The organism is Chelativorans sp. J32, from assembly GCF_000518985.1.
Lineage (GTDB): Bacteria > Pseudomonadota > Alphaproteobacteria > Rhizobiales > Rhizobiaceae > Chelativorans.
In genome coordinates this window covers 1-56,486 of sequence record NZ_JAEQ01000002.1, presented here as the reverse complement: position 1 = coordinate 56,486, position 56,486 = coordinate 1, and the positions used below count along the sequence as shown (strand labels likewise).

The window sequence follows — 56,486 nt, the reverse complement described above, 5'->3', positions numbered from 1 at the left end:
CCTGGTGGCTTCTGAACCGGGACTTTTCCGCGCCACCTTGGAAACAAACGAAATAGGCCTTTATCAGGTGCGAAACGGGGATCTCACCGCGCTTGCGCATGTGGGGCCGATCAACGCACCAGAATTCGCGGACACCGTTTCCACCGAGGAGGTGCTGCGCTCCGTGGCGGAAGAAAGCGGCGGCAGCGTACGCCGGGTCACCGCAGGCGTGACTGGGGCGAACCTGCCGAACATCGTGCCGGTGCGCGCCAATGCCAGCGTAGCATCGGGCCGAGATTGGGTCGGCTTGAGAACCACCAATGATAGTGTACTGAAATCCGTAAGGCGCGTACCTCTCTTTGCCGGATTCCTCGGTCTGGCGCTCCTGCTGCTGGCGCTCGGCTCCATGTGGTACCGCGAAGGGCGGTGAGGCTCATCGCCCTGATCCACGCACTCAAGTTACCCGGCTAAAGCTCTCCGCTGCTACCCGACGCCAGCGCGCATCACTTCATGGTGCACCGGTTGTCTTGCCATGATTTTGGCGAATACCCATGTCATCTTCGATGAGGATATTCTATGTGGTATTGAGCAATGACCATTATTCGCAATTTAACGATTACACTTTTACCGTCTATTTTCTTTCTAACCGCAACACAAAACATCACCTATGCAAATGATTCCAGCGCTGTTTTGGGCGCAGGCGGATTAGAGCTTACCACTTCCCACGATATCGCCATGGAGAGTGAAGACCTCTACCTTTCGCCGAGCGAGGTCCGAGTGCGATATGCTTTCCGCAATGAAAGCCAAAATGACATCACGACCACCGTGGCCTTCCCGTTACCGGAAATCGACCAGGCCGAATATTTTCTCGTGGAGCTTCCCGAGCCCGATCAAGAGAATTTCGTTGGCTTTCAGGTGATTGTGGATGGCGAGCAGATCGTGCCCCGCATGGAGCAGCAGGCGGTGCAGGATGACGGAAAGAATGTGACGGAGGCATTGAAGGAGGCCGGCGTGCCGGTCAACGCGAAGCTCGATCGTTGGGACGAGCAAGTGCGTTCATTGCCGGAGCAGATTCGGAAACAGTTGGTCGACAATGGTCTTCTTTATGTCGTGGCGGAAGACGCCGGCGATCAGCCCGTCCAATATGGCCCGACCTGGAAGCTCAAGACGAGTTTCTATTGGGAGCAAACCTTTCCCGCCGGCAAGACCATCATGGTGGAGCATCGGTACAAACCAATCATTGGCAAGTCGGTCGTTATGAACGTGGACGACCTGAACTCCATGAAAGGGTATTGCTTTAACGACAATACCCTGAAAGGCGTCAGCAAACTGCTGGAACAGGCTGGTTCCGACGGGATAACCGCGCTGGAAATGAGCTACATCCTGACAACCGGCGCCAATTGGAAAGGACCGATTGGCGAGTTCCGCTTGACGGTGAACAAGGAAGACGCCAACGCGGTGCTATCCTCATGCATGGCCGGCCTCAGCGAGACCGGGCCCACAACGCTCGGGCTCAAGCGCGCAAAGTTCAAGCCGGAAGAAGATATTCGCCTCCTGCTCTTCGAGGCGCATTAGCGGCTTTCCTGGCATTGCACGCGCCAAGCGCGATAACGGACGCGTACATCCACGCATCAAGTTTTCCGAAAACCGGCTCCGGTTTTCGGAAGATGCGTTAGGCAGCCCCCGCCAGCGGCGGCTTGGCCCTCTGTCCCGCCAGCGCTTCGTGCATCACCATCCCCTGAAGTTCGGCAAGCGCCCCTTCTTTGAGCTCTGCTGCAAGCAGGCGGTTGGGATCGACCGGACGGGGCATCGCAAGTTGCCCATTGGGAACGCGCTTGAAACCGAGCGCTCCGTAATAGGGCTCATCGCCCACCAAAACCACAACGCCTGCCCCAATATCGCGGGCGGCCTCCAGGGCAATGTGCACGAGTTTCTTGCCGATGCCCTGGTTCTTGTAGGCCGGGCGAACGGCGAGCGGGCCAAGCAGGAGGCCCCTGCCCTCACCTGCCACGATGCGCGAAAGCCTCACCGAGGCGACCACCTTGTCCTGATCGAGGGCGACAAAGGAAAGGCTGCGCTCGTGCGGCCCTCCCTCACGAATCTTGTAGGCTGCCTTGGCGAACCGACCGGGCCCGAAAGCCTCGGCGTTGATGTCTTCTATCTCGTGGTCATGCGCCGGGTCCTCCGGCAGGAAAACGATGTCGGCAAGGGACATTGCAAAGTTCCAGTAGGCTTGAAGGAGACGTGCGGCGGCACGCGCCACGGTTACCGCGCCCCATCGAGGCGCTCAGTCCTTTCGTCGTCGCTCCACCTGGAACCGGATCATACTTCTTCTCCCAAAGCGTCGTTCCGCTAGCATCAAATCAGGGTGCCGTCCACAGGATTGATGGCCTTCCTCGTGCAGGAACCGGTTTTATTGACGATGCGTCTACTCCGAAAGGGTTGGGAAGATCGAACCTGCTTCCTAAATGCGGTGAGTGTAAGGAGAAAGCCAATGGGACTTCTTGTCGACGGCGTATGGCATGATCAATGGTACGACACCTCCAAGACCGGAGGCCGGTTCGAACGGTCGAAGTCGCAGTTTCGGGACTGGGTAACCAGGGACGGAAAGCCTGCGGAAGGGCGTGAGCGGGCCTTCAAAGCCGAACCGGGACGTTACCACCTTTATGTTTCGTATGCTTGTCCCTGGGCGCACCGGACATTGATCTTCCGCAAGCTGAAGAAGCTGGAAGACGTGATCTCCTTCTCTGTCGTGCACCACTTCATGGGAGAAAATGGCTGGACGTTCAGGAAGGAGGACGGCGCCACGGGCGACGACCTCTACGGATTGGACTACCTCCATCAGATCTATACCAAAGCCGACCCGCACTATTCCGGCCGGGTCACCGTCCCGGTGCTGTGGGACCGGAAGACGGAGACGATCGTCAGCAATGAGTCCGCCGAAATCATACGCATGCTGAATAACGCGTTCGACGACTGGGGCGACCCGTCGCTCGACTTCTATCCCAAGGCGTTGCGCGGCGAAATCGATGCGGTGAACGAGCTCGTCTACGCAAATATCAACAACGGTGTCTACCGGGCGGGCTTCGCCACCACGCAAGAAGCTTATGAGGAGGCTTTTAAGCAGCTCTTCGAGACCCTCGATGAAATGGAAGGGCGGCTCTCAAGGCATCGCTATCTCGTCGGCGAGCGCCTGACAGAAGCCGATTGGCGGCTGTTCACGACGCTTGTGCGGTTCGACCCCGTCTATGTCGGACACTTCAAATGCAATCTGCGCCGCATTGCCGATTATCCTAACCTCTCGAACTACCTGCGCGAACTTTACCAGTGGCCGGGCGTAGCCGAGACGGTGAACATGCAGCATATCAAAGCCCATTATTACGGGAGCCACCGGACCATCAATCCGACAGGGATCGTCCCTCTCGGCCCCGAACTCGACTATTCGGCGCCGCATGATAGGGATCGTTTCAGGAAGGCGGCCTGAGGCTCGCGCGCTCGGCTGTGAGACGTGAGTTACCAGTCCTCGGACGGGGCTACCCCCTCGAAAATCTCGGCAAGGCGGCGGCGCGTACCCTCCGTCGTGCCTGACGGGAGTGCATCAAGAGGGAAAAAACGCGCTTCTGCGATTTCAAGGTCAGACTTGCGGGGCTCCGTCTGTTCGAACCGGGTGATCAGGTAGATCGCAACGTGGTCGCGCCGGCTTGCCCGGCGATTGAAGTGAACGGATTTCAGCTCGGGCGCAGCGGTAAGCCGGATATTGCCTTCCTCGCTCAGCTCGCGGGCAAGCGCGGAAAACATGGTCTCGCCTGGCTCGACCCCGCCGCCAGGAAGGTGCCAGCCATTTACATAGGTGTGTCTCACAAGGAAGACCGCACGCTGTTCCCCATCGAAAACCACGCCACGCACACCGAGCGTCAGCGGCCGCCGGAACAAATGCCAGAGGTGGAAGAGTTTAACCCGAAGGCGTATCTGCTCGGCGCTGCGCGTTTCGGTAGAATTGGCTGATGGCATCGAGCGCTCTTAGGGCTGGTAAGCCGCGGCGGGGTGTTTTAGAGACGCATCATGTTTCGGTTGGCGCATTTTTCCGATATCCATCTGGGCCCCCTTCCCGAGCTTACCTATCGCGAGCTGGTTTCCAAGCGCATCACCGGCTACATCAATTGGCAACGGCGGCGGCGGGTCAACCTCGATAACGGTATCATCGACCAGATCAGCGACGACATCGTGGCGTCGGCCCCCGACCATATAGCGCTTACGGGGGATCTGGTGAATCTTGCCCTCGATCGCGAGATCGAGATGGCGCGGCTGTGGCTCGAAGGCCTCGGCACGCCTCAGAATATCTCCGTCGTTCCAGGCAACCATGATGCCTATGTGCCCCATGCGCTGAATAAGGCGTGCTGCGCCTGGGGCGCCTATATGGCCAGCGACGGGGCGGAACCGATCACCAATCGTCATCAATTCCCCTTCCTGCGCGTGCGTGGCCCATTGGCGATTATTGGCATTTCCTCCGCACGTGCGACGGCGCCCTTCCTCGCCAGCGGCTATTTCACGGAGAAGCAGGAGCGCCGCGTCTGCGAATTGCTCGAGGAGGCCGGACGCCGCAGCCTCTTCCGCGTCATCCTGATCCATCACCCCCCTATCCGCGGCGCCACCGGGCAGCATAAGAGATTGTTCGGCATCTCCCGCTTTCAAAACATGGTGCGCAAGCACGGAGCCGAGCTGGTGCTGCATGGCCACACACATCTGCCGACGGTGCACCGGATCGATGGCAAGAATGGCATTAGCGTACCGGTGGTGGGCGTGGCAGCGGCGGGACAGGCTTATGGCGCGGCATTGCCGGCCGCGCATTACAACCTGTTCGAAATCATGGGTGCGCCGGGTACGTGGCAGGTGCAGCTGATCAGGCGCGGTGTGGCCGAGCCCGGCGGGAAGGTCGTGCAGCTTTCGAGCCAATGGCTCATATCGACGGACCGCGCGCCCGCTTAGACGAAGCCGGTCGACTGCTCTTCTCACCCTTTGGATGCAAAGCCGACAAGCAGGCAGAAGCCACTGGCGGCGAGAGACACCATGCCTATTGGCGCAAGGAAAAGCGGCTCGCGCATCTGTCCCTGATCGTCGACATAGGAGCCGACAAACATGAATGCGAGCAGACAGACGAGCGCCACCAGGGCAAAGATGGCCGAGGCCAGAAAAAACTTGTTCATAAAAATGGCTCCGAAAAATGGGTGTCTTAAATGGACGGAGCCTTGCGGAGGAGAGCGGCCAAATTATGCCGCTGCCTTCGCCTCACTGTGCAGAACTATTGAAAATATTGGTGTAATTCCGGGAAACGCTCCCAGAGAAGGAGGATGAGGGCAACCGCACCCACGATGCTTCCAAGCAGCATCAGCACGAATCCGCCGAGAAAACCGTCCCATGCTCCCTTCTTCCGCGGCGACGGCGGTTCCGCCCCTGCCGTCCCTTCTCCCCCCCGGGGAAGCACAAAGATTTCCCCTTCCAGGTAGCGTTGCCGCTCCACCATTCGCTCGGCGATGTAGCGGGTGACGAGATTAGCGATGGGCGCAATCTCGGTCGATTCACCAAGGACGACACGCCCAAGTCGCGTGTCGCGCAAAAAGCGGTATGTGCGCCGATCAGGCCCCATGACCACATGGGCGACGGTATCGATCCATAGTCGCGGCTGCTGGCCGGAGGAAATGGCGAGGTCAAAGGCCGGATCGTCCTCGGGTACCTCGGCAAAGACAGGCGCGAGTTCCTGCGCGAGAAGCTCAAGCCGCGCCCGCGTCGTCTCGCGCATGTCGACCACAACATCCTCGCGATCGGCAGCAGCCGCTTTCACCTCGCGGACGGCTTCGGCAAGACGGCGAATTTTGGGCGCTGCGTTCTGGCCAGCCTCGCTCATCGTGGTTCTCCCGAGCCTTTGATGCTTAACATACCGTTAGCATGGCCCAATAGGAAAATCATCACAATGATTAGGGTGATAGCGTGGCAGGGAAAACAAGGGGGATGGGAGAATGGGAACGGTACACCCAACGGCCTTCCGTCCCCTTTCGCAATTGACTAGTCCATCCCCCTGCGTTCGCCCTTTGTGGTAGTTTCCTCTAGCCGATAATGCGGTTGGCGGCGGAGACGACGGCCTCTAGCGAGGCGGTTGTGATGTTCTGGTTGATGCCGACGCCGAAGAGCTTTCCGCTGGAATGCTCCATCTCGACATAGGACACGGCGGCCGCATCCGTTCCCCGCTGCAGCGAATGCTCGGAGTAATCGAGCACTGTCATGTCGATCCCGATATGACGCGAAAGCGCGTTGACAAAACCGTCGATCGGCCCCGTGCCCGTGCCCTTGATGACCATCTCCTTGCCATTGTCGAGAATAGTAGCCTCGAGCACGCGGCGCCCCTTCGATTCCGTGTCCGGGAAGGTCTGGTGATCGAGGAATTTGAGCCGGGCGCCAGGCTGCTCGACATAGAGTTCGAGGAAGCGGTCATAGATGCGCTTGGAGGGCAGTTCCTTCCCTTCCGCGTCGGTGATGGCCTGGATGTCCTCGCGAAATTCGATCTGCAGGTTGCGCGGCAGGTTGAGCCCGTAGTCGGCCTGGAGAATATAGGCAATGCCGCCCTTGCCGGATTGGGAATTGATGCGGATGATCGCCTCGTAGGTGCGGCCTACATCGGCCGGATCGATCGGCAGATACGGCACCTCCCACAGTTCCTTATTTGCCTTGCGGTAGGCCTTCATTCCCTTGTTGATGGCATCCTGGTGCGAGCCGGAGAAAGCCGTATAGACCAATTCGCCCACATAGGGGTGCCGCTCGGGAATGCGGAGCTGGTTGGAATACTCGTAGACATCCTTCATGCGGATGATATCCGAGCAGTCGAGCTCCGGATCGACTCCCTGCGTGTACATGTTGAGCGCCAGCGTCACGATGTCGACATTGCCCGTGCGCTCGCCATTGCCGAACAGAGTGCCCTCGACGCGATCCGCGCCGGCCATGAGGCCGAGCTCGGTGGCCGCGATCGCGGTGCCGCGATCGTTGTGAGGATGGAGCGACACGATCAGGCTGTCGCGCCGGTCGAGCTGGCGGCACATCCACTCGATCTGGTCGGCATAGATATTGGGCGTAGCCATCTCCACCGTGGACGGCAGATTGATAATGAGCTTCTCGTCCGGGGTGGGCGCGACGATTTCGATCACCGCGTTGCAGATCTCCAGCGCCACGTCGAGCTCGGTGCCTGTAAAGCTTTCAGGCGAATACTGGAAGCGATAGCCACCACCCGCACTGGCCGCCATGTCGGTGATCATCTTGGTAGCATCAGTGGCAATCGCCTTGATCCCCGCCACATCCTTCTCGAAAACGACGCGGCGCTGCAGCTCGCTCGTGGAATTGTAGAAATGGACGATCGGGCGATGAGCGCCTTCGAGCGATTCGAAGGTGCGCGAGATCAGCTCCGGCCGGCACTGAACGAGCACTTGAAGAGAAACATCGTGGGGCACATTGCCCTGCTCGATCACCCAGCGCGTGAAATCGAAGTCGGTCTGGGAGGCGGAGGGAAAGCCGATCTCGATCTCTTTGAAACCCATTTCGAGGAGGAGAGCGAACATACGCGCCTTGCGATCATGGCCCATGGGGTCGATGAGGGCCTGATTGCCGTCCCGCAGGTCCACCGAGCACCAGACCGGCGCCTTCTCGATACGCTTTGCTGGCCAAGTGCGATCGGCAAGGTCAATCTGCGGATAGGGCTGATACTTCCGTGCGGCGTCGGGCATGCCCTTGCGGGCGTTACGTTGAAAAATCTCGTTCTTGGCGTCCATTCGTCACTCCAGTCGGCGCCGGTTGCGTCTCCTGCAACGGCTCACCTGTCAAGGCTTCAAATCAATTCTGACGGGAAGGAGCGAACCAGCGTCACCGGCAACGACCGCCGGGCGCTCCTTCAACGGACCCGGCGATCGCCGATAAGGCCGAGAAGAAGGAGGCCGAAAAGTGCACGCGCCATCGCACCGCAAACAGCGGCGGGATTGAAAGGCTCTGCGTACACGACGTCTGACATGCTTCACCTGATAGCTGACCAAACCTGCCAATGCAAGATGCCCCTTCTTGCAGCTTGACAGATGAGGCGCCTCCTGCAATAAACCATCAGGTTAATTAACTGAAAAGTAAAATGAAGCAGATGGACGCCTTAAGCCCCGTTTTCGCCGCACTTGCCGATCCCACCCGCCGCGCAATCATCGCACGGCTCGCAGCCGGTGAAGCGACGGTGAACGAGCTTGCCGCACCTTTCGAGATGAGCCTTCCGGCGGTTTCAAAGCACCTGAAGGTCCTCGAGCGCGCCGGCCTCATCTCGCGCGGCCGAAATGCCCAATGGCGCCCATGCCGCCTGGAGGCAGGCCCGCTCAGGGACGTTGCCGACTGGGTAGAGCACTATCGCCGGTTCTGGGAGCAAAGCTTCGACCGGCTCGACAGCTACCTCAAGGAAATCCAAAGCAAGGAGAGATCCGATGATGCCTGACACAGCACAGCAGTCCGACGCCGAGCTTTACATTTCCCGCCTCTTTGACGCTCCGCGAGCGCTGGTTTTCGAAGCCTGGACCAGGCCGGAGCATCTGAACCGCTGGTGCTGCCCCACCGGGTTCACGATACCCTTCTCAGAAGGCGAAATCCGTACGGGCGGCTGGTTCAAGACCTGCATGCGCTCGCCTGAAGGTCAAGACCATTGGTTGAGCGGCAGCTATCACGAAGTCGCACCCCACGAACGTATCGTCTTCAGTCATGCCTGGCACGACGAGAACGGCACGCCGGCCCCGGAAACGATGGTGAACATCACCCTCAAGGAAGAAGGCGCCAAGACGCGGCTGACGTTGCACCAGGCCTTCTTCAGCTCGAAAGCGGCCCGTGACGGGCATGAGGCCGGGTGGAACGCGACACTCGACAATCTGGCCGCCTATTTGCCGAGTATGGCGGGATAGGCGGTCCCGTTCAGTGCGGCGCGCCAAGCTGAATCGAAACGCGAGCCGCGGCCGGCAACCCCCGACAAAGACTCGCGTTTTCGCATCCCATTTTTGGAGACAAGCAGCAGCCGAACCTACCGCCTGGCTAATCGACGCGAGCGCGCTTGTTCGTGCGGATCAGGAGAGTCCTTCGTTCTCCGATCGGCGTCCTGCCCGGCAATTCAATGTCTTGCGGCGTTTTCAGGATTCAATGCTGCAGGACGGACCATGCTCAATCCCTCCCGGCAAGTTTTTCTCGTGTAAATGTCGGGAAGCGCTCCGCATCACCGTCCTTGCAACAATTGCATAGGTGGCATGAGAGGGATTGGCCATGATCGAAATCGATAGCCTGGAGCGGAAAGAACCACAGGTCCTGCGTAGCACGGGAGCTATTCTACTGGGCTTTGTCACAACGGTGGTTCTTTCCGCCGGGGCGGACCAGATCCTCCATGCGACCGGGGTCTACCCTCCGTGGGGCGAGCCAATGGGCGACCGCCTTTACGCGTTGGCTCTGTGTTACCGGCTGATCTTCGCCATTCTCGGCTGCTACATCGCCGCGCGGCTGGCGCCTGCCCGGCCGATGCTGCACGCCATGATCCTGGGCGTCATCGGCCTTGTGCTCAGCATCCTGGGCGCAGCCGTCATGTGGCGTATGGGCTCGCAGTGGTATCCGATTTCGCTCGTCCTCACAGCACTTCCCTGTGCTTGGGCGGGCGGCGCGCTTTATGCAAGGCAAACACGCTAGGAGCGAACGATGCGGTACATGATGCTGATGATCCCCAAGGGGTATGAAATGGCCGAACCCGGCACATTGCCGGAAGCCGACGCCGTCGGCCCCATGATGCGCTACAATGAGGAACTACAGAAGGCTGGCATCCTCGTCGCCGCCGAAGGCCTGCACCCGCCGTCGATGGGCGCGCGCGTTTCCTTTGCCCAAGGCTTTCCCGAGGTGACCGACGGCCCCTTTGCCGAGGTGAAGGAGGTGCTCGGCGGCTACTGGATCATCGACGTAAACTCGCTTGAAGAAGCGATCGAATGGGCAAAGCGCTGCCCCGGGAGCCCTAACGAGACGATCGAAATCCGCAAGATCATGGAGATGGACGACTTTCCTGAGGATCTGCGCAAGGCGGCTGAAGGCTTCGAGACGATGCAGTCCAAGAGAGCCGAGTAATACGCTAGGCGTGCTTGGCCTTATGCGCGGGCTCCACATGGATGACCACGCGTGATCCCGGGATCGTCTTCGCCAGCGCATGCTCGATCCGGTCGCAGATATTGTGCGAGCGTTCGACCGTCATTTCCGAAGGCACGACGAGATGAAACTCGATGAAGCGGGCCCTACCCGCTTCTCTTGTCTTCAGATCGTGGAATTCCAGGGCGCCTTCGCTGTTCGCCGAAATGATACGCTCGATCTCTGCTATCCCTGCGGGGTCGACGGCCACATCCATAAGACCCTGCACCGAAGAGCTCAGCATCTGCCAACCGTGCCAGATGATGTTGACGGCTACAATGATCGCGATCAGCGGGTCGAGCCAGAGCCAGCCCGTCGATAGGGCCAGCACCAACCCGGCAATGACGCCAATCGAGGTGACGACGTCGGTCCACAGATGGCGGCCGTCGGCGACAAGGGCCGGGGAACGCGCCTTGCGCCCTTCGCGCATGAGGATGGCTGCCCAGAGTCCGTTCCCGATTGCCGCCAGGGCGTTGATCGCCAATCCCGCAACCGGCGCTTCGATCGCGTGAAGACTGAGGAATGCCAGAACTGCTTCGCGGATGATAAGGAGTGCCGCGAGAACGATCAGCACCCCCTCGAGCACCGCCGAAAAATATTCGGCCTTGTGATGGCCGAAAGGATGGTTCTCGTCCGCAGGCATGTGTGAAACGCGGATCGCGTACCACGTCACCACTGATGCGACCACATTGACGATGGACTCCATCGCGTCCGAGAGCAGGGCCACGGACCCCGTCATCCACCAGGCCAGGAACTTCAACCCGAGAATGACAACCCCGACAATGATCGTCCAATAGGAAAGCCTTTGGAGGTGTGACGCTTGCGGCATGAATTCGGGCTGGGTCTTTGTACTGGGCGTAATTGAAGGCGGCACTCAGGCCGCCTTCACCTTCATCTTTCGCGGCATATGCGCCACGACGTTCTCGATCATCCTCATACCGGCATTATGCCCGAGCGTCATGATGGATTCGGGATGGAACTGAACCGCGGCTACTGGCTCGCTCTCGTGTTCGATCGCCATCACAACGCCGTCGTCGGTTTCCGCCGTCACCACGAATGACTTCGGCAACCTCACCGGATCAGCGAAGATAGAGTGGTATCGCCCAACGGTCACCTCCTGCGGCAGGCCGGAAAAGATGAGGCTGTTGTGGCCCGTGCGTATGCGGGATGGCTTGCCGTGCATCGGCTCGTGCAAATGGCGCAGTTCGCCGCCATAGGCAACGACAAGCGCTTGCAGGCCGAGGCAGACGCCGAAGATCGGCAGGTCGCGGCTGCGTGCCTTCTTGATGGTAGCGGTGCAATCGAAATCATCCGGCGTGCCAGGTCCAGGAGACAGGACGACCAGGTCGGGATCCACCCGGTCGAAAACGCTGTCGGCTACAGGCGTGCGCACGGTGGTCACTTCGGCACCCGTCTGCCGGAAATAGTTGGCAAGCGTGTGAACAAACGAATCCTCGTGGTCGACGAGGAGGATCTTCACGCCCTCCCCCACGCGCGCGGTTTCCTTGGCTTCGCTCGACATATTCGTCCTTCCCGCCTCGCGGATCGCTGAAAGCATCGCGGAAGCCTTCAGCTCCGTCTCGGCTTCCTCTTCCTCTCCGTCGGAATCGTAGAGAAGCGTGGCACCGGCGCGCACCTCGGCAATGCCGTCCTTGATGCGGATCGTACGCAACGTCAAGCCGGTGTTCATATCGCCGTTGAAATGCATCATGCCGACCGCACCACCATACCATGCGCGCGGGCTCTTCTCGTTTTGCTCGATGAAGCGCATGGCCCAGAGTTTTGGCGCGCCTGTGACCGTCACGGCCCAGGCATGGCTCAGGAAGGCATCATAGGCGTCCATACCTTCGCGCAGCCGTCCTTCGATATGGTCCACCGTGTGGATCAGGCGAGAATACATCTCGATCTGCCGACGACCGATCACACGCACCGATCCCGGCTCGCACACGCGGCTCTTGTCGTTGCGGTCGACATCGGAACACATGGTAAGCTCTGACTCGTCCTTTTTCGAGTTGAGCAGCTTCAGGATCTGCTCGGAGTCCGAAATCGCATCCTCGCCGCGCTTGATGGTGCCTGAGATCGGGCAGGTTTCCACCCGACGGCCCGAAACGCGCACGAACATTTCGGGGGAAGCGCCGATCAGATATTCCTGCTCGCCGAGATTGATGAAGAAGGAATAGGGAGAAGGATTGATCTGCTTAAGTCTGCGGCAGATCGCCGAAGGCAGGCTCTGACAGCGCTCGAAGAACATCTGTCCCGGCACGACCTCGAAGAGGTCGCCGCGCCTGAAGCTCTCCTTCGCCCGTTCCACAAGTCGCGCATATTCGCCGGGTTGATGATCCCCGCGCGGCGGCACGCGGGCGCTCTGCGTGAAGGGCTCCGATCTGGCTTCGCGCGCTAGATCCTCAGTGGAGAAACCGTCGCCGGCATAGTCATAACGGTCGCGCCAAGCCTTGGCCGCATAATGGTCGACGACGAGGATTTCATCCGGCAGGTACAGGACGAGATCGCGCTGGCCTTCAGGCCGATCCAGGCTGAGCTTTACCGGATCGAACTGGAAGGCGAGATCATAGCCGAAAGCCCCATAAAGACCGAGATTGCTGTCATCTTCGGTATGGAACAGGTTCGTGATGGCCCGAAGCACGGTGAAAACAGAGGGAACGCGGGAGCGCTCCTCCTCGGCAAAAACATCCGCCGGCTCGGCTACGCTGATCCTGACCAATTGCGGACGTTGTTCCGAGACGGTCACGTCGGGCAACGTCTCGACCGCACGGCTGATGGCCGGCAGCATCACCTCGCCGCGCGTGTTCAGGGCTTCGATCTTCATCGCGCGGCCCCGAGCCGAAATTGCGAGCGGCGGATCTATAATCGCCGTATCCCAGCGGGTGTAGCGGCCCGGATACTCGTAATTGGAGGAGAACACCGCCCCTCGGCGGCTGTCGAGCGCATCGACATATGCGTCGATCGCGCCGCTATAGATCACTTCCGTGCGCGAGCGCGTGATGGTGATCCCACCAGCCGTCTCAAGGCGCTCCCTGCCGTCTTCCAAGACTTCCAAGCTCATGTTCTGCTCCCGTTTCGAGGTGGGCCGGGAAGTCCAAACTAAAAATGGCCGCCCGGCTTTCACCTGCGGCCACCATCCACTTTAGTCACAAAGCAAGCCGGCCGCTGTCTAGCGGGCCCACCACCAAAGCTTTGCGTTCAGAACCGTAATCATGGCGATCTCCATAGCCGCGAACGGGGTCCTGCGCAACCGCTTTCGTCATCCCTGCCATGCGAGGCGGGCTTTAGGAGGACGGCGGCAATCGTACATGAAGAGCATAACCAGAACCGAATTCTTCTTCCGTCACGCACCCTGCTAAACCGTCCGGGTGCGAAACAGAAATTCTAAAGAGGCCCAAAAATGGTACCCACTAGCATAGCCCCCGGGCCGTCCGCGGGGATCGTCTACTTCGATTGTTCTCAAATCGGCGGCTCCCCGGTGGGGCGCCCGTTCAGGGATCAGAAAAAGCCGGCTTCAAATAGCCTGCCCGACCGATCCGAATTTCCTTCGCCGGCGCAAGAGGAAGTCATCGAAAGCGTCCTCGCGGAAAAACGGGAAGCTCTGCAGGCCGATCCAAAGCTCAAATTCGTCGCGACGGTATACAGGCACCGGGACGGCCGATTGTTTCTGCAGGACGGCCAGCACCGTCTCGTCGCCAGTTGCGTGGAGGGACGCCCGATCGGCTTCAAGATCAAGTCCGTAGGCTTTCCCCTGAAGCCGAATTCCTGGGAAGAAACGCGATACGTCAACGATCGCGTGCCTGCGAAAGAACGGCTCAAGCAAACAAAGTAGAGGAGAAGGAGAGGCCGCTTTACAGCGGCCTTCTCCGCCTGAGGGGCCGGGCAGCGGGAGTTATCCGCGCGTTTTCCGCCGCCTTGCGAATTGCAGCCCCGCCACCACGAGCCAGGCGAGGCTTGCCCAGGCGACGCCAAGAGCCCAGCCGGCGACAACGTCGCTTGGCCAGTGAACGCCCAGATAGATGCGGCTGATCCCGACCACGACGGAGATGAAGATCGCAACGCTCACCACATAGATGCGCACGCGCAGATCCTCGAAGAAGCGGATGACGAGTGCTGCGAGCGTCAGATAGGCGACGGTCGTCACCATCGCATGTCCGCTCGGGAAGCTTGCGGTGTGCACGATATCAAGTTGGGGCACGAGATCGGGCCTCGGCCGATCATAGAATTGTTTGAAGAGGAAGGATGCAAGCGACCCCGTGCCGACGGACAGGATTGCGTAAAGTGCCGGACCGTAGCGATTCGTGACGATCAGGAGCCCAACGACGATGGCGAGGGCGAGAACGATGAGCGTATAGCCGCCGAGCGCCGTTATCTCCAGAGCCGCCTCCTCCAGCCATGGTGGACCGAGCGGATCGGCCGTATTTGCCGGGTTGCGGAAGGCGAGAAAGAAGTGCTCATCCCATTCCCGCAATTCACCTTCAGCCATCTCACTGGCCATTGCGAGGAAAATGTAGAGCCCCAGCCCCATGATGCCGGTCACGGCCACGGGAACGACCGCCTGCGGCCGCCATTGCATGCCCCGAACGATGCGCGTCGCCCGTTCGATCAACGTGGCGGAATCAAACTGCATTACCCCTCCATCGCGTCAATGGCTTGAAAATAATAACGTGGTTCCAAATGTCTTCTGATATGTATTCACGTCCATTACGGCAGGGGCGCGGCATCATGACCTGGTCGTTCAGCATCGGTAAGTTCGGCGGCACCGTTGTTCGCGTGCATATCACCTTCCTCCTGCTTCTCGTCTGGATCTGGTTCATGCATTACCGGATCGGAGGGTCATCCGCAGCTTGGGAAGGCGTGGCCTTCATCATAGCGGTCTTTGCGTGTGTAGTGCTGCATGAGTTCGGTCACGCGCTGGCGGCCCGGCGCTACGGCATAAAGACGCCCGATATAACGCTCCTTCCCATAGGCGGCCTGGCGCGGCTCGAGCGCATGCCGGAGGAGCCTGGCCAGGAATTCGTGATCGCTGTGGCCGGCCCGCTGGTCAATGTCGTAATCGCCGGCGTCATTCTCATCGCACTCGGCGGAACGGTCGGCGCAGAACAGATGATGCAGGTCGAGGATCCGAGGGTGAATTTCCTCGTCCGGCTTGCCGGCGTGAATATTTTCCTCGTGCTCTTCAACATGATCCCTGCCTTTCCGATGGACGGGGGACGGGTGCTGCGCGCCATCCTGGCGACGCGGATGACATGGGCGCGGGCGACGCAGATCGCGGCCAATATCGGCCAGGGACTGGCATTCCTGTTCGGCTTTCTCGGCCTCTTCTACAACCCGCTTCTGATCTTCATCGGAATCTTCGTCTATCTGGCAGCAGCTGCCGAAGCTCAGAACGCGCAGATACGTGATATCGCCAACAGCGTTCTGACCAGCGACGTGATGGTGACGGAATTCGCCGCACTGGAACGATCGGCAACCATCGCCGAGGCGATCGACCGCTTGCTCGCGACCACGCAGACCGAGTTTCCGGTGCTTGATGCCGATGGTCACCTATCCGGCCTGCTTACCCGTAACGACATGATCCTGGCGCTGAAGGAAACCGGGCCGGACGCTCCGGTGGTGAGCGTGATGCGCACCGATGTGCCAAAGGTCCATCGACGTCAGAACCTGACTGAGGGCTTCAGGCTCATGCAGGAGAAGAACGCCCCCGCGGTAGCAGTCATCGACAGCAGCGGGCGCCTGGTAGGTCTTCTCACCCATGAGACGATCGGCGAAATGATGATGGTTCGAGCAGCCATGCCGGAGGGTTTCCGCTTCGGGAGGCCACGGCATACTCCCTTTGCCCACCGTCCTTGACATTGGCGCACCGCTAGCCCAACTTAACCTTATGAGCATGATCGAACTTCGCCAGTCCTTCCTCTTTCGGGTGTGTCCCATCGCTGGACACTAACCCCGGGTTCGGGCTGTGCGCCCCCGGACCACGGGGGCGCGATGGCCGGTTCTGATCGGCAAATTCGCAGCAGGCGCATCCAGCAAAACAAGAACAAATCCGGGCAAGCCCGGAGTTACGGATGACCCTATGCAGAATAAGCGCAAGCCACGCATCACCATTTCGAGAACTGACCACGACAGGCTTCTGGGCCTCGCGACGGCGATCGAGAACCGAGACCCCGTTCTCGCCGAAAACATGATCGGCGAGCTGGAGCGCGCACGAATCGTGGAGGATGCAGCCTTGCCTGACTCGGTTGTGCGGATGGGTTCTACCCTGACTTATACCGCCGATGACGGCGAGCCGCAGACCGTCACTCTCGTCTATCCGGGAGAGGCCGATATCGCCCAAGGCAAGATTTCGGTGACGACACCTGTGGGTACGGCGCTTATCGGCCTTTCCGTGGGCCAGACGATCGATTGGACGGCGCGCGACGGCCGCGTTCACCGGCTTAGCATCACGCATATCGGCGAGCCTGAAGGCGACAACAGGCCATGAGCCTGAGACTGCTCTTCTTCGCGGGTTCACTTCAAAACGGCAGCTAGCCCCTGCGCCACGGAAATATTGGCGCAGGGGTGGCCTCACCAACTTCGTCAGCCGAGGGGCAGCGCTTCTGCGCTGCCGCCCCAAGGGGTTTGGAGACTGCCGTGTGGAAGAGACCGGGCTGCACGCTCACCAAAGAAGATTTTGATATTCTCCGGCGCATGCTGGAAGAGCACCAGGACCACGACGAGGCGATGACCTCACTGCTGCGGCAGAAGCTCGACACGGCTCAAGTCGTTTGCAAGGCGGACATGCCGGACAATGTCGTGACGATCGATAGCCGCATCAGCTTTCGACTCGGCAATGGCATGCCGGAAACGCGCATCATCAGCCGGGATCGCTCAGGTGGCCCGGTGAGCTATTTTCTGCCGATCACGACCATGCGCGGGCTGGCGTTGCTGGGTTTGGCGGAGGGGCAGACGGCAGCCATATCGCGCAACTCTTCCCTGGTCGAAATCCTTCAGGTGACTGCAATCCACTATCAGCCTGAGCGCACCGAAAGGCTGCGCGAAGCAGAGGAGGCGATCCATCCGGGCCTGCGCCATGCCGAGACCAGTCGGGAGGCGGACCATGTGGTCGGCAGAGGTCGCGTCAGCTTCCCGGAAGGCGATGATCCGGGTCCGAGCGCGGCTTGATTCCCTTGGTCAGGAAAGCCCCTCTATATAGCCTCTTTCATTGAGAAATATCCGCTCGGCCGAGGGCACGCTGGGCAGGCCGGGCATGGTCATGATCTCACCGCAGATCGCGACCACGAATCCGGCGCCGGCGGATAACCGGACTTCTCGTACCGGAACCACGTGGTCCACCGGGGCACCGCGCAGATTGGGATCCGTCGAGAAGGAATACTGGGTTTTGGCCATGCAGACCGGCAGACGGCCGTAGCCCTGCTCCTCCCATTTTTCGAGCTGGGAAAGCACGCTGTGCTCGGCCACCGCGCGGGAGCCCCGATAGATGCGGCGGACGATGGTGTTGATCTTTTCAAAGAGCGGCATGTCGTCCGGATAGAGCGGGGCAAATTGCGACGCACCCTTTTCGGCCAGATCCACAACCCTCTTTGCCAGTTCCTCGATACCCGCCGAGCCTTCGGCCCAGTGCCGGCAGAGCACCGCCTCCTCGCCTTGTGCTGCAACATACGCCTTCACCGCCTCTATTTCGGCAGCAGTATCTGTGTGGAAGTGATTGATGGCGACAACGGCGGGAACGCCGAACTGCTTCACGTTCTCGATGTGGCGCCCGAGATTGGCGCAACCTTTGGTAACCGCCTTCACATCCTCCGTGCCGAGATCCTCCTTCTTCACGCCGCCGTTCATCTTGAGCGCGCGCACCGTTGCAACGATAACAGCGGCCGCAGGCTTCAGCCCCGTCTTCCTGCATTTGATGTCGAAGAATTTCTCCGCGCCCAGATCTGCCCCGAAGCCTGCCTCCGTCACCACATAGTCGGCGAGTTTCAATGCCGTGGTGGTGGCCATTACGGAATTGCAGCCATGGGCGATGTTGGCGAACGGGCCGCCATGGACGAAGGCGGGGTTGTTCTCGAGCGTCTGCACCAGATTGGGCTGAAGCGCCTCCTTGAGGAGGACGGCCATGGCGCCGTCTGCCTTGAGGTCGCGCGCAAAGACCGGGCTTTTATCGCGCCGATAGGCGACGATGATGTTACCGAGACGCTCTTCCAGATCGCGCAGGTCCTTGGCGAGGCATAGGATCGCCATCACTTCCGAGGCGACTGTGATGTCAAAGCCTGCCTCGCGCGGATAGCCGTTCGCAACACCACCCAGCGAGCAAACAATGTCACGAAGCGCGCGGTCGTTCATGTCCATCACACGCCGCCAGGTAACCCGGCGCGTGTCAATGCCGAGCTCGTTTCCCCAATAGATGTGATTGTCGATCAGCGCGGCGAGCAGGTTATGGGCCGAGGTGATCGCATGAAAATCGCCGGTGAAATGGAGATTTATGTCCTCCATCGGGATTACCTGCGCGTAACCGCCGCCCGCCGCCCCGCCCTTCATGCCGAAGCAGGGACCGAGGGACGCTTCCCGGATGCAGACGATCGCCCTTTTCCCGATGCGGTTAAGCCCATCGCCAAGGCCGACGGTGGTCGTGGTCTTGCCCTCCCCTGCCGGTGTCGGATTGATCGCTGTCACCAGGATCAATTTTCCATCAGGTCTTTTTCGCATCTCGGCGATGAAATCGGCCGAGACCTTGGCCTTGTCGTGGCCGTAGGGAAGGAGGTGTTCAGAGGGGATGCCGAGCTTTGCCCCTATTTCCTGGATCGGCTTTTTTCTCGCTGCGCGCGCGATCTCGATGTCCGACTTGACTTCCGCCATCAATCTCCTCCCGGCCGCTCCAGCCTCAAATAGCATAAAGGAGCGCTTCAGGCATTCGCTATCCGAAAGGCCGTGGCGCCTCGGGAGCCGGCATCACCGGTCCAGGACTTCTCTCAATTCAACGAGATTCGAGCGGGCCCGCAGGATATAGAAACCCATGGTCGCCAGATGGGTGGGCATGATCCAGCCAGCCTCCCGGCCATTGGAGATGATGAAGGGAGTGATGTTGAGCGCTGCTCGGAACTGGCTTTCGGTCTGATCCCAGAGCGGACCCAATGAGCGTTGCGCAATGACGCCGTTGAAGTCGATGCGCGCGGCATGCAACAGCCCGTAATATCCATAGAGCTGGCCATAGGCGAACCAGAACCGATCGTCCGCCCGCGTGTCCAGCCAGCCGCCATTATGGTTTTCCGAGCGCTCGCGCAGAATCGCCGATGTCGAGCCGAGGTCGCCGGCGATGCGATCTAGATACTGGATCAGATTGTCAGCCCGTGCATCGAAAGTTGCCTGACAACTTTCAAGCCGCGTGTTGAAGCTGCGCAGCGATGAGATGGCACTTCGGTAAAAACTCGGGGTCGGCGTCTTCGGGCCGAAAGGATTGAGGCCGAAATACCATGCGTCCTCGCTGAACTGCATGTTCTCGCGCGCCTTTTGCAGGTCGTTGTCGATCTGCGATGTGCCGCGGACCCGTCCCAGCGTATCCACAAGCTCGACCGTGGTGCGCCGCACAGCCTGGTTCACACCCCGCTGGAAAGAGGCCTTGTTGTCGAAGAAGGGCGTGTCGTCCCAATCGAGGCCGAAAAAGCCCAGCTTGTAGAAGATCATCGAGGTGATCCAGGCGTTCTGGTTGACGTTGAAATCCGTCAAATCGGCTGCCACTTCCGCGATAGCCGAAGGCGCACAGCTCTGCGCCTGCTGGCCTGCGGCCGCCGGCATCTGTTCGCCGGGGGCGGCGCCCTGCCTTTCTATGTCATAGGCCTGCACGTAATCGGGATTGAAGCCCGTCCACACCTGCGTCTGCCATAAGAAGTAGATGTACAGGCCGACAAAAAGGACCAGAAGGCCGCCAACGATGCCGCGTGCAATCCAGCCGCGCCGCACGAACCAGCGCCCGAGCGCCATGAAGGGCCAGGCCAGCCAGTAGATCAGCCAGCCGATTCCCTTGCCGATGGCGGCAAAGATCCGCGTGAAGAACCCAAGGATCGAATCGTGCACCGGCACCCCCTGACCACAGCGCCTCCTGGCGAAGTCCCTCCTCAGATAGGCGGTTTTGGCCTCCATCACAATGCAGCGAGTCGACAGCTGTCTTCATTTCGCACCGGGCGGGCACCTGTGGAGCAGCGGCCTAATAGGCATTCTCGTAGATAAGTATAAGTTGTGCGGCCGAGACGGATGGGTATCATCATCTAGATTGCTGTCTGACAGCTTCGATGGGAGGAAATTCATGCGCAAATCACTGTTTGCGATGGTCAGCGTCGCTGCCGCCTTCGCAATGCCACTCGGGGCCTCCGCCCAGACCTATCCGGACCGGGCGATAACCATCGTGGTGCCGTTCTCGGCCGGCGGCCCGACCGACACCGTGACACGTCTGGTGGCCGAAGCGATGTCAAAGGATCTCGGGCAGCAGGTGTTGGTGGAAAACGTGGGAGGCGCAGGCGGCACGCTCGGAGCGGCGCGCGTGGCCGAGGCGGAACCGGACGGCTACACTCTGCTCCTGCATCACATCGGCATGGCGACGAGCGCCACGCTCTACCGCAAACTACCCTATGACACGCTGAATGCGTTCGAATATGTCGGTCTGGTGACGGAAGTGCCGATGACCATCGTCGCCCGCAAGGATTTCGAGCCGCAGGACTTCAAGGGGCTGATCGATTACGTGAAGGCGCACAAGGACGAGGTGACGGTGGCGAATGCTGGCATCGGAGCCGCCTCGCATCTTTGCGGCATGCTGTTCATGAGCGCGGTGGAAACCCCGCTCGTTACGGTGCCCTATCAGGGAACCGGCCCCGCAATGACCGATCTGCTGGGCGGACAGGTCGACATCATGTGCGACCAGACGACGAACACCACAAAGCAGATCCAGGCAGGCACGATCAAGGCTTACGCGGTAACCACGCCCGAGCGTCTCGACGTTTTGCCTGACCTCCCAACGGTTGCGGAAGCCGGTCTGCCGAACATGCAGGTGGGAATCTGGCACGGGCTCTATGCACCCAAGGGCACGCCTGCGGAGGTCGTCGACCGCCTCTCCAAATCCCTCCAGGTGGCGCTGAAGGACGAAAATGTCGTCGCCCGTTTTGCGGAACTCGGCACGACACCCTCTCCCGAGGCGGACGCCACTCCGGCAGCGCTGAAGGCGAAACTTGAGGGCGAGATCCAGCGGTGGCAGCCCATCATCGAGGCAGCCGGCGTCTACGCAGACTGAGACTGCGGGGCGCTTCATGCGCCCCGATCTTCTTCAATGAGCGCGGATAAGCAGACGTGAATGGTTACACCGTCGACAAGGTGAATTTCGCCTGTGGGCTTCTCTTCATAGCGATTGCGGCGGTCTTCGCCTTTCAATCTCTCGGGATGGAGCTCGGAACAGCCTTCCGCATGGGACCGGGCTATTTTCCCCTGTTGCTTTCAGGCGTGCTCGCCCTGCTCGGCGTGATCATCCTGATCCAATCGATCCGATCAGACGGCGAGCCGCTCGGACCGATCGCCTGGCGGGGGATTCTGCTCATTTTGCCCGCGCCGATCTTTTTCGGACTCACCGTCCGCGGACTGGGTTTCCTGCCCGCCATTCTCTGCACCGGCTTCATCGCTTCCTTCGCCAGCACGCGGATGACCGTCCTGACAGCCGCCGCGGTGGCGGCCGGTGTCACAGCATTCACTTACTTTGCCTTTGTGTACGCCCTCGGCCTGCCTTTCAAGCTGGTCGGCCCATGGCTGAACTTCTGAGGCCAGCGCTTTGGATCTTCTTCAGAATCTCCTGCTTGGCTTCCAGACTGCTTCGACGCTCTGGAACCTGCTTTTCTGCCTCGTCGGGGTGATGCTCGGCACGTTGATCGGCGTATTGCCCGGCATCGGATCGACGGCGACGATCGCCATGCTCCTTCCTGTGACCTTCCAGATCGGCGATCCAGTGTCTGCGCTCATTATGCTGGCGGGTATTTATTACGGCGCGCAGTATGGCGGCTCGACAACAGCCATCCTGATCAACATGCCGGGCGAATCGTCCTCTGCAGTCACGGCAATCGACGGCTATCAGATGGCGCGCAAGGGTCGCGCCGGTGCAGCATTGGCGACAGCAGCCATCGGATCCTTCGTGGCAGGCACGGTGGCAACGGCGCTGGTGGCGGTGTTCGCCCCCCCGCTCACCGCGATCGCGCTCAAATTCGGCGCAGCCGAATATTTCTCGCTGATGATCGTAGGCCTGGTTTCCTCCGTCGCCCTGGCGCACGGATCGGTGATCAAAGCGCTGGGCATGGTCATTGTCGGCCTGCTGCTCGGGCTTGTCGGCACCGACATATATACCGGCACGCCTCGCTTCACCCTGGGCATCCGTGAATATGCCGACGGTCTCAACTTCGTCGCACTGGCGGTCGGCCTCTTCGGTATCGCCGAAATCCTGCGGAACCTGGAGAGCGAGCGCACGCGCGAAGTCTTGATAGCGAAAATCTCCAGCCTTTTGCCCACGCGCGAAGAGTTGAAGCGGATGGCGGCTCCGATCCTGCGCGGCACCGCGCTTGGGTCGGCGTTGGGCGTATTGCCCGGCGGCGGGGCGATCCTCGCCTCATTCGCTTCTTATACCCTTGAGAAGCGCGTGTCGGATCATCCTTCCGATTTCGGCAAGGGTGCGATCGAAGGTGTTGCAGGGCCGGAGTCGGCCAACAATGCCGGCGCACAGACCTCCTTCATCCCGATGCTCACCTTGGGCATTCCGGCCAACCCGGTGATGGCCCTGATGATCGGCGCGATGATTATCCAGGGCATCGTGCCCGGACCGAATGTCGCGACGGAACAGCCGGCACTTTTCTGGGGTGTGATCGCCTCCATGTGGATCGGCAACCTGATGTTGGTGATCTTGAATTTGCCCCTGATCGGCCTGTGGGTGAGGCTGCTTAAAGTTCCCTATTACATCCTCTTCCCGATCATCATGGCCTTCAGCTCCATAGGCGTCTACAGCGTCAACGCAAACGCTTACGACCTTTTCTTCGTCGCCTTCGCCGGGTTGGCCGGCTATGTCCTCGTCAAGTTGCGATGCGAGCCGGCGCCGCTTCTTCTCGGCTTCGTCCTCGGCCCGCTGCTGGAGGAGAATCTGCGCCGGGCCATGATTCTGTCCCGAGGCGATCCCTCCACTTTCTTCACCCGCCCCATCAGCGCAACCCTCTTGCTCATCGCGCTTGCAGTGCTGGTGGTCGTTCTCCTACCCAGCGTTCGCAGGAAACGCGACGAGGTGTTTGTGGAGGAAAGCTGAGCGCTTGAACCAAGCGAATAGGCGCTTTGCGGCCGCGGGCCAATGCTTGCGGCCATGAACCGGCGCCCGTTGCCCGACCGCTTTGCCCTTGAACCGGCCCGGAATTGATGCTTGCCTTGAGGACGATGAAGTCCTTCCATGGGGCTTTGGAATGCCGGAAGCAGTCGAGGGGAAAACATCATGACCTGCAAAAAACAATTGGGTACCGGGCTTGGTCTGATACTCGGGCTCACGGTGGGATCGGCTCTTGCTGCGGAGCCTGATTCCTGCCGCGCGGTCACCTTTTCCGATGTCGGCTGGACGGACATTACCGCGACGACGGCCACCGCCTCGGTGCTGCTCGAAGGGCTTGGCTATGAGCCTGAGGTGGAGGTGCTTTCGGTGCCGGTCACCTATGCCTCGCTCAAGAACAAGGACATAGACGTCTTCCTCGGCAATTGGATGCCGACCATGGAAGCCGACATCAAGCCCTATCGTGAAGAGGGCACGGTGGAGACCGTGGTCACCAATCTGGAAGGAGCGAAATACACGCTGGCCGTACCGCAATACACTTTCGATGCAGGCCTCAAGACCTTTGCGGACATCGACAAGTTTCGCGAGGAACTCGACGGCAAGATCTACGGCATCGAGCCTGGCAATGATGGCAACCGGTTGATCCTCGACATGATCGACAACGACACGTTCAGTCTGGGGGATTTCGAGTTGGTGGAAAGCTCCGAGGCAGGCATGCTCTCGCAGGTGCGCCGTGCGGTGCAGGCCGAGCAGCCCATCGTTTTTCTCGGCTGGGAACCTCACCCGATGAACGCCGATATCGAAATGGCCTATCTCGATGGTGGTGACGAGGTGTTCGGCCCCAATTACGGCGGCGCCACCGTGCACACCAATGTGTGGTCGGGCTACACGCAGGAGTGCCCCAATATGGGCCAGCTGCTCAAGAACCTCGTTTTCTCGCTGGAGATGGAGAACGAGATCATGGGAGCGATCCTCAATGATGGCGAGGATCCCCAGGCAGCCGCTACCGCCTGGCTCAAGGAGCATCCGGAAACGCTCGAACCCTGGCTGAAGGGGGTCACCACTTTTGAAGGTGAGGACGGCCTTGCGGCTGTAAAGTCGCATCTGGGCCTGTGATATCCAAGCACTAGGGCAGCTGCTTCGACCGCGGGGCTTACGCCAACACTCGAGAAACGGAAGTCCGGCCGTCTCAATTGTAGGCCGGCCGCCCTTTTCCTAGCGCCGACTTGAGGGTATCACCGGCGCTATGGACCCCGTAACGGAGTGGATTGAGGCGTGGAAAATCCCCATCGGCAGATGGGGCCGCTCGTTCTTCGATTTTCTCACGACAAACTTCGCCTGGCTTTTCGATACGCTCGCCGACGGAGTGGCGGCGGCGCTTGATGGGCTGGTGGCCCTTCTTCTCTGGGCGCCGCCGATCCTCGTCGTCCTGTTGCTTGCCGCCCTCGCCTATGCACTACAGCGATCATGGAAATTGGCGCTGGTGGTGGTGATCGGCTTCCTGTTCATCATCAATCAGGGGCTCTGGACCGAGACCATCCAGACGCTCGTGCTGGTCGTGGCGGCTACTGCCGCTTCCATGGTCATCGGGGTGCCGATCGGCATCTGGGCGGCGCACAATGAGCGGGTGTACCAGGTGTTGCGGCCCATTCTCGACCTCATGCAGACCTTGCCGACTTTCGTCTATCTGATTCCCGTTCTTATCCTTTTTGGGCTGGGCGCAGCGCCCGGCCTCATCGTCACGGTCATCTTCGCCGCGCCTGCACCGATCCGTCTCACCTATCTTGGCATCACCTCCGTGCCGACCCCGATGCTGGAGGCGGGCCAGGCTTTCGGCGCGACCAAGCGACAGCTTCTTTGGAAGGTGGAATTGCCCGCCGCCCTGCCCTCCATCATGGTCGGCCTCACCCAGTGCATCATGCTCTCGTTGTCGATGGTGGTGATCGCGGCGCTCATCGGCGCCGACGGACTCGGCAAACCGGTGGTGCGGGCGCTCAATTCCGTGAATATCCCGCTTGGCGTGGAAGCGGGCCTCGCCATCGTCGTGCTTGCGATCATCCTTGACCGGATGGCGCGGCTCAGCAGGGAGCAAGACCGATGACGCCAGCGGTAGAGTTTCGCGGCGTCGACATCATATTCGGCGGCGAGAAGGAGACCGCCGAGGCCCTGAAGCTGGTGGACGAGGAGAAAAGCCGCGCCGAGATTCTGGAGCGCACCGGCGCGGTGGTGGGCTGCGCCGGAGCAAATCTCACCGTTAACAAGGGTGAGATATCGGTTCTTATGGGTCTTTCAGGTTCGGGGAAATCCACGCTGTTGCGATCCGTAAACCGGCTGAACCGCGTAGCCCGTGGCGAGGTGATCGTCCATGATGGAGACTGGTCGGCCGACGTGGTCACCTGCTCGGACGCCGAGCTCCTGAAGATTCGCCGCGAATGCGTGGCCATGGTTTTTCAGCAGTTCGCCCTGCTTCCCTGGCGCACGGTTGCCGAAAATGTAGGATTCGGCCTGGAGCTTGCCGGCGTGCCCGCGAAGGAGCGACGGCAGCGGGTCATGAAACAGCTCCAGCTCGTCCACCTCGACGACTGGGCCGGTAAATACGCGCACGAGCTTTCCGGCGGCATGCAACAGCGCGTGGGGCTTGCCCGCGCCTTCGCAACCGAGGCGCCGATCCTGCTCATGGACGAACCCTTTTCCTCGCTCGATCCACTGATCCGCACCAAGTTGCAGGACGAGCTTCTTGAGCTTCAAGCGCGGCTCAAGAAGACGATCCTGTTCGTCAGCCATGATCTGGAGGAGGCGCTGAAGATCGGCAACCGCATCTCCATCATGGAGGGCGGTCACATCGTGCAGACGGGCACGCCTGAGGAGATCGTGCTCAGGCCTGAAAACGACTATGTGCGCGACTTCATCGCCAATGTGAATCCGCTATCGGTGCTCACCGCCTGGAATGTGATGCGCGACGCGCGCGACCTCGAAAGCGCGGGGGAAGGCTGGCTGTGGCTCGATCTGCGCCGCACCACCCGCTTCAAGCTGGATGAGAACATGCTCGTGGTGGATGCCGAGCGAAACGGGAAGCCGGCGATCTGGCTTTCGTGTGATTCCACCGAGGTTCTTCCCGAAGACCAGCCCAAGGTTTACTGGGCGCGCGCCGGCACTCCGCTCAAGACCGTGATGCAGGCCATGCACCAGTCCCACACCGCTCCCGTAGCGCTTTTCGACGAATCGTCCCGGTTCGTCGGCGCCATTGGAGTGCGTGACGTGTTGCGAGCGGTCTTACGCCGGTAGCTTAGCCTTCGTTGAAAACCAGCGATCGGTGGACCCCGAGGCCCGCCATCGTTCCATCGCCAACGGCAAGTGCGAGGCTCCCCGCCGGCCTGCCTGCATCGCCGCAGGCGAAGACACCGGGGACGGAAGTCTCCTTGATGGAATTGGTCTTGATGAAGGTACCGACGGCTCCTTGGTCGAGCTCACATCCGAGTTGTTCGGCAAGCGTGCTCGAAAGACGGGTGATCGTCGCAGTGAACAGACCTGCAAACGAGAAAAGGCGCCCATCACGCAGCCTTACGTCGGCATCGCCCTCGATCTTCTCGATCAATCCGGTCTCGATGGCCACATCGCGCCGTTTCAACTGGGCCAGTTCCTCCTCGCTTGGCGCGAAAATGCCATTGAGAAAGAAGGTGATCTTGCCCCATTCGGGCAAGAGCAGCGCGTGGTGCATGGAAGCTGGCGAAGAGGCGAGCACGCCGATGCTGCCGCCGCCGAGTTCGTAACCATGGCAATAGGGGCAATGAAACACGCCTTTGCCCCAACGCTCCTTGAGCCCGGGAATGTCGGGCAGATCATCGACCACGCCCATTGCAAGGATCAGGCGGCTCGCCTCATAGGCCTCGCCTCCTGCGGTCTCCACGATGAACCCCGTTTCCGTCCCGGCTGCCTTCTCCACCCGGCCCTGTTTCCACTCGACCGTGGGATAGGCCATCACTTCCGCGCGGGCGCGGGAGGCAATCTCGTTGGGCGCGGCGCCATCCTGCGTGAGGAAGCCGTGGGAGCTCTGGGCAAAACGGTTCCGGCGCTGCCCCTCGTCGATCACAAGAACACGACGGCGCGCGCGGGCCAGTTGCATGGTTGCGGCCAGGCCGGCATAGCTGCCGCCAACGACGATCACGTCAAATGTCATTCCGAATGCCTCTGCTTGTGGCTGTAGTGATGAGCAATGCCCAGCCGATAGTCCTCGGCCAGCTTAGCTAGGGTGATGTCCCCCAGCCGGCCAATGAGAAACGTTTCCGCCTCCCGAAATGCCCCGGCAAGCTCACGGTTGACCGCGCGCTCGATCAGGCAGGACGGATTGTCCAGATGAAATCCCATGGCCAGCACCACCGGCGAACCTAAGGCATCATAGATGTCCTTCAGCGTCACTTTGGAAAGATCACGGGCAATCTCCCAACCGCCGCCATGGCCCTTGGCCGAACGTACAATTCCCGCTTCACGAAGGCCCGCCATCGTACGCCGGACGACGACGGCGTTGGTGTCCATGCAGATGGCAAGCTCCGCGGATGTCATCGGCCTTCCCTGCTCCGCCAGATGAAGCAGGGCATGGAGTGTTGCGGAAAGTCTGCTGTCTCTTCTCATGTAACTTTTTATGATACATGATAGCTGTGAGGTCAAGCCCCTACCGCTGATCGAGGAAAAAGCTTGCGAACGCCTGCGCGGTGCGCAATCGAGGGCCGGAAAGGACAAGGCGATGGAAGACGGAAAGAAGGACCCGATCCTTGAGACGGATGCCGAGGCGATCCGCCTTGCAAAGACTCTCTTGCGCACCGCACGTTTCGGCGCGCTGGCTACCCTTGATCCGGCGGATGGCGCGCCGCTCGCCACGCGCGTGGCGGTAGCGACCGACATGGACGGCACGCCGCTGATCCTCGTCTCGGCGCTTTCCGCACATACGAAGGCGCTGGCAGCCGACCCGCGCTGCTCGCTTCTTGTGGGCGAGCCTGGCAAGGGCGATCCCCTCGCCCATGCGCGGCTGACGATCAAGGCGCGTGCGGAGAAGCTCGAGCGGGGAATGCCGGCGCATGACCATGCCGCGCGGCGATATTTGAATCGCCACCCCAAGGCTAGGCTATACGCGGATTTTCCCGATTTCGCCTTCTTCAGGCTCTCGCCGGAAAGCGCCCTGCTCAACGGCGGTTTCGCCCGTGCCTATCGGCTGAACCGCGAGGAGATCCTGACGGACGGGCCGCTGCAAGCCTTTCTCGACATGGAGCAGCGCGCTGTCGATCACATGAACGAAGATCATGCAGATGCGGTGGAGAACTATGCCGTCCACTTCGCCAAGGCTGAGCGCGGCAAGTGGGCGCTGACCGGCATCGACCCTGAAGGCATAGACCTTGCGAAGGGAGATGAGATCAGGCGCGTCCTCTTCCAGGAGCGGCTGAGCGATGCATCGCAGGTGAGGCCCGCTTTGGTGGACATGGCCAGGAAAGCGCGTAGCGCCTGATATGCCGCAGGAACTCATCCGCATAGAAACCCCCGATGATCCGCAAATTTCCGCCTATAGGAACATTCGCGAACGCGATCTCGTCGGACGCCAGGGGCGCTTCGTGGCTGAGGGCAAGGTGGTGCTGAACGTGCTCTTCTCCACGTCGCGCTTTGCCGCCGAATCCGTGCTTCTGCTCGAAAATCGCGTGTCGGGCATGGAGGACGTGCTGGAACGCGTGCCGGCGGATGTCCCGGTCTACGTGGCAAGCAGCGCGGTTATGGACGCTGTCGCGGGCTTCCACATGCATCGCGGCGTGCTCGCCATCGGCATGCGCGGCCGGGATGAAAGTGCGGAAGCGCTGATCGCGGGTCTGCCCGAGCACGCGCTGGTGGTCGTTCTCTCCGGGATTGCCAACCATGACAACATGGGCGCGATCTTCCGCAACGCTGCCGCCTTCGGTGCGGATGCCGTGCTCCTCGATGCCGAATGTTGCGACCCGCTTTACCGCAAGGCGATCCGCGTCTCCGTCGGAGCTGCGCTGAAGGTGCCCTTCATCAGGAGTGGAAGCGCGTCCACGCTGATAGACGCGCTGACCGAGCAAGGCTTCGACATACTCGCCCTCAGCCCAAGCGGCGAGCAAGAGATCGACAGGATCGAGCGGGCGCCGCGCACCGCACTCCTTCTTGGCGCGGAGGGCCCTGGATTACCCGCCGCGCTGCTTGCCCGTCTTCCTTCGGTGCGAATTCCAATGAGGAAGGATTTCGATAGCCTCAATGTCGCCGCGGCGACCGCGATCGCCCTTCACCGCCTCTGGCGATAATCATTCCGCGGCGGAATTGCCGCGCAATACCCTTACACGTTCGGCAAGGCTCACTGGCCGGTCACCGCCCTCGTCCACGTCCTGCGCTGCCAGGGATTGCTCGATGGGTGAATCTGGCCCTTCAAGCGTAGCGGCAACATCCACCATGTTTGCCGCAAAATCAGCAATGCGCTCGCGCAGGACCTCGTCGTCTGCCTCGCCGACGTGGCCGGCCCCTGCGAGCTCGGCGCGCAACCTCTTGTTTTCACGTATCAGAGTGGTCAGCCGCGACTGAAGCCTTTCCATCTCCGACTTGCGGGGGGTAACCGCTTTTCCACCTTTGCCCTTCGGGGCGAGAAGGGAAGAAAGTTTTTGCGAGAGTTCAGCAACCTGCGCTTCAAGCTGGGCTTTTTCTCCCTCGACCTCTTCCAGGCGGCCAGGTTTCTCCCCCGTCATCTCAAGCTTCCGCTTCAAGCGCACAACTTCCTTTTCGCGGCGTTCGAGCTTTTCCTCACGATTGGAAATGGCGGCAATCATCCCATCCAGCTTGCGTTCGAGCTCATCGGCACGCGCGCGTTCGATGAGAAGCGCCTCCTCCGCCGCAGCCTTATCGGCCATGGCATCACGGATAACCCGGTCAGCCTCCTTCCGCTGGTTGCGCAGGAGATTGATTGAGTCATTGAGCTGCTCGATGCTGGCGTCCCTGGCGACGAGATCGACCTGCCGGCTGCTGGCCGTGAGACTTGCCTCCTCATACAAGTGGGAAAGCTCTTCGACTTCCTTGACGCGTTTTTGAAGCTGCCGTTCGAGCTGCGCAACCTTCCTGGTTCTCTTCTCCAGTTCTGCTTCGCGTTCCCCTAGGCTTGCAGCAAGACGGTCCCGCTCGGCTTCAAGCTCCGCAATTACCGCCTCGCCCTCCTTGAACCGTTCCACCTTCTCACGCAGGACGTTGATTTCAACGAGATCGTCTGCCGCCTTTCTCTTCAGCGACTCGTTTTTCATCTCGATGAGACGCAAGGCCATCACGTGCTCGGCCTTTACGGCATCAATCTCAGCCTCCAACTCCTCCCGCGTCATCGGAAGGGTCGCCTCGATGCGACGACGCGCAAGCTCGCCCGCGCGACGCCACAGGGCCGGCACAAGGAAGAGCGCAAGAGCCGCCGCGATCAGGAAGCCGAGAATGAAGGACAGAGCGATTTCGATCACGAGCAATGGGTCCTGATGCGTTGATGCTCTCAGTGTGCCACGACCGAGCAGGAATTCCAGTGGCGCGCCTGCATCATCAGAAAGGATTCCATGTCGGTCGCGCGGTTACTTTCAAGTAACCGATATTGACACCCAGCCGGGCGCCGACGCCAGTGCGAATAGGCACGATCAGCACGGGACCATTCTTGAGCACGTTGAAACCGAGGCCCGCGACAATATAGGCCGACCCGGCAACCCCGGCATATCTCCGGTAGAGACTGTTCACCTGATCGAGATTGTAAACGAGGATCATCACCTGCGAGCCTTGCCCACCGAAGTCCCAACCGATCGATGGTCCCTGCCAGTATGTGGCGTGATCTCCGGCGTTTTTCGTGTAGAGCGTCCCCTCGCCATAAGTCAGCCCGCCAACAAGCGCCCCCGAGCCTTCCTGGCCGAGGACATAGCCGTTGGGCAGGCCATAGGTGGAGAAGACCTTCTCGACCAGCGTTGCGAGGCCACCCGTCGTCGCGCCGAAGAAATTGCTTCCGGCCTCGACGATCTCCTCCATCGTATACCCATTCTCCTGGGCGCGGGCCGATGGCTGCGGGAGCACAATCACCGCCGCCAACGCCACCATGACCAGGATGGCAAAGCGCGACTTTGCGCGATTGAAGAAGCTGGATAGCATCGATTTCATCTCCTTGTACGCGACTGCACGTCAGGACCTGCGCGTTTCGCTGACACCGCCCCCCGATTCCAGACAATGGGAGAGTAAGTCGTAATTCTTTTTCAACCATTAAGCGCGCATCGCACTCGGCGGTAAGAAGCGATTTTCCTGCATATGAACGTGTGCTGGCGCGCGGTTTGTTGCCCCGAAACGGCTCATGTGTAACCAAGGGTGTCATTCTGGGGACTATGATTCGCGCCCAGGGCCTAGCCCGCCCTGTCGTTTGCGATTTGCCATAGGGGATGTTGAAACATGACGGATATTTTCACGCTCAGCGCGCCGGATCTTGCCGCCCTTCTGTGCAGCCGCGTGTGCCATGACATCATCTCTCCGGTGGGAGCGATCAACAACGGGTTGGAGCTCCTGGACGAAGGCGGCACCGACGAAGACGCCATGCAGCTCATCCGGGCAAGCGCGATCAATGCGTCGGCGCGGCTCCAGTTCGCCCGCATCGCCTTTGGAGCGGCCGGCTCCGCGGGCATGCAAATCGACACGGGCGATGCGGAAGCTGTAGCGACGGCCTTCATCCGTAACGAGAAGCCGGACCTGGAATGGATCGGCGGACGAGCGCTCCTGCCAAAGAACAAGGTCAAGCTTCTCCTGAATCTCGTGCTGATCGCAAATGCCACTATACCGCGCGGAGGCAAGCTCACCGTGCGCCTCGAGAACCTGGACACCGCGCCTGTTTTCACCATCAATGCGAACGGCCCGATGGTTCGCGTGCCTCCCAAATTCCTGGAACTCCACGCTGGGCGTCAGCTCGAAGAGCCGATCGACGCTCATAGCGTCCAGTTCTATTACACCCTTCTCCTCGCCCGCGAGACGGGCATGGCGGTCTCCATTCATGCCTCGCCGGAGGAGATCGTCCTCAAGGCCGCTTAGGAAAATCTTACCGCGTGGCTTGATATGGTTGGAAACCTCGTGTCGGAGGTTTCACCAGGGAGCATTCGCCGAGCTGATCAGATGATGAAGCGCTGCCTGATAGTGGACGATTCCAGCGTTATCCGCCAGGTGGCGAAGCACATACTGTCCAGCCCCGAGATGCTGGTTGTAGAGGCGGCGAGCGGCGCTGACGCACTTGATATCTGCTCCCATGGAAAGCCGGACATCATTGTCGTCGACCATCTGCTGCAGGACATGAATTCCTGCGAATTGATCGCCCGGATCATGGGACTCTATGAAGAGGATAAACCCGCCATCCTGCTCTGCATGTGCGAGCTTGACATTGGCCTTCTTATGCGGGCCAAGCGCGCGGGCGCACGCGGCTATATTCAAAAGCCCTTTACGCGTCAGATTCTGCTGGAGAGCTTACGGGAGTTTCTGACGGACGCTTAAAACAAAAACCCGGCAATTTAGCCGGGTTTCTTCGCTACAGCCTCGGCCCGAAAACCGGAATCGGTTTTTAGGACAGCCCGATGCGCCGATCCAATCACTTACAGCGTCCTTTGTGCGTCCGAATGGACGCGCGGCGCTGTAGATGAGCACTCAGGCGCTTTCGCGCATTTCCTCCGGTTCGCGCAGCACATAGCCGCGACCCCATACGGTCTCGATATAGTTCTGGCCGCCGGAGGCCATATCGAGCTTCTTGCGGAGCTTGCAGATGAAGACGTCGATGATCTTCAGCTCCGGCTCGTCCATACCGCCATAGAGGTGGTTGAGGAACATTTCCTTGGTGAGCGTCGTACCCTTGCGGAGCGAGAGAAGCTCCAGCATCTGGTATTCCTTGCCCGTAAGATGCACGCGCTGCCCCGCTACCTCGACCGTCTTGGCATCGAGGTTCACGATCAGGTCACCCGTCGTGATAACCGACTGCGCGTGCCCCTTCGAGCGGCGGACAATCGCGTGGATGCGGGCGATCAACTCGTCCTTGTGGAAAGGCTTGGTCATGTAATCGTCGGCACCGAAGCCAAGGCCCCTCACCTTGTCCTCAATGCCGGCCATGCCGGAAAGGATGAGGATCGGCGTCTTCACCTTCGAAAGGCGAAGCGTTCTCAAAACCTCGTAGCCGGACATATCCGGCAGGTTCAGGTCGAGGAGGATGATGTCGTAATCATAAAGTTTGCCGAGATCGACGCCCTCCTCGCCGAGATCGGTCGTATAAACATTGAAACTCTCGGACTTCAGCATCAATTCGATGCTTTGTGCGGTCGCACTGTCGTCTTCTATCAACAAAACGCGCATCTTATTCCCCTTTCCGCCGCCGACCGGGACTGGCGGGCATCCGGCACGGAGCATTCAGCACCCGGATCGAAAGCTGCCAGTTAATGGTTAACAATATCTGATTCGCCCCTCAAAACGCTAAGCGCTTTTTTCAGCTTTCGCTGACACATGCTTGAATCGAAACGCTGAATCACGGTTATACTCTCTTTAGCTCCAGCCCGGCGGGGCGTCATCGCACATCGACATCTCGTTCAGGCTTCGGCCGCAGATTTCCGCCCCGGAATTTTTACCGTGCCTTAAGCCATCAGCCTTATGATTAACAATGCCCGTAAACGAATGGTTACCGTGGGCGGCAAATTTTAGGATTTTGTTTGCCAAAGGCGCTCCACAGGGTGCCGTGCCTGGAAACGGTTAATGCGGGCGGGGGCGTGCGTACGCGTTTTGTGGGAGTTTCTGATGAAGTCACGTGAGAACCTGGTACGGCTGAAACAATTTCAGGTGAACGAGAAACGCCGGCGCCTCGCCCAGCTCGATGCGATGATTTCCGAATTCGAGCGCATGGCCATCGAACTGGACGCACAAGTTGCGGCCGAGGAGACAAAGGCTGGCATTACCGACCAGAACCACTTTGCCTATCCCACCTTCGCCAAGGCTGCCCGGCTGCGCCGGGATAACCTGCGGATTTCGCAGGCTGAATTGGTACAGCAGAAAGAGCAGGCAGAGCATGATCTCGCCGAGGCCGAAGCTGAACTTCGCAAGGCCGAGGCGCTGGAAACGCGGGATGGCAGGCGCAGCGACGGTGCGCCACGTGCGGCCGCCGGCTGACCGGTCCATCTGCTTCGAGCAGAGGCCCTTGGCTCCTTACGAAATACCATCACGCCGACCATCTTTGGCCGATCGGCACCCGATCTCGTTCGAGCAGCCCCGGTCACCGGGATTGCATGCGGTGTGCAACCGCCGCAAATTTGCCCTGAACTCCATCCTTTCTCCCGTCGATTTTCGTCGATTGCAGGACAAGGATGTTTTTGATGATTTCTCGACGGGCCCTACTCGCCGCCTCCGCGCTTCTCGCATTTCCCCTGGCGGCGGGTCACGCCTCGGTCTCGCAGGCGGTAAGCGATCGTCTCGCCTTGCTGGAGAAGAGGTCGGGCGGTCGTTTGGGTGTTGCCATTCTCGACGTCAGGACCGGGCTGATGGCGACGCATCGCGCAGACGAGCGCTTTGCCATGTGCAGCACCTTCAAGGCGATCGCAGCGGCGGCCGTCCTGGCCCGGGTGGACGCCGGAAGGGATGATCTCGAACGCCGAATTACCTACGGTAAGGACAAGCTCATTGTCTGGTCCCCGGTAACGGAAAAGCACGCGGGCGGTCGCGGAATGACACTCGGCGCGCTCTGCGATGCGGCCGTCACCATGAGCGATAACACGGCAGGAAATCTCCTGTTGGAAAGTCTGGGCGGCCCTGAGGGACTGACGGCGTTTTTCCGCTCCCTTGGAGACGATGTCAGCCGTCTCGACCGTTGGGAACCGGACCTCAACAATGTGCCGCCCGGCGACCCTCGCGATACGACGACTCCGGCGGCTATGCTGCGGAGCCTGCAAAAAGTCGTTCTTGGCGACGCTCTCTCGCAAACCTCCCGGCAACGCCTTGCGGACTGGCTGATCGCCAACCAGACCGGCGACGCGCGGTTGCGTGCCGGCTTCCCCGATGGCTGGCGCATCGGCGATAAGACCGGCACGGGAACCACCGTGGCAAGTGATATCGCGGTTGCCTGGACACCGGAAGGCGCCACCCTTCTGATCTCTGCCTATCTCGAAGCGCCTGAACTGTCGGCGTCGGATCGCGACAAGATCTTCAAGGAGATCGGGGAGATCGCAGCGGAAATGGCCGAAGCATAATCGCTTCAGCAAGCATGTTGGCCCCGGCTCAGGAATTTACCTCATTGGCTGCGCGGGCGCATCAGTGCCCACGCGAGATCGGACTGTGTGCCAATGGGGCGAGCGAGCGTGATTTCCCCTGCCCCCACCTAATGCCGGTACTGCTGGATACGCGTGGTCCTCAGCCCCTGCAGCCCATACTCGTCAATGGAAGCTTGCCAGGAGAGGAACTCCTCCACGGTGAGGCGATAGCGCTGGCAAGCCTCTTCCAGGCTCAGCAAACCGCCACGCACGGCAGCCACCACCTCCGCCTTGCGACGAATGACCCAACGGCGCGTGTTGGTGGGCGGCAGATCAGCAATCGTCAACGGACTGCCATCAGGACCGATGACATATTTCACGCGCGGTCGAACCAGATCGGTCATCGTACTCTCTACACTAACCAAGACCTCATCGCGACAATAAGGCGACAGCTTTTAAGATTTGCCTAAACGCCTGGTAATGCTAACGTAACGGAAGTGAATCCTGCGTTAGGAATTGCAGGGCATCTTGAATCAAATGCGAAGCACTTCCGCCACGTCGCCGGCCGGTGCTTCATTGCCCATCTTGACCTTGGCTCGCCCCATTGCCATTTAGCCCGCGAGCAGATTGGAATTTTTGACCATGAACAGCCTTGACCTTCCGGGACGCCCTGAAGCGACGCGCGTTGTCGTCGCCATGTCTGGCGGCGTCGATTCCTCCGTCGTTGCAGGCCTGTTGGCCAAGGAAGGCTACGAGGTCGTGGGCGTCACGTTGCAACTTTACGATCATGGCGCCGCCGTCCATCGTGCGGGGTCCTGCTGCGCGGGCCAGGACATCGACGATGCGCGCCGCGTTGCCGAAACGCTGGGCATCGCCCACTACGTGCTCGATTATGAGGAGCGCTTCCGCAAGGCTGTGATCGACCCCTTCGCCGAAAGCTACGTTACCGGCGAGACCCCCATTCCCTGCGTTTCCTGCAACCAGACGGTCAAGTTCTCGGACCTTCTTGAGACGGCGCGCGAGCTCGGTGCCGACGCACTGGCGACCGGCCACTACATTCGCTCGCGCCCCAACGGGTCGCACCGGGCGCTCTATCGCCCCGTGGATGCCGATCGCGACCAAAGCTATTTCCTGTTCGCCACCACACAAGAACAGATCGATTATCTTCGTTTCCCCCTGGGCGGAATGTCAAAGCCCCAGGTCAGGGCCATTGCGGAGGAAATGGGGCTTTCCGTTGCCACCAAGCACGACAGTCAGGACATCTGCTTCGTGCCCCGCGGCAAATACTCCGACGTGATCGCAAAGCTCAAGCCGGGTGCTGCCAACCCCGGTGAGATCGTCCATATCGATGGCCGCGTGCTCGGTCGTCACGACGGCATACTGCATTACACCATCGGCCAGCGTCGCGGCATCGGCATTGCCACTGGCGAACCGCTCTATGTGGTTCATCTCGATGCGGAGCATTCCCGTGTGGTCGTGGGCCCGCGCGAGGCGCTGGAAACGCGCCGGCTGTTCCTTCGTCAGGTGAACTGGCTCGGCGATACACCGCTGCAAGACCTGCCGACCAGCGGAATGGACATTTTCGCCAAGGTACGTTCAACGCGGCCGCCGGCGCCAGCGACCATCCACCATCGCAACGGGGCGACCTGGGTGGAGTTGCACGAGGGTGAAGCCGGCGTCGCTCCCGGGCAGGCCTGTGTGCTCTACTCGGACGACAGCAACGACGCGCGCGTTTTCGGCGGCGGCTTCATCGAGCGCTCCGAACGACGCGCCGATGCGGAAGAGATGCTTTCCCGGCTGGAGAGGCTTTCAGCCTGAGACAGTGGGGGCACCCACCGTCGACTACTGCCCAGCCTGCTGGGCCAGAAAATCAGCCTTGTGGCGGCTGTGGATGATCGTGCCGGCGGTGAGGATGCGCAGAACCTCGATTGCCTCCTCACCTGTGGTCCGCGGCTCCTGCTTGTTCTCGATGCAATCCATGAAATGCTGGAGCTCCCGGGTGAGTGGCATGCCTTCTTCAACGGGCACGTAAGTGGGCTCATTGGTGGTAAAGGCCCATTGGCCGCTGTCCTGCCAGATGGCATGGCGGTAGATCGCGAGTTTGCGATCCCAGGGCTCGACATCGTCGAAGACGGCCATTGCCTTGCTGCCGACGACGGTGAGCCGCCGCTCGCGATAGGGATTGAGGCGGGAAGCGAAGAGGTGGCTTCTCAATCCGTTCGCAAAGCGCATATGCAAATGCGCAAAATCGCTGAGGTGGTCAAGCAGAGCCGCCCCCTCGCCGCGCACTTCGACCGGCGGCGCGCCGGTGATGGCAAGGATCATGGAAAGATCGTGCGGGGCAAGATCCCAAAGCGCATCGTTTTCCGTGTGAAACTTGCCGAGCCCGAGCCGGTGCGAATGGATATAGCGGACCTCGCCCAGCTCCCCCGCATCGATGAGGGCCTTCAGCTTCTCGAAAGCCGGATGGAAGCGCAGAACATGGCCCACCATATAGATCCGCTTCGCGGCATGCGCCGCGCGCACCGCGCGCTCCGCATCGGCCACAGTGAGCGCTATGGGCTTCTCCACGAGCACATGCTTACCGGCTTCCACCGCCTTGATCGCGTTCTGGGCATGGAATTGCGGCGGCAGCGCCATCACCACCGCATCCACTTCCGAAGCCCGGAACAGATCGTCAGGATCTATGGCTCGGCATTCCTGCTCGCTGGCAAAACCTTCCGCCCTCGCCCGATTGGCGTCGGAAACGGCATAAAGAACACCCAACGACTTTAAAGTGCGGATGTGGTTCGCCCCCCAATATCCACACCCGAGAACGGCGATACGCGGCTTCATACAATCTTCACACGATTTGCTTGCCCGGACACATATCGATGCAGAGGCCGCAACTCAAGCCCGATGCTGTTTTGCCGTCATTGAAAAGGGCCTCTGCTCACGACAAGGGACGGAGGGCGTCCTGCCTCAGAGCCATTTCCTACAGACGTTCCGGCAGACGTTTCCTCCTTCCAACCTCCGTTTAGGAATGCGACTTCCTGGTGCGTTCTTCATCTGCTGAGCCACGACATCACGACCCGCTTCGTCGACCGGCAGCAATTCTCACGTGAGGAAATGAGGAAACAGACAATACGGGCGCTTGACACCGTTCGGCATGGGACCTTATATCCGCGCGTCGTCAGGTCGGGTCGGCACCACTTGAAGGGCGGAGTAGCTCAGTCGGTTAGAGCAGAGGAATCATAATCCTTGTGTCGGGGGTTCGAGTCCCTCCTCCGCTACCACTAGTTGGCCAGCCAGAAAGATCAGTCAGTTAGCATCGAACGGAGGTTCGAGCGACTGTGAGTCATCTCACGCAGATGTACGTGGGAGATGCAATGGCGTTGCCTTCTTATATGTCCCGACGCGACGGGCGTTATTACATGCAGGTTCGACTCCCCCAGCCCATGGTCTCGCTTAGCGGGCTTCGCCTCTACAGGGCGTCGTTAAGAACCAGCGACTATCTTCAGGCACGAATACGACTTGCAGAGTGCCTGGGATGGTTGCACCGGATGAACGATAGCGTCGACTACGTGGACTTGTTCCAAAAAAACGTCCGTCAGCTGCGTCTATATTTAGCAGACCCAATCCGGATATCGGAGGACCGCCTGGTCGCTCGCCGCAACTTCGAGGAACTTCTCAAGAACCTCACTCGACGCGCGAAAGCGCAAGGGTGCGATCCGGACATGATCGAACCAGAGTTCCGACCATTGTTTGAGCTCTTCGTGCGTCAGAACGTCAAAGCCGAAGCGCTGAGCAGACGAGTCGAGGGAATTCTACAGTACGAACGCGGACGGGCGGACATGCAGATGGCAATCTCGTTGGGAGCAGTCCAAGCAAGCCACATCCCCGTTGTGCCGCTTTCTCCTGAGACGCCAGTTTTCCCGGCGCACGCTGCCGACCCGCTCACAATTTCGCATAACGAGGCCCTTAAGCCGAAACCGCATGATTTTGACGCGGGTGACAGGCATCTATCAAAGCGGGCAGACGGTCCGAACATCGTCGTTGCCCCCTCACGAACCTCGCTTTCCGACGTGATGGCGGACACACGACGATCGCCCTCCTTCCAAGCGAACGACGACGAACAGCTGGAAGATCACAGAGTAGGCGTGGAGGATGAATCCGCGCCACTTAAAGCTTCCCTCCGCTTCTCCGAGGCACTGGCAGCCTACGAAGAGGCAGACATCAGGAAGGGGGGAAACGCTGATGGGCGATCGATCGTGAAGCTGATCGTCCAGTTCATCATCGACAAGATGGGGGATCCTCTTCTCGCTGAGTTCGATGAGGAGGCCACTAAAACCCTCGATGAAATGCTGCCCCATATCCCTGATCGCAGGAACATTCCGCGCGAACATACCGGGAGCCTTGCGGCACGCTACGACTATGCGCAGAAGCATGGGTGGGACAACCTGAAGCGCCTCACAGAAGCCCGGTTGAAGAACGGCTACCACAATGCTCTGTCCCGCTTCTTCGGCTGGCTGATCGAGCAGGAACTCTACCGACTGCCTCTTCCAAAGTTTTCTGCGACGAGCGACGAAAATCTGGTTTCGATCGAGCGGGACGCCTTCTCGACTGAGGAAGTTACCAAGATCTTCTCGCTACCCCTCTTCACTGGCTGCATGAGTCCAGAGCGGATCTGGGTCAAGGGCGACTGTCTGGTTCAGAACCACCTCTATTGGGCCTACGTGATCTCGTTCCTTACTGGCGTGCGGGCAGGAGAGCTTGGGCAGATTGAACTCGACGATATCGAAGCAGAAGGCGGCATCTATTACCTACAGCTGCGCGGTTTTGACCCGAAGAAGGGCCGCGTCGCTCGTAAAGATGTGAAGCGCTTTAAGACCCAGTCGTCGCACCGGACGATCCCTCTCCACCCCCTCCTTCTCGACTTGGGCCTGCTTGATCGGATCGATGATCTGCGATCGATTGGCTGTCCGGTCCTGTTTCCCGAGTGGGAGCCCTATCCAAAGCCTGGCGGGGAGATGAGATGGGGCCAACCCCTGACAAAGAGCTTCCAATATCTGAGAGGCAAAATCGGCTTCGAACGATTTGACGTCACACTCTATTCGTCCCGCCACTGGTTTGCCGAGCTGATCGACAACTCCAAGATCAAGGACGCCGCACGCCGAAAGCTGATGGGGCACACAGGAAACAACGAGATACCGTCCCGATACGGGCGAAAGCAGCGGTTGACCAATCATGATCTGACGGAGTTCGCCAAAATCCTGTCCCCAGAAATCAACCTGATCGCGGAGCTTCTTATGCCCTCTAAGGAGCGGGCAGATAGGGGAGAGCTGAGGGTGCTGAAACCGTGGTTGAACTCGGCGAACTGGTCCGTCTATTACAGAGAAAAGTTGGGCCGAAAGTAGACTTGAAGGCGCAAAGGCGAGCGTTCGCTGTGAGCACAAGGCGCAGACGTCTGCCAGACTTGACGCCGGATTTTTGGGTGCGTAGAGAGCCGACCCAAACTGCCGGCACGCGAAGGATAGTGAAGACGTCCTGCCATTGGCTGATGACCAATGACAAAGCGTACGCTCGGACCCCTTTCACACTGGTATCGTCGCGGCTCTCCCCAGCCAGCTAAACGCTGAATCACACGACGAACAATAGAACCGTTCGGCCATCCTCCCAGTGGGTGTAGATCGCTAAAGCAGGTCTCATCACATCCATCTCTTCCCCAGAGCAGAACTGCTTCGATCAATCTCCGCATTATTCTTCACGCCAAACCACACGTCGCACCCACCAGGTGCGATGAAGCCTTCTCACCTTAATCTGCAGGCGCTCCTCCGCGGACAGTGACTTCACCTCAACGAATGGGTGACCGCCACACGCCGGGCACTTCATCTTCCGCTCGATATTGAGGGCTGGGATATCTCCGAAGAGCTGCATCAAGTCTCCCGGGTGGTACCACCGGGCAGGTGAACAGCCTACGCAACGAAGCTTGAGAAGCGAGCCGTTGCGGACCGCATCCGAGAGCATGAGTGGCGGCAGCCCTTAATAACGGTATGGTTCAGGCATGAGAACGAAATAGGAACAAACTTCGTATCTCGTCAATCGGGATGTGGTCTTCCGCCGCGCATTGCACTGTCTTCCTACCGATGGCACGATCATCATATGTGCAACTTGTACAATCTGACGACGACCCAAGAAGCGATGCGGCGGCTGTTTCACATCGGCCGAGACCTGTTTGGTAATTTGGAACCGGGCCTCGACGTTTATCCCGATCGTCCCGCACCCGTCATTCGAACGGGAGCGGATGGTGAACGCGAGCTCGTTGCGCTGACTTGGGGGATGCCTTCGCCACCGTTTGTCACCAATGGAAGGCCGGACACAGGCGTCACCAATATCCGCAACACTGCCTCGCCGCACTGGCGGCGATGGCTGGGGCCGACGAACCGCTGCCTCGTTCCTTGGACCACGTTTTGCGAATGGGAAAACACGAAGCCGAAGAAGAGAAAGCGGTGGTTCGCGATTAACGACGATCGGCCGCTCTCTGTGTTCGCCGGGATTTGGACCGAATGGAGTGGCGAACGCGGCTCGGTAAGTAACCCTCGATCGGGCACGCATCAGCTGTTTGGCTTCCTCACGTCGGAGCCGAACGACGTCGTCGGACCAATCCATCCCAAGGCAATGCCCGTGGTTCTGACGACGACCGAAGAGATGGACGTCTGGCTTCGAGCCCCGTGGGAGGAGGCTAAACACCTCCAGCGCCCACTGCCAAACGACGGCCTCATTCTTCTTCCGGTCGAACAGGACCAACCCAGCTTGATGTGAGGAAAGATGGACGATCGAAAGGAGCTTCTCGCTCTTAGCCCGGCAGGAGGTCGTGTCCAACCTGCGCGGAGTATGGACGCATCCATGCTGAAGTGCGCCAAGACTGAACTTGAAGGACGCGGCCCAGACCGAGCGTCCGTCTAGCCTATCGAATAATCGGTAAGGTCAGGCGTGGCTTTGTCCCACCAATCCACGCGCGTTACCTAAGACGCCAAGCGTATGCTAGAATATCCCCCTGCAGGCAGGAGGACGTGCAGTCAGAGCTCTCTGTGCGATCGTTTGGTCCCTCATTGGGTTCCACTGACGCCGGACTTCAGACTGCCTCTCACAGCCTGTGGTGACGCCGCCACAGTTGTGGTGCGTGGGCTCTGGGGGGCTGAGGATGCAAGTGCAGTTTGAGCTAACTCACATGGAGCATCGGGCACTGCGCGGCTTTATGGACCATGCGCAGATCGTGAATACAAGTTTCGCTGTCCGGATCGCTCTTTGCGATTGGCTGATCCGTACGGGGTACTTGAGGCTGCCCGCACCTAAGCCACGCAGGAGGAGGTGGGACAGGCGCCACAAAACAGCGGACACCTGACGGCGTGCCTAGTGGCGCAAAGCGTGGGCTGCAGTGGCGCAGCCTCGATCCCCACTAGCAACCCGCCCCTCTCCGTCATGTTCCAGGCCCTTTGGTGCTGAGAGTTAGACGCGTCCAATATCAACAACATCATGCGTCATCTCCATCGGCTCTGAATCGCTTTCCGGGGCAAACGGCGTTTTCTGGAGTAATGGGGAGAACAGGCCCAAAAAAACGAAAACGCCGTTATGCCTGACGTCAAACAATCCGCTTGACCGCCGACAACCCGAGCCAGAGCAGCTGATCAGTCGTCCCCATCCTCGCATCGCAGCGTGTTCAACTCGGCAAGCGAGATCCGCTGACGCAGAAGCGACCAGCCCCTGTCATAGCGATCCTGAAGGTCGAACCAGACAGCCCGTGTTGCCTTCCTGGAGAAGCCGACGTCCTGCAGCCGCTTTGCAACGAGATCCATGATGCGGAACAGGTCTTCATAACGTCCCAGCTTAAGGTGCTGGGTCAGCGTGACGTCAAGAAGCGCCCGCGCCAGATCTTCGTTGCTCGGACGGCCTTCTGCCTTGAGCCGCGCCCGATATTCCCGCTGCCGCACACGTTGCGTCTCCAATCGCTTTGCCTGATCTCGTGCCATGGTACCCTCCGTCGTTGGTCACGTGATCAGGATCAACTCCGGCCTTGCAAGCGACAAACACCGTTCGTTTCGTAACGCGCTCCTCCAGCCTTGAATCGCAAATTTCGAGTTTGGAATCAGGTCTCAGCAATTCTGAATCCGCGTTCTCGATCCTTGAATCGGATTACCGCAAATTTTTTCGCATTGAGATAACGTGCAGGCACTTCATTCACTTCATCTCAACGAAATTAAGCCCAGCGGACGACGCCTCGGCAAACGCCGTTTGCGATGTAACGCTTATCCAGAGTTCGGAATCGAAATAGCGCAAATTGTTTCAGGTTGCCGGCAATGCATCTGAACGTGCGGGCGACTTGAGGCGATGTGCCGTGTCGTCGGCGCACATCAGTAGGCAATAAGCTCTGCTTGCTGCGCGGAAGACGGCATCAGGAGGCGTGCCCAAGTCCCGAGAACTAGATCGAGCCTCCTGTTGGCGTGGCCTACCTGCCTGTGTGCGTCACCAGGGCCTGGGATTAATTCTCGCTGGGCAAACTTTGCCTGAACCCGAAGCGAGCATCGGAACGTGGTCGCAAATGACTGCTTTGCGCCCCCATTTCGGACGTACGGACCAACATTGCCTACACTCGGAAGCGGACAGTTCGACTTGGGAAAGATGGTGGTGGGTTAGCGACCTGGTTTGGGGTGTTCAGGCAAACCGCACTCTCATCTACGAGCAATCGGGGAAGCTGGTGCTTAGCAGCGGCTTGAGCCCGATACGGGCGCTAGAACCTAAACGTTCGCAGGTCCAACTCGCCCTCGGAGGCATCAGCGCCAACGAGCACTGAACAACCTCTTGGATACGACAATTCGACCAAGACGACCCTTAGCTAGTTGCCCATTCCGCGTTCCAAAGCGAGTGCAACTGCACCCGGCTCAAAATCGTCGGATTTTGACCCGCGAATGTGACCTTCTCAGGTGTATCGAACCCCTTCCTGACCGCAGGACTAAGGCTCTCAACGAGTTGCCGGCTCAAGGCTTCCTGCGCATCGAAGGGATCGACCTCCTCGATGACATGTGAAACCAACCCAACAACAAACGAGAACCCCCGCGGTATGACACTGCCCACAAGCTCCCGGGCTCGGGGACACATTCTCTTGGTAGGTGAGGATGAATCCGGATCACCGCCGAGCTCCTTCTCAATCTCGGCAAGGGGTGCCCCGCTGATCCACGCGAGCAACCCGGGAAGTATGAGGGTGAGCGCGTCGGGAGTCAGTTCGCCGTCCTTTTTCTTGCCGCAAGCGCCGAGAATTGGCCTCTTCACATCATAGAGCAGTGATGCGCGTGCGTCGTGATCCTCAACCAGCCAAGTGACCGTCCAGACCAGCCAGTCCTCCACCGTTACCGGCAGGGAGCCGGCGCCATCGGAAATTCGCTTTCTAAGACGCAGGAGAAGATCCATCGACAGCCCGCTTTGCGAGGCTAGTGTAGCGATCGTGTTGTCAACTCCTTCCGGAGTCACCTGCGCGATGGCCTCTTTCAGGCGGGCTATTTTCGCGTCGAACTCAGCTTCGGCCAGCCGCTTGTGTGCGGCGAAAGCTCCAAGGGATTTCTTAAGGTCGAAGAGCGAAGTCGGCTCTTCCCCTCCTTCCGCCTCTCGAAGAGCAGCCATGCGATTGACGGTGTAGCGCACATCCGCATCAAGAGACTGCCCCATCATCAGCCGATCCAGGACGATCTCAAGCGGGTCGGTGATTACAACGCATCGATCATCTTCCGGCAGAACGGACTTCAGCTTCTGGATGACCTTGTATTCCAGCGGCTTCCCGTCCTTGAAGCTGATGATCGGCTCCGGAATCAACAGTACGACGCCGTTTGCGAGGTGGCCCGCTCGGCCTGCCCGGGCAGCGGCGTTGAGAATTTCGTGCGCCTCAAGGTCTGCGCGGCCCTTCTTGTCCGCATCGGCCCGCTTGTCGCCGGCAAGTACGGCAAGATGGGCAGGCAGATTTAAGCCCTGCGCCAGGGTGGGCGTCGCGACGATCACCTTAGCGCCGTCTGCTCGTCTGAACATACGCTCGGCAAGATCGCGCTCAAGGCGCAGCATCAGTGAGTTGTGCGGCACTGCAATCGCCGGCCCCGTCAGCAGAGAGTGCTTGAGATCGCCTAGCTCCGCTTTTAGCGCGTCCCACCGTTCCTGCTCGGCTTCGGTTGGTAGGACATCGCCACCCATCAGATCGGATATGTCACCCGCAACCGAAACGGCATCGTTCTTCGTATTGACGAACACAATCGATTTGAGGCCGTTCGTTGCTGCCGCCACGGCCAGTCGCACTGCAACCTGATTGGCGTTGGGTTTCAGATTGATTCGGCCGTACTTGTTGTCGCCAGCCAGCAAAACTGTGTCATCCAGGACTTCGCTCTGGATGCAATGGGCGGTGTTCTCATTGAGCCAATTGTGCTGCAATCCCCAGATCGCCCAAGGCCGCGCTACAAGCTGGCGGCTCGCGGGCGCGCGAAGGTCTTTCGCCTTCTTGCCCTTACTCTTGTCCTCGGCAGCTTGAACGACAGCGGCCGCTTTCTTGGCCTTTTCCAATTCGTTATCTTGATAGATCAGGACGCCGCGCGCCTGCCGGCTCGGCTTCCATAACAGATCAACGCAGACACACGGTCTGCCCACAAGCTTGCCGATCCACTCTGAAAATTCATCGGCGTTCTTAAGCATGGCGGAGAGGAACAGCAGGTCGGCCTCCGGCGCGATATGATTGAAGCCCAAGACGCACAGCATTCCATCCAGCGCACGCCGAATTTTCCCCGACTGCGGACTGAGAAGATGGCATTCGTCAAACACCAGCAAACCCACATCCGAAAACGATTCCGGAGCGAATGAGAGCATGGCGAGGCAGCGTTCAGGGGTCATCACCTCGATTTCCTGAAGCTGCGCCTCGCTTTGAAACAATAAATCGAAATCGCTAGAAACCACCGAGCCGAGAATGTCCTTGGGGAACATTTCCTGAAGGTCGTCTGTCAGTTGCTCGACGAGCGCGTGCGTGGGCGCGAGGAAAACGACTTTCTTTCCGCGAGCAAGGGTCCCTGCAATCTTAAGCGATGAAACGGTGGTCTTACCGGCACCTGTGGGCAAGACAACCACCGCAGACTGTCCAGTCTGATAAAAACCTTTCGCGATAGCGGCGCGGTGGTTCGGCCACACAAAGGGAAACGCGTTGGCACGACTCCTCAGCCATTGCTGCCAGAACTCGGGATCGGCTCCTTTCGGTGGCGGCAAGACGCTCAATGCCGCGTTTCGTACTCCATCATGGGACCCAATCAACAAGGATGCGAGGTGATGCGGGCCGGCATACGCATTCAGGATGTTCCCACCAAGCTCATCGCTGCGGGTGTCGTCGTTCGATGCCGAAAGCTCCAGTACACGCATGAAAGCCTGGCGAGAATCGTCAAACCGACCTGCGCTCATCTCCGGTACAGGCACGCCAAGGAAGCGCGCTGCCAGAATTTCCAGGCCGGTGATGAGAGTCTCAAGCAGGGTGGCGAGAGCCTCCCCCTCGAGATCGAGCCCGGCGCGAGGTCTACGCCACCGTCCCGCGCGTTCCAGGATGCTGCCGAGTTGACCGCGGGCCAAATCGACGATGTCCTCCGAAAGGATCGTGGCCTCATAGAGCTGGCCGTCCCTTCGCGGACGGATGACAGACGCAGCCTCATTGGCATCAGCGTATTGCTCTGCTGCAAGAAAGAGGAGCGCCGCCGCAATGGTGGGATCAACGCGATCCCTGTCGATGTTGGCGGGCAGGGCGTCTGCGACACCAGCGGCACCCTGCCGTCGTGCCAGGATTTGCTGGGCGGTGCCGGCGACAAACGCCGAAGCCCGGCGATGCTCCGCGTCCATGATTGAGGTAACCAGTTCGTAGGTGTCCGCTATACGCTCAAGCGTCCAGTCCTCTGGCGACGCTCCTTCTTCGTCCACGCTGGTGCCTCTGAGGCGGGCGGACACGAGGTTCGCATAGTGCCTTGTAAGGAGGGCGGGAATGTCCTGAGGATTGAGGCCTGGCACCTGAGGAGCCGAACGCAATAGCTCTGCTGTCGCCGCATCGAACATATTTAGGCTTCGCCCGCGTCGAGTTCATCCAGGTAGGCAATAGCCCGCAAAGCCAATTCATCGAACCAGTCACGCAGCTTCCCGGTTACAATGAGGCTGGCCCCTATGCGCCGATCTGAGGAGATTCCCTCAAGGGCTTCGTAACCCTTGAACAGCTTACGCCGCTCCTCCTGACTGTCCAGTTCCGCAGGCACTGCAAAGGCTGCTCGGTAGCGCCGCTGAGTACGGTTCATGACAGCGGCCGAAAGCCGCGCGGCGGCTGCGTCATCTACTCCCGCCATCCTGAGAAGCACGGACGCGGTCGCAACAAGCTCGGCGCTCCGCCTGTTCAGATGCCGTTCGAGCAGCGCCGGTATGACCTTCTCAAGAAAGGTCTTGCGGGGATTGTCGGTGCATTTGTCCTCAAAGATGGTTGTCGAGGTGACTTCGGACTTGTCATCCGCTAGCTCGATCATGAGGCCGTCGAGCCCCTGCGAGGTCGCGCTGACATGGGGGTCTTTGAGCAGTGCGCGCGCACCGTGCGTCTGGCGAGCGGCGATCCATGAAATGGCCTCGAAAATAAATCCGTCCCGTTGCCAACGCGGATAGCCTGTCCGTGGCTGCTTTCCGTCCTCCTGGACTGTCAGATGACGCTTCGCTTCCGCCCGTAGGTTTTCGTCGGTGAAAGCGGGAGCGGCTGGCAGCAGCTCTTTCAGAATATAGGCCGCATACGAAGCCTGACCCATCGCGATGACGGCAATCAGCTTTGCGAGTTGGGCTTCATCCTGTGCAGACCAGCGATGACCGCTACAATTCTCGTCTATGGGCACAGGCTGTGTCAGGAGGGGCTGCTGTGCGCTGACACTGATATCGGCCGTGTTCATCTTTGCCCCCGCTCATCGTTCGTGCTCCTCAACGCCCAGACCGTTAGCCTAGGCTGGAAGGTTATCCAAAGCATCTCATCCAGATCAATATATTATCGAGATAGTTGCCTGATCGTGGATCGAACCCTTCTTCCCTACAACCATCCGCAAGGATAAGATTCGAGGTGCGCGAATCTCGGAGGTCGCGATGGCGGCACTTTCGACGACAGATATGAAGCTGATCGACAGCATCTTCGGCATATATAGCGGCTATGTGCTGGACTTCAGCAACAGCACCTTCGACGCGTTTTTCCGCCGCGACGTTGGAGTTGACATCTATGACGCTGCCTACGCTACCTACGGCGAGTCAAAGGGCAAGCGGTTCCGTGCATTTCTTGAGAACGCTCGCGCCGCCGCAGTCGTGAAAGCACTTACAGAACTTTGGACATATCGCGAAGCCGATCGCCTAGACAGGGGTGAGATGGAAACCATTCCAAACGCCCGAGCCCGGCTGTCCGAGCTGATTGTCAAGCTCGGCGGGAAGCCTTTACCCGGCAATCCGGCGGAAGCTACACAGGCTGCCGCACCTACCGGCTCATCCGGACCGAGCGAAGGCGTGCTAGCCGCGCTCGAGGTCGAGTTTTTGGCCCTGACGAGAATGGACGAGACACCGCAGCGGCGAGGCTACGCTTTCGAACGGTTCCTGAAGCGCTGGTTTGATACGTGGGGGCTCGACGCACACGCCTCCTTCCGAACGACGGGCGAGCAGATCGATGGCTCCTTCCAACATGACGGGGCCACCTATCTGGTGGAGGCGAAATGGCACAATCGGCAGATTGATGCCGCGATGCTACACAGCTTTCAAGGCAAGCTGCTGGAGCGTCCCGATTGGACGCGTGGGCTGTACGTCAGTTACGGCGGCTTCACCGGCGATAGCTTCGACGCCTTTACCGCGCGGCGGCTGATCATGATGGACGGAGCCGACATCTACTTTGCGCTGAATAGGCAGTTGCATCTCGCGGACGTGATCAGGAAAAAGGCGCGCCACCATGCGGAACGCCGTCAACCGTTCGCCAAAGTTACCGACCTTTTCCCGGTATGAGGAGCACGAGTCGATATCGACGTCATCATCTTCCTTCTCATCTTCGTCGGGTACGGCGGCGACTTTCGTGCGGCGCCCCGGCGCAGCGATGATGTTCTGGCCCGAACGGCTTTCGGACCGCACCCCATCGCTGCTGAGTGGTCAGCGCCAGCCGCGATCCACCTGACGGGCGTCGCGCCTTAGCGGCCGTTGAAATCAGATCGCACCGGGTGGCAGCTATTTGACCCTAGACATCCGAGACCGGACCGTCTGGAAGCGGCCCCGTATTTGCGGAAATACTATACCGTAGAGTCTAAGGTGGGGTGGATTCCTGTCTGACCGCTCTTGGGCGGAAATCCGAGAAAGCGGCCGTTCATGGCCGAACGCTGCATTAGCGCTGCGTATTGGCTCAGTGCGGCGAAGCAGCGCGGTCATGGATGCGATGAGTACGACACCGCTCTCCGACCTTGAGGCCGGCGTGAAGATCGTTGGCGATGACTATTTGACAAGCCGCCGAGATGCGTCGCGCGGCGCATCAGCGTCACGTTGACCCTATTCGGACCGGCACTCACACCACGGCATTGCGCCACGCCGCCTCCTTGAACCACTGCGCACTGAGCTTTGGTGTGCGCTTTTGTGTCTTGAAGTCCACGTGCACGATCCCGAACCGGTCGCCATAGCCGTTGATCCATTCGAAATTATCCATCGCGCTCCACACGAAACTCCCTTTCAACGGAATTCCTTCGGCGGTGGCACGCTGCTGCCACATCATGCCATTTCTCAAGTACGTCAGGCGGTCCGAGTCGTAGATGTTGCCATCGGCCGCCACCTCGTCGCTCGCCGCGCACCCGTTCTCGGTGATATAGATCTCCTTCGGCTTCCAGATCGAATGCAGGAGCCTGGGTGCCCAATATTGTGACTCTGGCGAAAGCCGGTGCCAATCCGAGAACATCTTCGGGTGCGAGAGGCTGAACGGCACCTCCCGGTATCCCTGCGGCTCATCCGACGCCATAACGAGGAGCAGCGGGATGTAAACATTGATGCCGACAAAATCCACGGGCGCTCCGATGATCTTCATCTCCTCGTCAGTAAATTTCGGCGCGTCCTTTCCGGCCGCCGTCAGATAGGCCTCGTCATACCGGCCCTCGAGCATTGGTCCGAGGAAGTAGATGTTCAGAGCCTTGGTGGCCGCCTCGGCGGCTTTTACGTGTTCGGGCGAGTCGATGACCGGGAGAGCGTGGCCCATGTTCTCGGCAGGCCCGACTTTCGTGCCGGCGCGGCCCATTGCGCGGATGGCCTGCACGGCAAGGCCGTGGCCCAGCACCGCGTGGTGTCGTACCTGATTGAGCGGCCCGTCTTCAAGCAGGATACCAGGAGCGCTCATCAGCCGAACCGTCTCCCCCTGCACATGCAGTTCGACTCCCCGGTACGCCGTTTCCGTCACCTGCTTGAACTCGTTGATGGTGAAGAAGTGGCCGACCCGATCGCTGAGGGCCTTCGCGACCACGCCGGCGTACTCGCCGAACGCTTTCGCTGTCTCGGCGGACTGCCAGCCTCCGTATCTGTCTTGCAGGACCTGCGGCAGGTCCCAGTGGTAGAGCGTTGCGAACGGCTCGATGTCGGCGGCCTTCAGCTCGTCCACCAGCCGATCGTAGAAGTCGAGCCCCTTCTGGTTGAGCTGCCCGGTGCCGTCCGGAAAAATGCGCGGCCAGGAAATCGAGAAGCGATAGGCCTTCGCCCCGATGTCCTTCATCAGCGCAACGTCTTCCTTGTAGCGGTGATAGTGGTCGATCGCGACATCGCCAGTATCCCCGTTCTTGATCTTGCCGGGCGTGTGGGCGTACCGATCCCAGATGGACTCGCCCTTGCCGTCCTCGTTCCACGCCCCCTCGATCTGGTAAGCCGCCGTAGCGACACCCCATAAGAAACCTTCCGGGAAGCCGCGCGCACCCGGCGTCTCGCCCGTCGTTCCGGATTGCACCGGAGGTGTTTGTGCGACTGCCGGCAGCCCGCTCGCTGCCAGCAATGCAGCGCCCCCGGTGAGCGTCGAGAATTGGCGCCGGTTGACGTTGTGTGACATTAGTTCCTCCATACGCGTGTGTGGCTCGATGGGAGGGTTGGCGGCGGTTGACGTCCAACTGCTCACCTCCGAAACGGATGATTTTCAATCTCGTCTCGGCTGATCCGCTCTCCTAGAACCGAATGTAGGATGAGATGCCGGCAGAGAACGCATCGGGAGACGCTGCTGACGACGGTCGGATGTATTGCAGGTCGGCTGTCACCCGAAACCAGGGCGTAATCGCGACATTGTAGAAGGCCTCCACCCCCCACTCGTCGCGAAGGTCGATGAATGGTGCGAGTTCATCCTGCAGCGCATTACTCAGACCCAGACGGTAGTAGCCGATGCCAAAGCGATCGTCCGGTCGGCCTGGAATGAGACTACTGCCGCCAACGCCGATATAGCCCGCCCAATCCACGAGGTTCGGGTTGCCGTCACTCTTTGCGATGTCACCGAAGATGCCCCAGCCGCGTGCCGGGTTGCTCGGATCCTGCACCAGGTACTGCTGGAAGGAGAAACCGACGAGCCAGGAGCCCTGCTTGCTGCCGGGGACTGCTCCCGGCGGCTGAATGATCTCGCTGAAATCTGTGCCGGTCCTCGTACTGTAGACGCCCTTTATCGAGTAGTATCCTGGGAGCCCGCCAATGGAAGTGGCCAGTGTGGCTCCACCGTTGATCGTGACGCCGTTCTCGAACAGGTCCGAGAAGAGAGGTTGGTTGGTTGCGTCAGTCGGATCGTAGATCATCAGGGAGTAGCTAACCGGCTTGGTGGGTACGCTGATCAGTGCCCCGTTGAATGTAGCCGGGGTTATGCCGGAGATCGGGGCGGCCAGATTCCCCCAGAACGTATCGATGCCACCGCCGCCCCTGAGTGGCGTCGCACGCGCCAGTTCGAGAGGCCGTTGAACTTGCCGACGCTTACGCTGACCTTGTCACCCAGCCGTTGGGTGACGAACAGCGCCATCAGATCCAATCGCTCGTCCCCCTCCGTGCCGGGAAACAAAAGAGCGACGTTGACCGGGAGCAAGCCGCCACCCATCCCGTTGATGCTGTCCCCATGATTGAAGTAGCCCTGCGCGGTGACGCTCAGCCCATCCCAGAAGCCGAGCTTCGAAAGATCAATCCGCGCCAGCGCATCCATCTTGCCGCCGTATTGCCAAGATCTGTCGCCTTCTCCGCTAACCATTCCCTGGTAAAACTGGCTCCACTCCAGGCGGAAGTCGAAGCCCGCGTCACGAAGTTCCGGCCCTTGGCCGAACCAGTCACCGGTCAATGTTTGCGGACCTTCCTGCGTGAGAGCCGACACGGCATCGCCCGCGCATGCCTCTTCAGTGCCTGGCACCAGCAGTGCAGCCGACAGAAGGCAGCCGAGTATGAGACTGGCGCGATACGGGCGATGAGGAGGACAAGCACTTGCACACATTCCTCCCGACCGACAGGAAGCCATGTCTACTCTCCCATTCCGATGCAGCTCCGGGGCATTGATCAATGTTGGCTCATTCCTTCCGCAACATGCGCCCGTCGAGTTCCGTTGCTGCCGTCAGCACCAGGTCACCGGCCGACTTGCCGAGCGCGATCTGGTAGGCGCCATCAGTGATGCGCCACTGGTTCGCCTTGCCGTCGAAGCGCGCGAGCAGGCGCGGGTCCACCGTGAGCGTCACCTGCTTCGACTCGCCGGGTTGCAGCACGACACGCTCGAAGCCGAGCAGCCGCATGCGCTTCTCGCTCGGTGCGGCGGTGAGGTAGAGTTGCGGCACGTCCGCACCTTCCCGGTCGCCCGTGTTGGTCACAGTGAAGGTCGCGGTGACGGCATCGCCGCCGGACAGCAGGTCCGCCTTGACGTCGCCGGCGGGCGGGGTGCTCGCATTGACCACCGTCGCCGGGTGGCTTTCGACCGCTGTCATGTCCGGTGCGCCGACGGACAGGCTGAGGTCGCTATAGGCGAAGTTCGTGTAGCTAAGGCCGTGCCCGAATGCGTAGAGCGGTTTGATGTCCTTCTTCGCATACCAGCGATAACCCACCTCCGCGCCCTCGTCGTATCGGATTGTGACGGGCGTGCCCCATGGGGTGCCGAGCCCCGACAGCGTCGGCCGCGGCGTATCGGCCAAGCTCGCAGGCCAGGTAATCGGCGTGCGGCCTGACGGGTTGACCTTGCCCGCAAGCACCTCGGCGATCGCCTGAGCACCTGCCTGGCCCGGATACCACGCCTGCACGATTGCCTTCACCTTGTCCCGCCAGGGCATGGATACCGGATTGCCTGTTTCGAGCACGACGATGGTGTTCGGGTTCGCCGTGGCAACCGCATCGATCACCGCATCCTGGCCCCAGGGCAGCGACAGGTCGGGGAGGTCGAAACCCTCGCCCTCGACGCGGATGCCGAAGGCGATGACGACGTCGGCTCGCCGCGCCGTGAGCGCAGCTTCTGCCGGCGTGTAGCCGGGGTCGAATTCGACCTGAGCGTTCGGGAACGCCTTCTGCAATGCCTCCACCGGGGATGGTTGGAACAGGTAGAGGTTGCGGTGTTTGCCCATGACGCCGGCGCCGCCGATCTTGGTCGTGCTGGCAAAGCCGCCGACCGGCGCGACCGCGCCGGAGCCTGTCCCGCTGATCACTCCCTGCTGAGCGTAGCCTCCAATGACGGCGATCTTCAGCGGCTTGTCGGCCGGAAGCGGCAGCACGTTTTCGTTCTTCAGAAGGACGATGCCCTGACGAGCAATTTCAAGCGCGATCTCGTTGTGCCTCGCCATGTCGACCGCCGGGGCCGCTTCCCACTTGTCGATACCCACCGCATAGGCCGAGCGAAGGATGCGGCGCACCATGTCCGACAGACGCTCCTTGGGGAGCTTGCCCTCAGCATAGGCTTGCCGCAGCGGTGCCGCGAACGGCTCGGCATCCAGGCTCCACATGAACCGATCGGCCTGGGCGCCGGACTCTTGGTCGAGACCGTGGAGTGCGTATTGCCATTCCGGCGTCGCACCCCAGTCTGACATCACATAGCCTTTGTAGCCCCAGGTGCCCTTGAGCACTTCGTTGAGCAGGTGATGGCTGCCGCCGGCATACTCGCCGTTGATCTTGTTGTAGCCGCTCATGATCGCGCCCGGTTGCGATCGCTCGATCGCAATCTGGAACGCGAGAAGGTCCGACTCGCGATGTCCCACCGGGTCGATGATCGCATCGAGCCAGTGACGGTTCGTCTCGTTGGCGTTGAGCGTATAGTGCTTGAGGGTCGAGATGACCTGCTGGCTCTGGATGCCGTTCACCTGCTCGGAAGCGAGGATCGCGCTCAGCAGGGGATCTTCGCCGTAATATTCGAAGTTCCTGCCATTGCGGACCTCCCGGGTCAGGTTCATCCCGCCGGCGAGCATGATGTTGAAGCCGCGGCTGCGCGCCTCGCGCGCGATTGCGATGCCACCTTCGCGAGCGAGTTCGGGGTTGAAACTGGAGCCGACGACAATGGATGCCGGGAATGCCGTCGCCCCTGGGTCATTGGGCCGATAGCCTGGGTTCGTAACGCCCATGCTGGCATCGCTGGACTGCAGATCCGGGATGCCGAGCCGCGGGACTCCGGGCGTCCAGCCCGCGCTGGCGTTTTCGAGATCTGCGACTCGCGGGTCCGCGGGCACGGAGGCGCCCGGCACGTTTCCGAGAACGCTGATGAGGAGCGAGAACCGCTCGTCATCAGTCATCTGCTGCTCGGTTTCCCGAGCCCGCAGATCAGCGTCCGATTCCTGCGAAAATGCCTGCACGCCGCCGAGGATCAGCGGCAGCGCGGCAAAAGATGCCAGCAACCTCTTCATATCATCCTCCCTGGGTCTTCAGCCTCGTCGGCAGGCGTCGAAGTCCCCATGCTCGGCCCTGCAGGCGAGGATGAGTTGCATCTTCTTCCTTATCAGGACCGTGCAGCTCGGGCCAGAGACCAAGCTGCCGGATGATTACTTAACGTAACGCATGCCTATTGGCTGCTTACCAATCCAAAGAGCCTTCCCGACCGCTGCCGGTCGTTAAACAAAGGGCAGCTTCCGGGAAAATAGTCCAGACCCTGGAACGTCCGATGTGGGGGCGCAAAGCGGCGGTCTGAGGTCCCGCATAAAGCGTCCACTTCTAGGGTCTGAACCCAATCAGCGTGTTGCGTGAGCACGGCAAATCGTGATTCCGATGGCTTTGCTGGGGTGATCGGAGGACATCATGGCCCGCCTGTTCTGGCTGAGCGACATGCAATGGGCGGCGATCGCGCCGCATCTGCCCACCAACCAGCCCGGCGCGCGCCGGGTGGACGACCGCCGGGTGATTTCAGGCATCATCCACGTGCTCAAGACCGGCTGCCGGTGGTGTGACTGTCCGCCCGAATACGGGCCTTCGACCACCATTTACAATCGTTTCAACCGCTGGTCCCGCCGCCGGTTCTGGATCAGGCTTCTGGAGGCGCTGGCCGCTCGCGCGGCGGTGACGAAAAGCACCGCGATCGACTCCACCTACGTCAAGGCTCAGCGCGCCGCCCATGGCGGAAAAGGGGGGCGAAAAATCAGGCCATCGGCCCGTCGCGCGGCGGCCAGACCACCAAGCTGCACGCGCTGACCGACGTGGTGGGCCGCCCCTTCGCGCTGACCCTGACCGCGGGCAACGCGGCTGACATCACCGTCGCTCCG

General features: G+C 60.2%; 52 protein-coding genes, 1 tRNA gene and 1 pseudogene (1 of these 54 running past the window's edge). 30 read left to right on the top strand and 24 right to left on the bottom strand.

Translation table 11 applies throughout. From position 1 onward, the window contains the following. Nucleotides 1-409, top strand: the 3' end of a protein-coding gene (locus tag CHEJ32_RS0103460; RefSeq protein WP_028032603.1) for a membrane protein. 1,664 nt of this gene lie to the left of the window's left edge; 409 of the gene's 2,073 nt are visible here — the last part of the coding sequence; its start codon lies beyond the left edge, outside the window; its stop codon occupies nt 407-409. Nucleotides 410-570: 161 nt separating this feature from the next. Further along, nucleotides 571-1,554 (top strand): DUF4424 family protein, encoded by a 984-nt coding sequence (locus tag CHEJ32_RS23805; RefSeq protein ID WP_084032662.1) that lies wholly within the window; start codon nt 571-573, stop codon nt 1,552-1,554. Between the two features lie 97 nt (nt 1,555-1,651). Here CHEJ32_RS23805 and CHEJ32_RS0103450 read toward each other — a convergent pair whose 3' ends face one another. Continuing rightward, nucleotides 1,652-2,194 (bottom strand): GNAT family N-acetyltransferase, encoded by a 543-nt coding sequence (locus tag CHEJ32_RS0103450; protein WP_028032602.1) that lies wholly within the window; start codon nt 2,192-2,194, stop codon nt 1,652-1,654. A 279-nt stretch (nt 2,195-2,473) separates the two neighbouring features. Between CHEJ32_RS0103450 and CHEJ32_RS0103445 the strand changes: the two genes are divergently transcribed. Further along, nucleotides 2,474-3,463 (top strand): glutathione S-transferase family protein, encoded by a 990-nt coding sequence (locus CHEJ32_RS0103445; RefSeq protein ID WP_028032601.1) that lies wholly within the window; start codon nt 2,474-2,476, stop codon nt 3,461-3,463. A 29-nt stretch (nt 3,464-3,492) separates the two neighbouring features. Here the strand turns inward: CHEJ32_RS0103445 and CHEJ32_RS0103440 are convergent, their stop codons facing one another. After that, on the bottom strand, nt 3,493-3,990 hold the full coding sequence (locus tag CHEJ32_RS0103440) for an NUDIX domain-containing protein (RefSeq protein WP_028032600.1): 498 nt from the start codon (nt 3,988-3,990) through the stop codon (nt 3,493-3,495). Between the two features lie 51 nt (nt 3,991-4,041). Between CHEJ32_RS0103440 and CHEJ32_RS0103435 the strand changes: the two genes are divergently transcribed. Further along, on the top strand, nt 4,042-4,965 hold the full coding sequence (locus tag CHEJ32_RS0103435) for a metallophosphoesterase (RefSeq protein WP_028032599.1): 924 nt from the start codon (nt 4,042-4,044) through the stop codon (nt 4,963-4,965). Between the two features lie 23 nt (nt 4,966-4,988). Here CHEJ32_RS0103435 and CHEJ32_RS0103430 read toward each other — a convergent pair whose 3' ends face one another. The 3 genes from CHEJ32_RS0103430 to leuA form a co-directional block, all read right to left on the bottom strand. Continuing rightward, nucleotides 4,989-5,183, bottom strand: coding sequence for a DUF3955 domain-containing protein (locus CHEJ32_RS0103430; RefSeq protein ID WP_028032598.1), 195 nt, complete (start codon nt 5,181-5,183; stop codon nt 4,989-4,991). Between the two features lie 95 nt (nt 5,184-5,278). Then, nucleotides 5,279-5,881 (bottom strand): hypothetical protein, encoded by a 603-nt coding sequence (locus CHEJ32_RS0103425; RefSeq protein ID WP_028032597.1) that lies wholly within the window; start codon nt 5,879-5,881, stop codon nt 5,279-5,281. A 199-nt stretch (nt 5,882-6,080) separates the two neighbouring features. After that, the gene (gene leuA, locus CHEJ32_RS0103420) at nt 6,081-7,745 is read right to left on the bottom strand and encodes a 2-isopropylmalate synthase (RefSeq protein ID WP_028032596.1); all 1,665 of its coding nucleotides are present in this window, start codon (nt 7,743-7,745) and stop codon (nt 6,081-6,083) included. Between the two features lie 401 nt (nt 7,746-8,146). Here leuA and CHEJ32_RS0103410 point away from each other — a divergent pair, with 401 nt between their 5' ends. From CHEJ32_RS0103410 to CHEJ32_RS0103395, 4 genes are all read left to right on the top strand, one after another. Beyond that, nucleotides 8,147-8,485 carry a helix-turn-helix transcriptional regulator gene (locus CHEJ32_RS0103410; protein ID WP_028032595.1) on the top strand — a complete coding sequence of 113 codons (339 nt, stop codon included), beginning with the start codon at nt 8,147-8,149 and terminating at the stop codon, nt 8,483-8,485. Continuing rightward, complete coding sequence (locus tag CHEJ32_RS0103405) at nt 8,475-8,942, top strand: SRPBCC domain-containing protein (protein ID WP_051469408.1); 468 nt, start codon at nt 8,475-8,477, stop codon at nt 8,940-8,942. The genes CHEJ32_RS0103410 and CHEJ32_RS0103405 overlap by 11 nt, the downstream gene beginning before the upstream one ends. A 352-nt stretch (nt 8,943-9,294) precedes the next feature. Further along, entirely contained in the window at nt 9,295-9,708 is a 414-nt protein-coding gene (locus tag CHEJ32_RS0103400; protein WP_051469406.1) for a hypothetical protein, read from the top strand. Nucleotides 9,709-9,717: 9 nt separating this feature from the next. Then, the gene (locus tag CHEJ32_RS0103395; protein WP_028032592.1) at nt 9,718-10,134 is read left to right on the top strand and encodes a YciI family protein; all 417 of its coding nucleotides are present in this window, start codon (nt 9,718-9,720) and stop codon (nt 10,132-10,134) included. Between the two features lie 4 nt (nt 10,135-10,138). Here the strand turns inward: CHEJ32_RS0103395 and CHEJ32_RS0103390 are convergent, their stop codons facing one another. From CHEJ32_RS0103390 to CHEJ32_RS0103375, 3 genes are all read right to left on the bottom strand, one after another. Continuing rightward, nucleotides 10,139-11,020, bottom strand: a complete 882-nt coding sequence (locus tag CHEJ32_RS0103390; protein WP_028032591.1) for a cation diffusion facilitator family transporter — start codon at nt 11,018-11,020, stop codon at nt 10,139-10,141. Nucleotides 11,021-11,065: 45 nt separating this feature from the next. Next, nucleotides 11,066-13,255 carry an anthranilate synthase gene (locus CHEJ32_RS0103385; RefSeq protein ID WP_028032590.1) on the bottom strand — a complete coding sequence of 730 codons (2,190 nt, stop codon included), beginning with the start codon at nt 13,253-13,255 and terminating at the stop codon, nt 11,066-11,068. A gap of 831 nt (nt 13,256-14,086) precedes the next feature. Beyond that, nucleotides 14,087-14,824, bottom strand: coding sequence for a phosphatase PAP2 family protein (locus CHEJ32_RS0103375; protein WP_028032588.1), 738 nt, complete (start codon nt 14,822-14,824; stop codon nt 14,087-14,089). 95 nt (nt 14,825-14,919) lie between these two features. Here CHEJ32_RS0103375 and CHEJ32_RS0103370 point away from each other — a divergent pair, with 95 nt between their 5' ends. The 3 genes from CHEJ32_RS0103370 to CHEJ32_RS0103360 all read left to right on the top strand — a co-directional run bounded on the left by CHEJ32_RS0103370 (nt 14,920) and on the right by CHEJ32_RS0103360 (nt 17,358). After that, complete coding sequence (locus CHEJ32_RS0103370; protein ID WP_028032587.1) at nt 14,920-16,047, top strand: site-2 protease family protein; 1,128 nt, start codon at nt 14,920-14,922, stop codon at nt 16,045-16,047. A 223-nt stretch (nt 16,048-16,270) separates the two neighbouring features. Next, complete coding sequence (gene rnk / locus CHEJ32_RS0103365; RefSeq protein ID WP_028032586.1) at nt 16,271-16,678, top strand: nucleoside diphosphate kinase regulator; 408 nt, start codon at nt 16,271-16,273, stop codon at nt 16,676-16,678. Nucleotides 16,679-16,827: 149 nt separating this feature from the next. Then, nucleotides 16,828-17,358 (top strand): hypothetical protein, encoded by a 531-nt coding sequence (locus tag CHEJ32_RS0103360; RefSeq protein WP_028032585.1) that lies wholly within the window; start codon nt 16,828-16,830, stop codon nt 17,356-17,358. 9 nt (nt 17,359-17,367) lie between these two features. Here the strand turns inward: CHEJ32_RS0103360 and CHEJ32_RS0103355 are convergent, their stop codons facing one another. After that, complete coding sequence (locus CHEJ32_RS0103355; RefSeq protein WP_028032584.1) at nt 17,368-19,047, bottom strand: formate--tetrahydrofolate ligase; 1,680 nt, start codon at nt 19,045-19,047, stop codon at nt 17,368-17,370. 93 nt (nt 19,048-19,140) lie between these two features. Next, nucleotides 19,141-20,262 carry a DUF2333 family protein gene (locus tag CHEJ32_RS0103350; RefSeq protein WP_028032583.1) on the bottom strand — a complete coding sequence of 374 codons (1,122 nt, stop codon included), beginning with the start codon at nt 20,260-20,262 and terminating at the stop codon, nt 19,141-19,143. A 229-nt stretch (nt 20,263-20,491) separates the two neighbouring features. Here CHEJ32_RS0103350 and CHEJ32_RS0103345 point away from each other — a divergent pair, with 229 nt between their 5' ends. The 6 genes from CHEJ32_RS0103345 to choV all read left to right on the top strand — a co-directional run bounded on the left by CHEJ32_RS0103345 (nt 20,492) and on the right by choV (nt 26,803). Continuing rightward, a complete protein-coding gene (locus CHEJ32_RS0103345) occupies nt 20,492-21,469 on the top strand; it encodes a tripartite tricarboxylate transporter substrate-binding protein (RefSeq protein ID WP_028032582.1) in 978 nt (325 codons plus the stop codon). Between the two features lie 56 nt (nt 21,470-21,525). Then, entirely contained in the window at nt 21,526-21,987 is a 462-nt protein-coding gene (locus tag CHEJ32_RS0103340; protein WP_028032581.1) for a tripartite tricarboxylate transporter TctB family protein, read from the top strand. Between the two features lie 10 nt (nt 21,988-21,997). After that, on the top strand, nt 21,998-23,506 hold the full coding sequence (locus tag CHEJ32_RS0103335; RefSeq protein WP_028032580.1) for a tripartite tricarboxylate transporter permease: 1,509 nt from the start codon (nt 21,998-22,000) through the stop codon (nt 23,504-23,506). A 180-nt stretch (nt 23,507-23,686) separates the two neighbouring features. Beyond that, nucleotides 23,687-24,634, top strand: a complete 948-nt coding sequence (locus CHEJ32_RS0103330) for a choline ABC transporter substrate-binding protein (protein ID WP_028032579.1) — start codon at nt 23,687-23,689, stop codon at nt 24,632-24,634. A gap of 130 nt (nt 24,635-24,764) precedes the next feature. After that, entirely contained in the window at nt 24,765-25,619 is an 855-nt protein-coding gene (gene choW, locus CHEJ32_RS0103325; protein WP_028032578.1) for a choline ABC transporter permease subunit, read from the top strand. Continuing rightward, nucleotides 25,616-26,803, top strand: coding sequence for a choline ABC transporter ATP-binding protein (gene choV, locus CHEJ32_RS0103320; RefSeq protein ID WP_028032577.1), 1,188 nt, complete (start codon nt 25,616-25,618; stop codon nt 26,801-26,803). Before choW ends, choV begins: the two co-directional genes overlap by 4 nt. Nucleotide 26,804: 1 nt before the next feature. Here the strand turns inward: choV and CHEJ32_RS0103315 are convergent, their stop codons facing one another. Further along, nucleotides 26,805-27,695, bottom strand: coding sequence for an NAD(P)/FAD-dependent oxidoreductase (locus CHEJ32_RS0103315; RefSeq protein ID WP_028032576.1), 891 nt, complete (start codon nt 27,693-27,695; stop codon nt 26,805-26,807). Then, nucleotides 27,692-28,147 (bottom strand): Rrf2 family transcriptional regulator, encoded by a 456-nt coding sequence (locus tag CHEJ32_RS0103310; RefSeq protein ID WP_028032575.1) that lies wholly within the window; start codon nt 28,145-28,147, stop codon nt 27,692-27,694. The genes CHEJ32_RS0103315 and CHEJ32_RS0103310 overlap by 4 nt, the downstream gene beginning before the upstream one ends. A gap of 112 nt (nt 28,148-28,259) precedes the next feature. On the opposite strand from CHEJ32_RS0103310, the gene CHEJ32_RS0103305 reads away from it, so the two are divergent. Further along, nucleotides 28,260-29,015: a HugZ family protein gene (locus CHEJ32_RS0103305; protein ID WP_028032574.1), complete on the top strand. Its 756-nt coding sequence runs from the start codon at nt 28,260-28,262 to the stop codon at nt 29,013-29,015. A gap of 1 nt (nt 29,016) precedes the next feature. Beyond that, nucleotides 29,017-29,817, top strand: coding sequence for an RNA methyltransferase (locus CHEJ32_RS0103300; protein WP_028032573.1), 801 nt, complete (start codon nt 29,017-29,019; stop codon nt 29,815-29,817). Here CHEJ32_RS0103300 and CHEJ32_RS0103295 read toward each other — a convergent pair whose 3' ends face one another. Both CHEJ32_RS0103295 and CHEJ32_RS0103290 read right to left on the bottom strand, forming a co-directional pair. Next, on the bottom strand, nt 29,818-31,002 hold the full coding sequence (locus tag CHEJ32_RS0103295) for a hypothetical protein (RefSeq protein ID WP_028032572.1): 1,185 nt from the start codon (nt 31,000-31,002) through the stop codon (nt 29,818-29,820). A gap of 76 nt (nt 31,003-31,078) precedes the next feature. Further along, entirely contained in the window at nt 31,079-31,618 is a 540-nt protein-coding gene (locus tag CHEJ32_RS0103290; RefSeq protein WP_245260980.1) for a DUF1134 domain-containing protein, read from the bottom strand. A 342-nt stretch (nt 31,619-31,960) separates the two neighbouring features. Here CHEJ32_RS0103290 and chpT point away from each other — a divergent pair, with 342 nt between their 5' ends. Both chpT and CHEJ32_RS0103280 read left to right on the top strand, forming a co-directional pair. After that, nucleotides 31,961-32,590 (top strand): histidine phosphotransferase ChpT, encoded by a 630-nt coding sequence (gene chpT, locus CHEJ32_RS0103285; protein WP_028032570.1) that lies wholly within the window; start codon nt 31,961-31,963, stop codon nt 32,588-32,590. 84 nt (nt 32,591-32,674) lie between these two features. Continuing rightward, nucleotides 32,675-33,043, top strand: coding sequence for a response regulator (locus CHEJ32_RS0103280; protein ID WP_028032569.1), 369 nt, complete (start codon nt 32,675-32,677; stop codon nt 33,041-33,043). Between the two features lie 150 nt (nt 33,044-33,193). Here the strand turns inward: CHEJ32_RS0103280 and ctrA are convergent, their stop codons facing one another. Continuing rightward, the gene (gene ctrA, locus CHEJ32_RS0103275) at nt 33,194-33,889 is read right to left on the bottom strand and encodes a response regulator transcription factor CtrA (protein ID WP_028032568.1); all 696 of its coding nucleotides are present in this window, start codon (nt 33,887-33,889) and stop codon (nt 33,194-33,196) included. A gap of 435 nt (nt 33,890-34,324) precedes the next feature. Between ctrA and CHEJ32_RS0103270 the strand changes: the two genes are divergently transcribed. Continuing rightward, nucleotides 34,325-34,693: a flagellar export protein FliJ gene (locus tag CHEJ32_RS0103270; RefSeq protein WP_028032567.1), complete on the top strand. Its 369-nt coding sequence runs from the start codon at nt 34,325-34,327 to the stop codon at nt 34,691-34,693. A 194-nt stretch (nt 34,694-34,887) separates the two neighbouring features. Then, a complete protein-coding gene (bla, locus tag CHEJ32_RS0103265; protein ID WP_028032566.1) occupies nt 34,888-35,766 on the top strand; it encodes a class A beta-lactamase in 879 nt (292 codons plus the stop codon). Nucleotides 35,767-35,894: 128 nt separating this feature from the next. Here the strand turns inward: bla and CHEJ32_RS0103260 are convergent, their stop codons facing one another. Beyond that, entirely contained in the window at nt 35,895-36,170 is a 276-nt protein-coding gene (locus CHEJ32_RS0103260; RefSeq protein ID WP_028032565.1) for a DUF1153 domain-containing protein, read from the bottom strand. A gap of 232 nt (nt 36,171-36,402) precedes the next feature. Here CHEJ32_RS0103260 and mnmA point away from each other — a divergent pair, with 232 nt between their 5' ends. Further along, nucleotides 36,403-37,584 carry a tRNA 2-thiouridine(34) synthase MnmA gene (gene mnmA, locus CHEJ32_RS0103255; protein ID WP_028032564.1) on the top strand — a complete coding sequence of 394 codons (1,182 nt, stop codon included), beginning with the start codon at nt 36,403-36,405 and terminating at the stop codon, nt 37,582-37,584. 24 nt (nt 37,585-37,608) lie between these two features. Here the strand turns inward: mnmA and CHEJ32_RS0103250 are convergent, their stop codons facing one another. Next, nucleotides 37,609-38,601 carry a Gfo/Idh/MocA family protein gene (locus tag CHEJ32_RS0103250; RefSeq protein WP_028032563.1) on the bottom strand — a complete coding sequence of 331 codons (993 nt, stop codon included), beginning with the start codon at nt 38,599-38,601 and terminating at the stop codon, nt 37,609-37,611. Nucleotides 38,602-38,964: 363 nt separating this feature from the next. Between CHEJ32_RS0103250 and CHEJ32_RS0103245 the strand changes: the two genes are divergently transcribed. The 3 genes from CHEJ32_RS0103245 (at nt 38,965) to CHEJ32_RS0103230 (ending at nt 42,567) form a co-directional block, all read left to right on the top strand. Then, a tRNA-Met gene (locus tag CHEJ32_RS0103245) sits at nt 38,965-39,041 on the top strand. Nucleotides 39,042-39,098: 57 nt separating this feature from the next. Continuing rightward, nucleotides 39,099-41,162: a DUF6538 domain-containing protein gene (locus CHEJ32_RS26085; RefSeq protein ID WP_156936589.1), complete on the top strand. Its 2,064-nt coding sequence runs from the start codon at nt 39,099-39,101 to the stop codon at nt 41,160-41,162. A gap of 745 nt (nt 41,163-41,907) precedes the next feature. Next, on the top strand, nt 41,908-42,567 hold the full coding sequence (locus CHEJ32_RS0103230) for an SOS response-associated peptidase (protein ID WP_028032561.1): 660 nt from the start codon (nt 41,908-41,910) through the stop codon (nt 42,565-42,567). 866 nt (nt 42,568-43,433) lie between these two features. On the opposite strand, the gene CHEJ32_RS0103220 is transcribed toward CHEJ32_RS0103230, so the two are convergent. Both CHEJ32_RS0103220 and CHEJ32_RS0103215 read right to left on the bottom strand, forming a co-directional pair. Further along, nucleotides 43,434-43,775: a hypothetical protein gene (locus tag CHEJ32_RS0103220; protein ID WP_028032559.1), complete on the bottom strand. Its 342-nt coding sequence runs from the start codon at nt 43,773-43,775 to the stop codon at nt 43,434-43,436. An 859-nt stretch (nt 43,776-44,634) separates the two neighbouring features. Further along, nucleotides 44,635-47,385, bottom strand: a complete 2,751-nt coding sequence (locus CHEJ32_RS0103215) for a DEAD/DEAH box helicase (protein WP_198023811.1) — start codon at nt 47,383-47,385, stop codon at nt 44,635-44,637. Here CHEJ32_RS0103215 and CHEJ32_RS27345 point away from each other — a divergent pair. After that, nucleotides 47,371-47,655, top strand: coding sequence for a hypothetical protein (locus CHEJ32_RS27345; protein ID WP_198023810.1), 285 nt, complete (start codon nt 47,371-47,373; stop codon nt 47,653-47,655). The genes CHEJ32_RS0103215 and CHEJ32_RS27345 overlap by 15 nt on opposite strands. Before the next feature lie 206 nt (nt 47,656-47,861). Here the strand turns inward: CHEJ32_RS27345 and CHEJ32_RS0103210 are convergent, their stop codons facing one another. Continuing rightward, entirely contained in the window at nt 47,862-48,722 is an 861-nt protein-coding gene (locus CHEJ32_RS0103210) for a hypothetical protein (protein WP_051469398.1), read from the bottom strand. A gap of 187 nt (nt 48,723-48,909) precedes the next feature. Here CHEJ32_RS0103210 and CHEJ32_RS0103205 point away from each other — a divergent pair, with 187 nt between their 5' ends. Further along, a complete protein-coding gene (locus CHEJ32_RS0103205) occupies nt 48,910-49,803 on the top strand; it encodes a restriction endonuclease (RefSeq protein ID WP_028032556.1) in 894 nt (297 codons plus the stop codon). A 547-nt stretch (nt 49,804-50,350) separates the two neighbouring features. Here CHEJ32_RS0103205 and CHEJ32_RS0103200 read toward each other — a convergent pair. The 4 genes from CHEJ32_RS0103200 to CHEJ32_RS0103185 form a co-directional block, all read right to left on the bottom strand. Further along, nucleotides 50,351-51,862 carry a GH1 family beta-glucosidase gene (locus tag CHEJ32_RS0103200; protein ID WP_028032555.1) on the bottom strand — a complete coding sequence of 504 codons (1,512 nt, stop codon included), beginning with the start codon at nt 51,860-51,862 and terminating at the stop codon, nt 50,351-50,353. A gap of 112 nt (nt 51,863-51,974) precedes the next feature. Beyond that, nucleotides 51,975-52,586 carry a carbohydrate porin gene (locus CHEJ32_RS0103195; RefSeq protein ID WP_028032554.1) on the bottom strand — a complete coding sequence of 204 codons (612 nt, stop codon included), beginning with the start codon at nt 52,584-52,586 and terminating at the stop codon, nt 51,975-51,977. Between the two features lie 62 nt (nt 52,587-52,648). Then, nucleotides 52,649-53,113, bottom strand: a complete 465-nt coding sequence (locus tag CHEJ32_RS0103190; protein WP_028032553.1) for a carbohydrate porin — start codon at nt 53,111-53,113, stop codon at nt 52,649-52,651. A 223-nt stretch (nt 53,114-53,336) separates the two neighbouring features. Beyond that, nucleotides 53,337-55,637, bottom strand: a complete 2,301-nt coding sequence (locus CHEJ32_RS0103185) for a glycoside hydrolase family 3 protein (RefSeq protein ID WP_198023809.1) — start codon at nt 55,635-55,637, stop codon at nt 53,337-53,339. 388 nt (nt 55,638-56,025) lie between these two features. Between CHEJ32_RS0103185 and CHEJ32_RS23795 the strand changes: the two are divergent. Next, a pseudogene (locus CHEJ32_RS23795) lies at nt 56,026-56,486 on the top strand (IS5 family transposase); the annotation flags it as partial.

What these genes read in the sequence shown, in the direction of transcription:
- CHEJ32_RS23805 (WP_084032662.1), top strand. Translation starts at nt 571, where the DNA reads ATGACCATTATTCGCAATTTAACGATTACACTTTTACCGTCTATTTTC.
- CHEJ32_RS0103450 (WP_028032602.1), bottom strand. Translation starts at nt 2,194, where the DNA reads ATGTCCCTTGCCGACATCGTTTTCCTGCCGGAGGACCCGGCGCATGAC.
- CHEJ32_RS0103445 (WP_028032601.1), top strand. Translation starts at nt 2,474, where the DNA reads ATGGGACTTCTTGTCGACGGCGTATGGCATGATCAATGGTACGACACC.
- CHEJ32_RS0103440 (WP_028032600.1), bottom strand. Translation starts at nt 3,990, where the DNA reads ATGCCATCAGCCAATTCTACCGAAACGCGCAGCGCCGAGCAGATACGC.
- CHEJ32_RS0103435 (WP_028032599.1), top strand. Translation starts at nt 4,042, where the DNA reads ATGTTTCGGTTGGCGCATTTTTCCGATATCCATCTGGGCCCCCTTCCC.
- CHEJ32_RS0103430 (WP_028032598.1), bottom strand. Translation starts at nt 5,183, where the DNA reads ATGAACAAGTTTTTTCTGGCCTCGGCCATCTTTGCCCTGGTGGCGCTC.
- CHEJ32_RS0103425 (WP_028032597.1), bottom strand. Translation starts at nt 5,881, where the DNA reads ATGAGCGAGGCTGGCCAGAACGCAGCGCCCAAAATTCGCCGTCTTGCC.
- leuA (WP_028032596.1), bottom strand. Translation starts at nt 7,745, where the DNA reads ATGCCCGACGCCGCACGGAAGTATCAGCCCTATCCGCAGATTGACCTT.
- CHEJ32_RS0103410 (WP_028032595.1), top strand. Translation starts at nt 8,147, where the DNA reads ATGGACGCCTTAAGCCCCGTTTTCGCCGCACTTGCCGATCCCACCCGC.
- CHEJ32_RS0103405 (WP_051469408.1), top strand. Translation starts at nt 8,475, where the DNA reads ATGATGCCTGACACAGCACAGCAGTCCGACGCCGAGCTTTACATTTCC.
- CHEJ32_RS0103400 (WP_051469406.1), top strand. Translation starts at nt 9,295, where the DNA reads ATGATCGAAATCGATAGCCTGGAGCGGAAAGAACCACAGGTCCTGCGT.
- CHEJ32_RS0103395 (WP_028032592.1), top strand. Translation starts at nt 9,718, where the DNA reads ATGCGGTACATGATGCTGATGATCCCCAAGGGGTATGAAATGGCCGAA.
- CHEJ32_RS0103390 (WP_028032591.1), bottom strand. Translation starts at nt 11,020, where the DNA reads ATGCCGCAAGCGTCACACCTCCAAAGGCTTTCCTATTGGACGATCATT.
- CHEJ32_RS0103385 (WP_028032590.1), bottom strand. Translation starts at nt 13,255, where the DNA reads ATGAGCTTGGAAGTCTTGGAAGACGGCAGGGAGCGCCTTGAGACGGCT.
- CHEJ32_RS0103375 (WP_028032588.1), bottom strand. Translation starts at nt 14,824, where the DNA reads ATGCAGTTTGATTCCGCCACGTTGATCGAACGGGCGACGCGCATCGTT.
- CHEJ32_RS0103370 (WP_028032587.1), top strand. Translation starts at nt 14,920, where the DNA reads ATGACCTGGTCGTTCAGCATCGGTAAGTTCGGCGGCACCGTTGTTCGC.
- rnk (WP_028032586.1), top strand. Translation starts at nt 16,271, where the DNA reads ATGCAGAATAAGCGCAAGCCACGCATCACCATTTCGAGAACTGACCAC.
- CHEJ32_RS0103355 (WP_028032584.1), bottom strand. Translation starts at nt 19,047, where the DNA reads ATGGCGGAAGTCAAGTCGGACATCGAGATCGCGCGCGCAGCGAGAAAA.
- CHEJ32_RS0103345 (WP_028032582.1), top strand. Translation starts at nt 20,492, where the DNA reads ATGCGCAAATCACTGTTTGCGATGGTCAGCGTCGCTGCCGCCTTCGCA.
- CHEJ32_RS0103330 (WP_028032579.1), top strand. Translation starts at nt 23,687, where the DNA reads ATGACCTGCAAAAAACAATTGGGTACCGGGCTTGGTCTGATACTCGGG.
- choW (WP_028032578.1), top strand. Translation starts at nt 24,765, where the DNA reads ATGGACCCCGTAACGGAGTGGATTGAGGCGTGGAAAATCCCCATCGGC.
- choV (WP_028032577.1), top strand. Translation starts at nt 25,616, where the DNA reads ATGACGCCAGCGGTAGAGTTTCGCGGCGTCGACATCATATTCGGCGGC.
- CHEJ32_RS0103315 (WP_028032576.1), bottom strand. Translation starts at nt 27,695, where the DNA reads ATGACATTTGACGTGATCGTCGTTGGCGGCAGCTATGCCGGCCTGGCC.
- CHEJ32_RS0103310 (WP_028032575.1), bottom strand. Translation starts at nt 28,147, where the DNA reads ATGAGAAGAGACAGCAGACTTTCCGCAACACTCCATGCCCTGCTTCAT.
- CHEJ32_RS0103305 (WP_028032574.1), top strand. Translation starts at nt 28,260, where the DNA reads ATGGAAGACGGAAAGAAGGACCCGATCCTTGAGACGGATGCCGAGGCG.
- CHEJ32_RS0103300 (WP_028032573.1), top strand. Translation starts at nt 29,017, where the DNA reads ATGCCGCAGGAACTCATCCGCATAGAAACCCCCGATGATCCGCAAATT.
- CHEJ32_RS0103290 (WP_245260980.1), bottom strand. Translation starts at nt 31,618, where the DNA reads ATGGTGGCGTTGGCGGCGGTGATTGTGCTCCCGCAGCCATCGGCCCGC.
- chpT (WP_028032570.1), top strand. Translation starts at nt 31,961, where the DNA reads ATGACGGATATTTTCACGCTCAGCGCGCCGGATCTTGCCGCCCTTCTG.
- CHEJ32_RS0103280 (WP_028032569.1), top strand. Translation starts at nt 32,675, where the DNA reads ATGAAGCGCTGCCTGATAGTGGACGATTCCAGCGTTATCCGCCAGGTG.
- ctrA (WP_028032568.1), bottom strand. Translation starts at nt 33,889, where the DNA reads ATGCGCGTTTTGTTGATAGAAGACGACAGTGCGACCGCACAAAGCATC.
- CHEJ32_RS0103270 (WP_028032567.1), top strand. Translation starts at nt 34,325, where the DNA reads ATGAAGTCACGTGAGAACCTGGTACGGCTGAAACAATTTCAGGTGAAC.
- bla (WP_028032566.1), top strand. Translation starts at nt 34,888, where the DNA reads ATGTTTTTGATGATTTCTCGACGGGCCCTACTCGCCGCCTCCGCGCTT.
- CHEJ32_RS0103260 (WP_028032565.1), bottom strand. Translation starts at nt 36,170, where the DNA reads ATGACCGATCTGGTTCGACCGCGCGTGAAATATGTCATCGGTCCTGAT.
- CHEJ32_RS0103250 (WP_028032563.1), bottom strand. Translation starts at nt 38,601, where the DNA reads ATGAAGCCGCGTATCGCCGTTCTCGGGTGTGGATATTGGGGGGCGAAC.
- CHEJ32_RS0103230 (WP_028032561.1), top strand. Translation starts at nt 41,908, where the DNA reads ATGTGCAACTTGTACAATCTGACGACGACCCAAGAAGCGATGCGGCGG.
- CHEJ32_RS0103220 (WP_028032559.1), bottom strand. Translation starts at nt 43,775, where the DNA reads ATGGCACGAGATCAGGCAAAGCGATTGGAGACGCAACGTGTGCGGCAG.
- CHEJ32_RS0103210 (WP_051469398.1), bottom strand. Translation starts at nt 48,722, where the DNA reads ATGAACACGGCCGATATCAGTGTCAGCGCACAGCAGCCCCTCCTGACA.
- CHEJ32_RS0103205 (WP_028032556.1), top strand. Translation starts at nt 48,910, where the DNA reads ATGGCGGCACTTTCGACGACAGATATGAAGCTGATCGACAGCATCTTC.
- CHEJ32_RS0103200 (WP_028032555.1), bottom strand. Translation starts at nt 51,862, where the DNA reads ATGTCACACAACGTCAACCGGCGCCAATTCTCGACGCTCACCGGGGGC.
- CHEJ32_RS0103195 (WP_028032554.1), bottom strand. Translation starts at nt 52,586, where the DNA reads ATGATCTACGATCCGACTGACGCAACCAACCAACCTCTCTTCTCGGAC.
- CHEJ32_RS0103185 (WP_198023809.1), bottom strand. Translation starts at nt 55,637, where the DNA reads ATGAAGAGGTTGCTGGCATCTTTTGCCGCGCTGCCGCTGATCCTCGGC.